This window comes from Sphingomonas sp. (assembly GCF_026460985.1).
GTDB lineage: Bacteria > Pseudomonadota > Alphaproteobacteria > Sphingomonadales > Sphingomonadaceae > Sphingomonas.
In genome coordinates this window covers 1-46,570 of sequence record NZ_JAPKNM010000003.1, presented here as the reverse complement: position 1 = coordinate 46,570, position 46,570 = coordinate 1, and the positions used below count along the sequence as shown (strand labels likewise).

The following is a 46,570-nucleotide window of genomic DNA, read 5'->3' as shown; positions in this document are numbered from 1 at the left end:
CTAGGACGGATCGACATTCAAAATCCTCCCCCGCCAGGGGGAGGTGGCGCCGAAGGCGTCGGAGGGGGAGGTAAGCAATGCCCTCTCTAATTGAGCGCAGTGGTTCCGCCCCCTCCGTCACGCTGCGCGTGCCACCTCCCCCTGGCGGGGGAGGATTGAAACGCCTCGCTCGCCTGAATGTCGATACAGCCTAGTAGAAGACCGCCTCGTAGCGCACCCCGCCCTCGCCGCGGGCGATCGGCACGATGAAGATCTCGTGCTCGGCCTCGCCGCTCGCGAAGCGATAGATCGCCTGCGGCAGTACCGGCTCGTTCGGACCGAGGAATTCGAGCCGGAACGACCCGCCTTCGCGCCCCGAATCGGAGAGCGCCTGCGTCTTGTCGAGCGCGAGCGGAAAGACCCCGTCGCCTGCGGAAACGTCGTACACCGTGCCGGCCGCGAAGTCGGAAAGGCGCAGCGCCGTCATCGACCGATTCTCCCGAACGATGAAGGGACGGGAATGAAGGTCAGGCGCATGTCGGATCCTGCGGAGAGAGGGAGCTGGCAGGACTTTGACAGCGCCCCACCCGGCTCGCAAGCACTCAGAAGCTCAGGTCGAAGCCCAGCCGGATGCTGCGCGGCCTGAGCGGCGTGGTCTGGTCGCGATCGCGGATGAGGAAGGGCGAGCCCAATGCGAAGCGATTGCCGCGGGCATCGAGCAGATTGGTGAGCGCCAGGCTGATCCCGCGCCGCGCGTCGCCGACGCGGGCCTCGACGCCCGTGTCGAGATAGTCGCCCTGCAGCCGCCCGAGGATCGGACCTATCCCGAGCGTCGACTTGCCCACATAGCGCGCATAGCCGTTGGCGCTGAGCTCGAGATCGCCGCCCAGCGATTCGGTATAGGCGAAGCCCAGCCTGCCGCTGGCATCGGCGACGTTGGGCAGGCGCTCGATCTCCGCCGTCCCCAGTTCGAGCGGCAGGGTCACGAGCGAGCGTTCGGTCACCTTGCTGTCGTTGAGGTACAGCGCCGCGTCGAGCTCCAGCCCCGCGATCGGACGCCAGCGCGCGATCATGCCGAGCGAAAGGACGCGACCGTCGCCAGCATTGGCGGTGGTCGGGAAGCCGAAGCCGTCGACCAGGTCCGCCTGGATGTCGATCCAGCGCGTGGCCGATGCGCTCACCGCGAGATCGAGCGCCGGACTGCGATAGCGCGCGCCCGCCTCCATGGTCGACACCCGGTCCCCGGCGAAGCGCTGGATGAACTCGCGGCGGACGGCGATGCCCCCCGGCCGGAAGCCCTGCTGGTATCGCGCGAACAGGGTCAGCCGGTCCGCGGCGCGATAGGCTGCGGCGACGGAGGGGAGGAAGCGCGTCTCGGAGCGCGATGCGCGCGCCCCCGGATCGACGCGGAACGCGATCAGCTCCGCCACGTCCTCCGAGCTGCCCGACAGGCGCGCATGCGTCAGCCGCCCTCCCAGGGTGACCGTGAACTGCTCGATCGGCTCCGCGGTGAACTCGCCGTAGAGGGTCGCTTCCTCGACATGATTGGTGACCCCGGTCAACGGCACCCTCGACGGAGCGGCCTCCATGCGGCGATTGGTCTGTGCCTCGTTGCGCAGCAGGCTGGCGGCGAGCAGCCAGCCGGTGCCGTTCTCCCCGCGCCGAGCCAGCCGGAGCTCGCCGGTCACCATCGAGATCCGGTTTTCCTGTGAATAGGCGGCCGTCGGCGCGCTCACCGCGGGCCGCATCGCGGGATCGCCCGCATCGCTCAAGGCGGGCCCCTCGAACCGCTCGAACACATATTGACCGGCATAACCGAGCGAGGATGTCAGCTCGAGCGACCCCCAGTTCTTGCGCGCGACGAGATCGGCCAACCAATAATCGTTGCGGAAAGGCTGGGCGATGCCGCTCGCGCGATCGAGCTCGCCGATGTTGCGCTCGGCATATTGGCTGTCGTCGCCATGGATGCGCTGGCCCACCGCGTTCAGGTCGACCGTCCAGCCGTCGCCCGGATCGACGCGGAGCGCCGCGCGTCCGCCGAAAGTGCGGACCCGGTTGATGTCCTCGAGCCCGCGGCCGACATCGTCGATATAGCCGCCCTCGATCGATCCGAAGGCGAGCGCGCGAAGGCCGATCACGTCCTCCTTCAGGGGAATGTTGAGGATCGCGCCGCCGTCGACGCCGGGCTGGCCGTGCTGGACCGCCAGCACCCCGCCCCAGGCCGCGCCTTCGAACGTCCGCAGATCGGGCGAGCGCGGCACCACGCGCACCACGCCGCCGAGCGATCCGGCGCCGTAAAGCGTGCCCTGCGGCCCTTCGAGCACTTCGATGCTCTTGACGTCGTAGAGCCGCAAATTGGGGTCGGGCGCGCTATAGGTGATGCGGCTGTTCCCCCAATATTGCCCGACGGTCGACTGGGTCGGGCCGACGAAGCTCGAATCGGCGATGCCGCGGATGAACAGCTTGTTGCGACCGGGCCCGAGATGCGTCGAGGCCACGCTGGCGATCCGGGCCTCGATGGCTTCGGTCCCGCGCAGGCCTTCGGCAGGGGAAAGCTCCGATCCGGCGACGATCTGCACCCCGCCCGGATAGGCGCTCATCGGCACGTCGCGCTTGGTCGCGGTCACCACGATGTCGCCCGGAGTGGACGAGGATTCGGCCTGAACGACCGGCCTCGCCGCCGGCCGCGTGCGTCTGGCGACGGGCGGGGCGGCAAAGCGCTCGACGAGATAGGTCGCCGGCGCGACGCGGCGCGCGCGGAGCTCCATCCCGACCAGCATCCGCTCGAGCGCCTGCGAGGCGGTGAACCGCCCCCGCACCGCGCGCACGCGCACATGCGCCAGCTTCGGCTCGCGAAAGCCGATGCTGGCGCCGGTCTGCCGGCTGAGCAACTTTATCGCGGCGTCGAGCCGCGATGCGCCGATGTCGACCTCGGCCGCTCGCTCCTGCGCAAGCGCAGGAGACGCGACCATCAAGGAAACCAGGGCGAGGGGGCTAGCGGGGCGGACCATGGGCGGGGGACATCGTCCATCCTTCCCCTTCTGCAACGAACCGCACGCCGAGCAGCGGCCCGGCCCGCGCCAGCACTTCGTCGGGACTTCCCCGCAGCACCAGCGTTCCGCTGCCGACCGTCAGCCGCTCGCTGCCCGCGGCGGGCCGTATCGGCCGGCCCAGGCTGCGGCTCAGGTCGCGCGCCACCTGATCGAACGATGCATTGTCATATTGCAGCTCGCCCGAGGCCCAGCTTCCGATCGCCTGGGGACTGGCCTTGCCGAGCACGGGCCTGGCGCCCTTGCCCGCGCGCTGCAGCGTGTCCCCGGGCGCGAGCCGCACCTCGTTCGCGCCGGGTTCGAAGATCACCGCGCCTTCGGACACCGCGACTTCGATCGCATCGCCATCCTGCACCACGTTGAAGACAGTGCCGGCGTCGACCAGCTTCGTCCCGCCCGACAGGACGACGAAGGGATCGCTCGCGTCGTGCCGCACTTCGAACCGCGCCTCGCCCTGCGCCAGCGCAACCTGGCGGGGCATGTCGGGATCGATCGTCACGCGGGTGGCGCCGTTGAGCGTCATGCGGGAGCCGTCGGCAAGATCGATCGTGCGATGCTCGCCCGGCGCGGTGGCGATCTGCTGCGCCGGCGCGTCGCGGTCGAGCACCGCCCAGCCCCCCATCGCGGCGATGGCCGCCGCTACTGCCGCGCCGGCCGCAGGCCACCAGCTGCGGCGCGGCCGGGTCGTGACTTGCTCTACCCCGACGGGCGCGGGTGCCGAAGCGAGCAAATCCACTGCCCAGCCTTCGTCCGCCAGCGCCGCCTCATAGGCTACGAGATGCGCCGGGTCGCCCTCGAGCCATTCGGTGAAGCCGTCCCAATCGGCGAACGCCGGATCGCGGACGCGAATCGCCCAGAGCCGGCCCGCCTCCTCGATTTCCATATCCTGTGCGCTCATCGCCATGTCCCTATGACGGAGGCGGGGCGATTATTCCGCATCGAATTTCGCCCTGAGCTGCGCGAGCGCGCGATAGGCCTTCTGCAGGTCCTTCTCGACCGAACTCAGGCTGACCCCCAGCTCGCGCGCGATCGCCGCCTGGCCGACACCGTCGAGCCGGCATCGGCGGAACACCCGTTCGACGCGCGGCCCGAGCGCGGCGAGCGTCGACTGGACCTCGCGCAGCTGCTCGCGGGCAATGAGCGCACGCTCGCCCGGCGGCTCCTCCTCGTTCGACAGGCTGGCGTCGTGCCAGTCCTGCTGGCGCCGGTCGCGGCTCACGCTCGACCGCCTCCGGTCGCGGGCCAGATTCTCGGCGGCGCGGAACAGATAGGAGAGCGGATCCGCGATCGGTTGGGCAGGCGCGGCCGCGACCCGCTGCCACAGGTCGTGAAGCGCGTCCTCCGCATCGTCGCCCACGCCGCGCGCGGCGAGGAAACGCAGCAACCGGCTGCGCTCGTTCAGGATGACGCGCTGGAGGCCACTGATATCGTCGGCCGGACTCATCGGGCGCGGCAAAGCACGCCCCGGGATGCTTGCCAACCCCGGTACGGAATGTTCGGAGCGGGAAGATCGCCCTTTGGTCGCAAATGAGGCTTCATGATGGTTCAGAGCGCGGGCCCCTGCGGTTCAGCGGCGGCACGAGCCCGGGCGAAGGCCGAGACATGGGGCGTCTCCGCCTCGATCCAAGCCTTGGCCGGCGCCGGCGCCTCCGCGCCCAGATAGCGCAACGGATCGACGGCGCGGCCGCGGATGCGCACTTCGAAATGGAGATGGCTGCCGGTCGATCGCCCCGTCGACCCCATCAGGGCGACCGGCTGCCCCTGCTCGACACGCGCGCCGGGGCGCACGAGGATGCGCGACAGATGCGCGTAACGCGTGCCGAACGCTCCGTCGTGATCGATCTCCACCATCCCGCCATAGCTCCCCGCGGTGCCGGCGAAGCGCACGACGCCGGGCGCCGACGCCAGCACCGGCGTGCCGAGCCGCCCGGGAATGTCGATGCCGTAGTGCATCGCCGCTCCCCCGCGGATCGGATCGCCACGGCGCCCGAAATGCGAGGAAAGCCTGGGAAGTACCATGCGGGCGTCGGACGATCGTCGCGGCTCGGCCTCGATCGGAGCCGTCGGCGCCGCGCGCGCCGGATCGACCGGCGGCACCCGGAAGGCCGCATCGCGACCACCGGGAAGTTCGGTGATGCCCGGCGCCACTGGTCCTAGGTCCGGGGGGGACCATAGCGACAGAACCAGGGACAAAATGCCGGGCATCATTGTCCTGACGGAGCCGATCGGCCCGACCCGTACACATTAAATGAAAAAAATCCCGTGGGCCGAACCTTTGCGGAATCCCGCGCCAAGCTCCGTCTCACTCCCTGCCAGTACATGCTTTTTTGCCAGGGAGGCGCGGATGAATGCCACGGAACGCCGCATGCTCGACATGCTCAAGAAAGGTCGCGACCGCTATGGCGTCGTCGCGGTCAAGGCGGAGTTCGAGGCGGAGGGCACGCGGCCCGACGAGTTCCTGCGCCTGCTCGAGCTCGCGCATCGCGCCGACCTGAAGGTCGCGCTCAAGATCGGCGGGTGCGAGGCGGTTTCGGACCTGCTCGCCTCGAAGCTCTACGGCGTCGACCATGTGATCGCGCCGATGGTCGAGACGCCCTATGCCCTGACCAAGTTCGTCGAGGCCAAGGCCAAGACCTATGGCGACAACCCGCAGGGCACGCAGTTCCTGTTCAACCTCGAGACCGAAGCGACTCTGCGCAACCTCGACGCGATGCTGCCGATCGCCAAGGCCAAGCTCGACGGGATCGTCTTCGGCCGCGTCGACTTCACGCTCTCGCGCGGGCTGCCGCGCAAGGCGATCAACGAGCGTCAGATCACCGATGCGGTGCTGCAGGTCGCGCAGGCATGCGCCGCCAACGATCTCACCCTCGTGGTCGGCGGCTCGGTCGCGGTCGAGGCGGGCCCTGCACTCCGCGAGATCCGCGGCGTCCGGCTCGACCGGTTCGAGACCCGGAAGGTGATCTTCGACGGTTCGGCGGCGGAATCGCCGCTGTTCGATGCGGGCATCGCCAATGCCGTGGCGTTCGAGCTCGCCTGGCTCGAGAACAAGCGCGAATATTATCACGCGATCGCCGACGAGGACCTGTCGCGCATCCGGATGATCCAGGAACGCAGTTCCGACGCCACGATCAACCGGCTCGCGAGCGCGGCCGCCTGACCCATGCCACTGCACGAAGAAGTCTCGGCGCTGATGCGCGCCGTAGCCGCCGAGGTGGTGATGCCGCGCTTCCGCGGGCTCGCCGAACATGAAGTTGCGATCAAGAGCGCGGGCGAGATCGTCACCGTCGCCGATCGCGAGGCCGAGCTTCGTCTGCACGACGGGCTCATGGCGCTCGGGCTCGGCGCTCGGGTCCTCGGCGAGGAAGCGGTCGAGGAGGATCCCGCCCTGCTCGACGGCGTCGGAGAAGGGCTGGTCTGGCTGGTCGATCCGCTCGACGGCACCGCCAATTTCGCCGCCGGGCGCGCACCCTTCGGGATGATGATCGCGCTGGTCGAGAATGGCAGCACGGTCGCGGGGTGGATGCTCGATCCGCTGAGCGGCCGGCTCTGCCATGCTGTGCGCGGCATGGGCGCGACCTGCGACGGCGCGGTCGTCCGCGCCCGTCCGACCGGCGCGATACGCCCGCGCGCGGCGCTGGGCACGCACTTCCTCCCATCCGATCGGCGCGCGCGCGTCCACGCCCAGGCCGATCTGCACCTCGACGTCGTACCCGTCCCGCGTTGCGCCGCCGCGAGCTATCCCCGTCTCGTGCGCGGCGAGGATGACGTCGCCCTGTTCCAGCGCATCCTCCCCTGGGATCACGCCGCCGGCGCACTGTTCGTGACCGAGGCCGGCGGCATGGTCACGCATTGGGACGGCTCCCCTTGGCGCGTCGGCGGTCCTGGACGCGGCGTGCTCGCTGCCGCAACTCCCCGGCTGTGGGAACGCGCTGCCGATGTCCTGCTGAGTCCGGCGGCCGGACTCGTCGAAAGAGATCGCCTCGCCGCATGATTGCTCGCTGGAAGCTTCTCACGGGCTGCGCGCTCGTCTCAGCTGTGCCCGTGCCCGTCGCTGCGCAGATCGCCTCTCCGGTCGCGACGACGCAGCAGGCGACCAATCCGCTCGCGCGCGGCGCCGCCGCGGCGCAGGTGGCCGTCCCACCCAGCGAAGTCGCCCCTTATCAACCGACGGTGATCGAGGCGCCCGTTCCCGATCCGTCCGAGCAACCACGGGAGGTGCCCGCGAAGCCGACACCACCGACGCCTCCCAGCGAGTTCGAGGCCTTCGTATCGGCCGCGGCGGGCACGCCGCTACGGCGTTTCGGCGCCGAGCTGCTCGTGCCCGGTGCGCGCGACTTCACCGCCGGGCCGAGCGCCACCGTGCCGCCCGACTATCGCCTCAACCCCGGCGACCAGCTGCTCCTCGGTCTCACCGGCTCGGTCCAGGCGGCCAATCTCCGGCTGACGATCGACAGCGAGGGGCGCATCTTCGTTCCCCGGATCGGCGCGATCGCGCTCGCGGGCGTGCGCTACGGCGATCTGCACGACGTGATCGCGCGGCGCGTCTCGCGGCAATATCGCGGCTTCCAGCTCGAAGTGACCGTGGCGCGGCTGCACGGCGTGACCGTCTACGTCACCGGCTTCGCCGCGATGCCGGGCTCCTACACCGTCGGCAGCCTGTCGACCCTGGTCAACGCCGTGCTGGCATCGGGCGGCCCGGCCGCCGGCGGCAGCTTCCGCTCGATCCAGCTGCGCCGCGGCGGCCAATTGGTCTCGGATTTCGATCTCTACGACCTGTTGCTCAAGGGCGACCGCAGCGGCGACGCGGTGCTCCAGAACGGCGACGTCATCTACATCGCCCCGGCAGGCGAGCAGGTCGCGGTGATCGGCAGCGTCAACCGCGAGGCGATCTTCGAGGTCGGCCCCGGCGAGACGCTCGACGATGCGATCCGCTACGCGGGCGGCGTCAACACCGTGGCCGATGCCAGCCGGCTGATGGTGTTCGACTCGCTCGGCCGCGAGCAGACCGGCTGGGAGCAATTGAGCGCGGCGGAAGCGGGAACCCGGAAGGCGCGCCGCGGCGACATCGTCCGCGTGCTCTCCAATGTCGGCATCGCCCGCCCGCTCGCGCAGCAATCGGTGCTGGTCACGATCAGCGGCGAAGTGTCGAAGCCCGGCCGCTATTATTTCAAGCCCGGCACCAGCCTCTCCGAAGTGGTGGCCGAGGCCGGCGGGCTGACGCCGCAGGCCTTCCCCTATGCCAGCGTCATCACGCGCGAGAGCGTCAAGGCGCAGCAGCAGCAGAGCTTCGAGCGCGCCGTGGAGGATGTCGAGCTTTTGCTCACCTCGCAGCCGGTCACTTCGGCCAATCGCGCCCAATTGGTCCAGCCGGCCAATCTCGCGCTCGTCCGCTCGATCGTCGAGCAATTGCGCGAGCGCAAGCCCAGCGGGCGGCTGGTGTTCGACCTGCCGGTGACCGCACGCGCGCTGCCCGCCGAGCTGATCCTCGAGAATAACGACACCATCTACGTCCCGCCGCGACCGGTGACGGTCGGCGTGTTCGGCGCGGTGCCGACGCCCGCTTCCTTCGCCTGGCGCGAGGGTGCGACGATCGGCGACTTCGTCCACTCGGCGGGCGGCGTGCAGAAGCTGGGCGACAAGAGCGAAATCTTCGTCGTCCGCGCCAACGGCACCGTGCTGGCGGACGGCAAGCGCGTGCTGCGCGCCCCCGCTCTGCCGGGCGACCTGGTCTATGTCCCCATCGACGCGAACCGCGGCGAGTTCTGGGCGCGGCTGCGCGACATCACCGGCACCCTGTTCGGCGGGCTGGTCGGCGCGGCCTCGATCAAGGGGCTGGCCAATTGAGCCTGATCGCGATCCTGGCGGAGCCGCGTCGGCGGCGGATCGGCTATGCGGTGCTGGCCGTCGTCCTCGCTTTGCTCTGCCTCTTCCCGCAGCCCTTCGTCGCCCGCGCCAAGCTGGTGCCGCAGGACAATAACAGCATCGGGCTCGGCTCGATGATGAACGCGCTGGGCGGCCAGCTCCAGGGTTTCGCCGCGCTGTTCGGCGGCGCCAAGCAGCCGATCGACATGTACCTCGCGATCGCGCGCGGCACCGAAGTCACCGACGCCGTGATCGGCAAGCTCAAGCTGGTGGGCCCCGACGGCTATGCCAGCCAGGACCGCGCCCGCGTCGCGCTGGCGAAGAAGGCCGACATCCACTCGCTGACCGGCGGGATCGTCGAGGTCGAAGTGCGCACCCACGACGCCGCGCAGGCCGAGGCGATGACGCGCGCTTATGTCCAGGCGATCAGCGACCGGATCATCGCGCTCGGGCGCGACCGCGTCCGCCGCAAGCGCGAGGTGGTGCAGGAGCGCTTCAAGGAGGCGGCCGGTCGCGTGGTGAGGAGCGAGGCAGCGCTGAACGACTTCCGGCGCCGCAACCGGCTCGCCGAGCCCGAGGCGCAACTGGGCTCGGCGCTGTCGCTGCGCGCGGGGCTCGAGGCGCAGCTCCAGGCGAAGCTCGTCGAGCTGCAGACGCTCCAGCGCTTCCAGGGCGAGGAGAATCCGCAGCTCCAGGCAGTCCAGTCCGAAGTCGCCTCGCTGCGCGGTCAGATCGCGCGCACCGCGAGCCCGAGCGCGGGCGTCGCCGGCCCCAACGTCGCCGGCCTGTCCGAGGTCTCGGGCGAATATCTAAACCTCTATCGCGACTATCGCTTCGCCCAGGCGCTGTACGAGGTCTATGCGCGCTCGTCCGAAGAGGTCGCGGTCGAGACGCTCGCGGCGGAGACCGCGTCGGACGTGCAGCTGATCGAAGCGCCGCGGCTCGACTCCGACCGCAAGTACAATGTCCCCGCAGTCGCGCTGCTCGCGCTGCTGATCGCGCTCGCTTTGTTCACCGAGCTCTACGCGCCCGCGACCGGTATCGACCTCCGTCTCGGACGCAAGGCCGCGCAATGACCCCCGAGCTGTCGATCGTCATCCCCTGCTACAACGAGGAGGAGAATGTCCGCGCGATCTGCGCCGCGGTGACCGCCGAGGCGGTGCGGCACGCGCGCTCGCACGAGATATTGCTGATCGACAATTGCTCCACCGACGCCACCCGCGAGCATATGCGCGCGCTCTGCGCCGAGGATCCGCGTATCCGCGCGATCTTCAACAACCGCAATTACGGCCAGATGCGCTCGCCGACCTATGGCATCTACCAGGCCGAGGGCGCGGCGGTGATCGGCATGTGCGCCGACTTCCAGGATCCGCCCGCGATGATCGGCGAATTCGTCCGCCAGTGGCGCGCGGGCGCGCAGATCGTGCTCGGACAGCGGCGATCGGAGCGCGCATCGCCGCTGCTGGGCGCCACGCGCCGGCTGGGCTACGCCTTCCTGCGCAGGTTCGGCGACTATCCGGTGATTCCCGGCGCGACCGGCTTCGGCCTGTTCGACCGCGCGGTGGTCGACACGCTGGCGGCGTGGAACGAGCCCGAGCCCTTCTTCCGCGGCATGCTCGTCGAGAGCGGCTTCCGGCTCGCCGTGGTGCCTTTCGACCGGCCCGAACGCGTCGCGGGCACGAGCAAGAACGGCTTCGGCGCGCTCGCGTCCTTCGCGCTGTCGGGGCTGGCCGGATCGGCCAAGTCGTTGCTGCGGGCACCGATAGCGCTCTCGTTCGTCGCGGGAGGAATCGCCTTGCCGCTTCTGGCCGCAGCGGCAACCGCCGCTCTGCTCGGCGGCCCTAGCCTCGCCCTGCTCGGCTTCGCGATCGCCTTCGCCATGTTCGCCATCGTCCTGCTGTTCCTCGGCCTGATCGGCGATCAGGTGCGCATGCTCGCCGAGCGCAGCCGCAACGTGCCGCTGGTGATCGAGGCCGAGCGTATCAACTTCCCCCCCGAGCGCGCGCGCCCCGCCATGCGCACCCTGATCCGGCGGCCGTGAACGGGCGCCTGCGCCTCCTGCCCGAGCTGCTGCTCGCGCTCGCCGTGGTTGCGAGCCTGGCGTCCACCGCTTTGTGGTTTCGTGCGACCGGCTATCTGCCGCAGCCCTTCGTGTTCGACACCAACGACACCTTCATGGACTGGTTCAACACCGCTTATTGGGCCAACCACCCGGGTGCGTACGACGTCTGGCGGAGCATCTATCCGCCGCTCTCCTTCGTGTTCCTCGACATCTTCAGCCTGCCAGGCTGCTATCTCCAGTCGCCCTTCCACGCCCGCGACTGCGACTGGCTCGGCCGGGCGGTGATCTTCGCCTTCTACCTGCTCGACGTGCTGCTCGTCTGGCTGAGCTTCCGCCGCATCGACCCGCGCACCGCGCCGATGCGCACGATCGCTTTCGGCCTGGGACTCCCCCTGTTGTTCACGCTCGAGCGCGGCAACCTCATCCTCGTCGCCTTCGCCGCCTTCGTCATCGCGCACGGTCCGCTGGTAACGCGCGGCCCGTGGCGCTGGCTGGCCGCAGCGGCGACGATCAACTTCAAGCCCTATCTGCTCCTCCCCGTGCTCGCGCACGCGGTGAAGCGCGACTGGCGGGCGCTCGAACTGGCGGGGATCGCGACGGTCTTCGTCTATCTCGTCACCCTGGCGATCGTCGGCGCCGGCACGCCGATGGAGCTGGTCGCCAACACCGCCAACTGGGTGGTGTTCCAGAGCGGGCAGGTGTGGAACGAGATCCATTATTCGACCAGCTATGCGCCGCTGCTGCTGGTGCGGAACTCGCAGATCCCGGTGCTCCAATTCGTGCCCTCGCGCACCGTCGAGACCATCGAGTTCCTCGTCCCCATCGTGATCCGCGCGAGCCAGCTCGTCGCGTTGCTGGCGCTGGCGGGCGCGTGGCTCCAGCCCAGGGCGCTGCCGCTCCACCGCATCTCGACGATCCTGCTCGCCGCCTATCTCGTGACGCAGTCGCCCGGCGGCTACACCCAGACCTTCCTGCTCTTCCTCGTGCTGCTCGAGCCGTGGAAGGGCGCCAGCCCGATCGTCGCGATCACCTGCGCCTATCTGCTCTGCCTCGTCACCGATTGGCCGCTCTCGACCGTGCTCGAACTCTCGACCAACAGTTGGCTGAGCGGCCGACCGGTGACGCCGAGCTTCGGGCTCGCGATCGGCCATTTCGTGCGGCCGGGGCTGGTGGCGCTGATCCTCTGGGCGCTGGCGATCGACAGTCTCGTTCGGGTGGCGCGCGCGCACCGGACGCATCGTCCGTCGCTCTGGCTGGTACCGGCATGATCTTCGAGCAGGACATGGCGGCGATCAGCGCCGCGCTCGCCCCGCTCTGGCCGCGGCTTTCCGGCGCGCGGATCTTCATGACCGGGGGCACCGGTTTCATCGGCCGCTGGATGCTCGAGGCGCTCGCGCGTTCGGGCATCGATGCCGAGGTCACGCTGCTCAGCCGCGATCCCGAAGGCTTCAGGGCACGCGCACCGCACCTCGCCGCGCGCTTCCGGCTCGTCGCCGGCGACGTGACGCGCTTCCCCGTGCCCACCGCCGACTATACGCACGTCATCCACGCCGCCACCGATGCGAGCGCGGCGCTCAATGCCAGCGATCCACGGCGGATGTTCGACACGATCGTCCAGGGCACCCGGAACGCGCTGGATCTCGCCAATAGCTGCGGCGATGCGCGCTTCTTCTTCCTCAGCTCGGGCGCGGTCTATGGCGCCCAGCCGCCGCACGTGACGCATGTCGCAGAGGACTGGCGCGGCGGGCCGGACCCGTGCGATCCGCTTTCGGCCTATGGCGAGGGCAAGCGCGCGGCGGAGATGCTCTGCGCGATCTATGCCAGGCAGTTCGGCCTCGACGTCGTCAATGCGCGCATCTTCGCGTTGCTCGGCCCCCTGCTCTCACTCGACATCCATTTCGCGGCGGGCAATTTCATCCGCGACGCGATGCAGGGGCGGACGATCCGCGTGGTCGGGTCGGGCGAGGCGGTGCGCTCCTATCTCTACGCCGCCGATCTCACCGTCTGGCTCTGGACGCTGCTGATCGCCGGTCAGCCCGGTACCGTCTGCAATGTCGGATCGGAGGAAGCGATCTCGATCGCCGACCTCGCCCGCCGCACCGCGGCCTTGCTCGGCGGCCCGGGCGTCGAGATCCTCGGCAAGCCCGATCCCGGCTGGAATCCCGGCCGCTACGTGCCTTCGACCGCACGCGCGCGCGCCGAGCTCGGCGTCGCCGCGACGGTCAAGCTCGACGACGCGATCCGCCGCACCGCGCTCTCCAACGGATGGAAACCATGACCCTAGTGAAGCTCGCCGACTGGGTGGCCGACAGGCTCGCCGCGCACGGCGTCGACCATGTCTTCATGCTCACCGGCGGCGGCGCGATGCACCTCAACCACGCGCTCGGTACGCATCCGAAGCTCGCCACCACCTTCACCCATCACGAGCAGGCGCTCGCGATGGCGGCCGAGGCCTATTACCGGCTGACCAATCGCCTTGCCGTGGTCAACGTGACCTCGGGCCCCGGCGGCACCAACGCGATCACCGGCGTCTATGGCGCCTATGTCGATTCGATCGGCATGCTGGTGATCTCGGGCCAGGTGAAGACCGAGACGACGGTGCGCGCCACCGGCCTGCCGCTGCGCCAGTTCGGCGACCAGGAGCTCGACATCGAGGAGCTCGTCCGCCCGATCACCAAATATGCGACGATGGTCACCGACCCGCTCAGCATCCGCTACCATCTCGAAAAGGCGCTCTACCTCGCCAAGTCCGGCCGCCCCGGTCCGGTCTGGCTCGACATCCCGCTCGACATACAGGCGGCGAAGATCGATCCATCGCAACTGGTGGGCTTCGATCCAGCCGAACTCGACGAGCCGTGGAAGGCGACTGATCTTAACGCCACCGCCCGCGCCATCCTCGACAAGCTCCGGACCGCCGAGCGTCCCGTCGTCTTCGCCGGCAGCGGCGTGCGGCTGAGCGGCGCCTATGCCGACTTCCTGCGCCTGATCGAGAAGCTAGGCGTCCCCGTCGTCACCGGCTGGAACGCGCACGACGTGCTGTGGAACGCCCACCCGCTCTATGCCGGCCGCCCCGGCACGGTCGGCGATCGCGGCGGCAACATGGTCACGCAGAGCGCGGATCTGCTGCTCATCCTCGGCAGCCGGCTCAACATCCGCCAGGTCAGCTACAATTGGAAGACCTTCGCGCGCGAAGCCTTCAAGATCTGGGTCGACATCGACCCCGTGGAACTGCGCAAGCCCACCGTCACGCCCGACATGCCCGTCGTCGCCGATCTCGCCGACCTGATCCCGGCGCTCCTCGAAGCGCCCTACGAGGGGCCCGCGTCCGCGCACGGCGAATGGCTGGAATGGTCGCGCGAGCGCGTCTGGAATTTCCCGGCCGTGCTCCCCGAATATCGCAACCACGGCCCCGCCGTGCACCCCTATGTCGCAATGGACGCGCTGTTCGCCCGGCTCGGCGAGGACGACGTCGTCGTCACCGGCAACGGCAGCGCCTGCGTGGTCAGCTTCCAGGCCGCCGAGATCAAGCGTGGCCAACGGCTCTGGACCAATTCGGGCTGCGCGACGATGGGCTACGACCTGCCCGCCGCGATCGGCGTCTGCGCCGCGACCGGCGGCAGGCAACGCGTGATCGCGATCGCCGGCGACGGCAGCATCATGATGAACCTGCAGGAGATGCAGACCATTGCGGGCTACGGCCTGCCGGTGAAGGTCTTCCTGATCAACAACAACGGCTATGTCTCGATCTTCCAGACCCACCGCAATTTCTTCAACGGCGTCGAGGTCGGCGGAGGCCCGAAGAGCAACGTCACCTTCCCCGATTTCTCCAAGGTCGCGGCGGCGTTCGGCTTCGCCTATTTCCGCGCGGATTCGCACAACCAGCTTCCCGGCGCGATCGAGGCGGCGCTGGCCGCCGACGGTCCGGTGGTCTGCGAGATCTTCGTCGACGAACATGTCGCCTTCGCACCAAAGCTCAGCGCCAAGGCGCATCCCGACGGCCGGATAACCTCGCCGCCGCTCGAGGATCTCTCGCCCTTCCTCCCGCGCGAGGTGCTGCGCGAGAACATGCGCGTCGCGCTGCTGGAGGAGGAATGATGCCACGCGCCGAACGTCCGCTCCGCTTCATGCTGGCCGGCGCGGCGAACACCGCGTTCGGGCTGGCGATCTATCCGCTGCTGCTGTGGAGCGTGCCGGCGTTCCATACGCATTATCTGGTCGCGCTCGCCGCCGCCCAGGCGATCAGCCTGTGCTTCGCCTTCGCGACCTACAAAATCGGCGTGTTCCGCACCCGCGGCAACGTCGCGCGCGAGTTCGGCGCCTTTTCGAGCTTCTATCTGTTCAACTATGCCGCCAACTGGGCCGCGCTGCCGCTGCTCGTCGAATTGGGCGGCGTGCCCCCGATCGTCGCACAACTCGGCTTCACCGCCGCGCTGATCCTCGGCAGCTGGTTCTGGCACAGCCGCGTCACCTTCCGATCCGCCGGAGACCTGGCATGAGCGAATTCCTCCACCGCGCCTGCCCGGCCTGTGGTGCCAGCCACACGCGCGAGGAAGCGCACAGCCCGGTCCGCGCCGAGACGATGAACGTCGAGGCATTGCGTCCCTATTGGTCGGGGCTGTTCAGCGAGAAGCGCTTCTTCACCTATCATCGCTGCCTCGGCTGCGGGCTGCTCTACAATCCGCGCTTCTTCGACGGCGCGCGGCTCGGTGAGCTCTATTCGAGCATGGCGCCCAACATGGAGATCGTCTCGAACGATGCCATCGCGGCCACCCAGAAGGGCTATTTCGACGCAGCCGCGGCGCATGCGCAGCTCGACGGCGGCTATCTCGAAATCGGTCCCGATACCGGCCATATCGTCCGCGAGGCGGCGACGCGCGGCACCTTCGCGCATTTCTGGCTGTTCGAGCCCAATCGCGCGATCCACGAGACGCTGGTCGCCTCGGTGGACGGACGGCCGGCAAGCGTGCTCACCGACATGGACGACCTGTCGCCGGTGCCGGACGGATCCGTCGGGCTCGCGGTGATGGTGCATGTGCTCGACCACCTGCTCGATCCGCTGGCGATGCTGACCCAGATCCGCGCCAAGCTGCGGCCCGGCGGCACGCTGCTGATCGTGACGCACAACGAGAAGTCGCTGCTGCGCCGGCTGATGGGCATGCGCTGGCCGCCCTTCTGCCTCCAGCATCCCGAGCTCTACAATCCGGCGACGATCACCGCGCTACTCGGCCGCGCAGGCTATGCCGGCGCGCGCGTGACGCGCAGCCGCAACTATTTCCCGGTCGCGTTCCTCGCGCGCCAGGCGGCCTGGACCGTCGGGCTCGAGCTCGATCGGGTGCCGCTGCCCGCCTTCTCGCTCGGGCTGCGGCTGGGCAACATGTTAACTTTGGCGACTGTCGCCTAAACTACCGTCATCCCCGCGAAAGCGGCACCGGTGCATTGTGCGGCACGTCCGGGAGATGGGCCCCCGCCTTCGCGGGGGTGACGGAGGGATGGTTGGCTGCCGCCGAATAGTCCATGATCTGGGCGAGGGTGACCACGCGGGCATCCTCGCCCCGCCCGATCGCCTTGTGCCAGGCGACGATCCAGTCGAGCGCCTGTTCGAGGTTCAACGTCGGACGCCAGCCCAAAGCCGCGCGCGCCTTCGAGCAGTCGAGCCGCAACAATCCCGCCTCGTGCACGCGTGAAGCGGTATCGGCGACGGGCCTGGCCGCCTCGCCGCCCCAGGCCGCGCGCATGCGCTCGACGATCCACGAAACTGGCTGCGTGTCGTCGTCCGAAGGGCCGAAGTTCCACGCATCGGCGAACTGGCGCTCCCCGGCCAGCAGCCGTTCGGCGATCCGCAGATAGCCGCCCAGCGCTTCGAGCACGTGCTGCCATGGCCGCACCGCATTCGGCGAGCGGATCAGCGGCGCGGCGCCCGCCTCGAACGCGCGGATCAGGTCCGGCACCAGCCGGTCGCCGGCCCAGTCGCCCCCGCCGATGACGTTGCCCGCGCGTACCGTGGCGAGCGCGGGCCCTTTGGCGAAGAATGAGCTGCGATACGCCGCCGCGACCAGCTCGGCGCACCCCTTGCTGCTGCTATAGGGGTCGTGCCCGCCCATCGGGTCGTTCTCGCGATAGGGCCAGACCCATTCGCGGTTCTCGTAGCATTTGTCGCTGGTGACGCAGACGATCGCCTTGACGTCGGGCGCGCGCCGCGCGGCTTCGAGCAGATGCACCGTCCCCATCACATTGGTCGCATAGGTCTCGACCGGCTCGCGATAGGAGAGCCGCACCAGCGGCTGCGCGGCGAGGTGAAAGATCACTTCGGGCCGCGACGCCTCCACCACCGCGCGCACCGCGGCCAGGTCGCGGATATCGCCTTCATGATGCTCGATCAGCTCGCCGATGCGCGCCGCGTCGAACAGGCTCGGCTCGCTGGGCGGCGGCAATGCGAAGCCGGTGACCTCGGCGCCGAGCGCGTGCAGCCACAGGCTCAGCCAGCTGCCCTTGAATCCGGTATCGCCGGTGACGAGGACCCGGCGCCCGCGCCAGCCGTTCACCAGCGCTTCCACGGCGCGTTGCCCGCCTTCCACAATTCGTCGAGGTAGAGTTTGTCGCGCAGCGTATCCATCGGCTGCCAGAAGCCGTCGTGGCGATATCCCATCAGTTCACCGCCGCGCGCGAGCCGTTCGAGCGGGCCGGCCTCCCACACGGTATCCGGCCCGTCGACCAGGTCGAGCACCGAAGGATCGGCGACGAAGAAGCCGCCGTTGATCTGCCCGCCGTCGCCCGCGGGCTTTTCCTTGAAGTCGACCACCTTGCCCGCATCGAATTCGAGCGCGCCGAAGCGGCCGGGGGGCGAAACCGAAGTGATCGTCGCGCGCCGGCCGTGCGCCTTGTGGAAGTTTACCAGCGCGCCAACGTCGATGTCCGCCACGCCGTCACCATAAGTGAAGCAGAAGGGCTCGCCGGGATCGAGATAGGGGCGGATCGCCGCGAGCCGGCCGCCGGTCATCGTCGTCGCGCCGGTCTCCACCAGCGTGATCCGCCACGGCTCGCTGCGCGCATAATGGACCTCCATGCCGTTGCCGCCGCGCAGATCGATCGTCACGTCGGAGGTATGGAGGAAATAGTTCGCGAAGAACTCCTTGATCAGATAGCCCTTATAGCCGAGGCACACGACGAAGTCGTTGAAACCGCTCGCCGAATAGATCTTCATGATGTGCCAGAGGATCGGCATCCCGCCGATCTCGACCATCGGTTTCGGCCGCACCGACGTCTCTTCGCCGAGCCGGGTGCCCAGACCGCCGGCCAGGATTACGGTTCGCATCGTCACTCCACGTCATCACTTCAGCACGATGACGTTCCCCTCCCCCCCAGCCCGTAAGTCGCCCCGCGATTCCTGGACGCAGCGAGGCCTGCTGCTCCTGATCCTGCTGCTCGCGGCGGGGCTGCGCGTGCGCGGGATCGGCTTCGGGCTTCCCGCGCTCAACGATCCCGACGAGCCGCTGTTCATGATGACCGCGATCGAGATGCTGCGGAACCACAGCCTGAACCCAGGCTGGTTCGGCCATCCGGGCACGATCACCCTCTATTGCCTAGCGCTGATCAGCCTCGCCGTCGGCGTGATCGGCATCGCGACCGGCCGCTACGCCGATGCCGACGCCTTCGTGAGCGCGGTCTATGCGGACCCGGGGATCCTCTTCCTCCCCGCCCGGCTGTTCATCGCCACCTGCGGCGTGCTCTGCGTCTATCTCACCTGGCGGCTGGGCCGACGGATCGGCGGCACGCGGACGGGGCTGCTCGCGGCGGCCTTCCTCGCGGTCAACGCGGTGCATATCGACACTTCGCAGCTCATCCGCACCGACATCCAGGCCAGCGTCTTCATGCTGCTCTGCCTGTCGTCCACGCTCGCGATCGTCGAGCATGGCAGGCTGCGCGACTATCTGCTGGCGGGCATCTTCGTCGGGCTCGGCTGCGCCACCAAATGGCCCGCCGCCACGGTCGCGCTGAGCCCGGTCGCCGCGGGAATCTGGCGCATCGCCCGGGGCAGCCCGGATGGACGCAAGCTCCTGCTGTTCGCCGGCGCCGCGGTGGCGACGCTGTTCGTGGCGTCGCCCTATCTCCTGCTCGACTATCCCGCCGTCGTCCGCAATCTCACCGGCGAGGCGCGTCCGATGCATCCGGGCGCCACCGGCGGCGGCTTCCTCGCCAATCTGGCCTGGTATGCCGGTCCCCTGCGTACTTCCTTCGGCGCGGCGGGCGTCGCGCTCGCCGCGCTCGGCGCCATCCTGCTGCCGCTCCGCAACCGCGTGGCGGCGATCGCGCTGCTGCCGGGCATCGCCGCCTTCGCCGTGCTGATCTGCATCCAGGCGCTGCGCTGGGAGCGATGGCTGATCCCATTGCTCCCCTTCACGGCGATCGCCTGCGGTTATGCCGTACACGCGCTGGCGGACATGGTGCGCGCACGCACGGGGAGGCCGCTGCGCGCGCTCGAGCCGCTGGCCGCTCTGTTGCTCGTGTTCCCGATGCTGCACACGACCCAGCTCCGGGCGGTCGCGCGGGCCAACGATACCCGCCAGCTGGCCTCGGCCTGGATCCATGCGCACGTGCCGGCGGACAGCACGATCCTGGTCGAGCATGCGGCGATCGACCTGGTCTCCGGCCCCTGGAAGCTGCTCTTCCCGCTCGGCAGCGCCGGATGCGTCGATGCGCGCGCCGCGCTGGCGGGACGGATCCGTTATGCCGAAGTCGAGAAGCTGCGCTCGGGCAGTCCGATCGTCGACCTGGCGAGCGTCGACATGCCACGCCTCGCCGGCTGCCGTGCCCGCTACCTGATCCTGAGCCACTATGACCGCTATCGCGACGCGCGGACGAGCTATGCCCAGGAATGGCGGCGTTACGCGGCGCTCACCCAAGGGAGCGCGCTCCGCGCCGTCATAGCACCCGTCGACGGCCGGCGCGCCGGGCCGACCATCCATATCTTCGAGACCGTTCGACCGCCGTCTCCGCGATAGACCGCGGCGATAGACCGCGGCGGAATCCGTCGCGCCAGGATCCGGTTTCGCCGCGCCACAGCGGAAAGGGAGTCGTTGGCGACTTCCGACTCCAACTGTGTCCGAACTTTTCCCGAGAACCGGCCCAGCGACGACGCGGTGGCACACCTGATACCGTAACCACCTGATCTTGAAACAAATTCACTGATCCGGGGGCGCGACTTTCAGGTGCCTGCGCCGCGCAACAACGTCGAGCGTCTCCGCCGACGCACGCCTCGAGAGGCGGCGCGGCAGACAAACAGAGGACTGGTAATGATCAATCGAAGCACCACGATGGCCCGGCTGTTGCTCGGGTCCACTGCGATCTGCGCGGCCTTGCTGACGGCGCCTGCTCATGCGCAGGATGCAGGCGGCCAGGCAGCACCGGATCCCGCCCCCGCGGCGGAGGCTCCGGCCGCCACTACCCAGGAGCAGCCGGCACAGCTCGACACCGCCGAGCCGGTGCAGGCCGCCGCCGCGGAAGACGCCGCTTCCGACGAGACCATCGTCGTCACCGGCTCGCTCTTCCGCCGGACCAACACCGAGACGCCCTCGCCCGTCACCGTGCTTTCCGCGCAATCGATGGAGGAGCGCGGCCTCAACACGGTCGCCGAAGCGCTGCAGCGCGTTTCGGCCGGCAATGCCGGCACGATCACGGCCGGATGGAACAACGGCCACAATTTCGCGGCCGGCGCGACCGCCATCTCGCTGCGCGGCCTGACGGTACAGGCCACTTTGAGCATCTTCGACGGCCTGCGCATGGCGCCCTATCCGCTCGCGGACGACGGCCAGCGCAACTTCGTCGACCTCAACACCATCCCCAGCGCGATCGTCGATCGCATCGAAGTGCTGCGCGACGGCGCCTCCTCGACCTATGGCGCCGATGCGGTGGCGGGCGTGGTCAACGTCATCACCAAGAAGGAGGTGCAGGGGCTGCATCTCAACGGCTCGGCGGGCATCTCGCAGCGCGGCGACGCCGGCGAGCGCCGGTTCGACGCGACCTGGGGCTATGGCGATCTCACCGAGCACGGCTTCAACTTCTATATCAGCGGCGAATATCAGAAGCAGGACACGCTCTGGGCGCGCGACCGCGGCTATCCGTTCAACACCGCCGACTGGAGCAGAATCTGCAACGGCGCCGGCTCGTGCCTGCCGAATCTGAACGGGAACGGCATCAGTGCCGACGGTTCCGCCCGACTCTTCTTCAACCCGCCCGGCATCGCGCTGACGCGTCCCGTCACCACCGCCGGGGCCGAAACGGGCAGCGGGCGGTTCAGCTACCTGAATCCGGCGCTGGGATGCGGCCGGTGGTCGCCGGTACAACTCACGGCGGCGCAGCAGGCCGGATCGACGACCGCTCCGGCGGCCGGCAACGTCTGCGAGATCAACAACGTCGCGGCCTATGGCATGATCCAGCCCGAGATCGAGCGTTTCGGCGTCTCGACGCGCTTCACGGCGAATCTTGGCGAGAACCATCAGCTCTACGTCCAGGGCAATTTCTACCAGACGGACAGCTTCGCCACGCTGTCGGCCCTCAGCTTTCGCGGAACGCCGACCAACCCGACCAGCGGCGCAGGCCTCTACAATCTGATCTCCCCGGTCTATGTTTGCGCCACCGGCGTCGGCACGCTGAACGGCACGAACACCGGCTGCACCGCCGCCAACGGCAGGCTCAATCCCTACAATCCCTATGCCGCGGCGGGGCAGACGGCGCAGATGCTGTTCACGCCGGATCGTCCGCGTACCGACGAGACCTCGGCGCGCGCGCTGCGCGGCGTGATCGGCCTTTCGGGGTCGCTCGGTGAAGGGTGGGACTATTCGGCCGACTTCACGGCCTCGAACGTCAAGCTCAATCGAGTCCAGAACGGCTACGCGATCCCGCAGCGGATCATGGACGCGCTTGCCCGGGGCACGTTCAATTTCGCCAATCCCGATGCGAACCCCCAATCGGCTTGGGATTTCGTCATGCCGGCAAGCGTCACCGATTCGAACTCCGATCTCTGGCAAGGCACGGCGAGCGTCTCGCACACGGTGCTCGATTTGCCGGGCGGGCCGCTTCAGGCGGCGGCGGGCGTCGCCTATCGCCATGAATCGATCAATGCACCCAGCGCCAACCCGCAGAACGATGCGCATCCCTATGATCGCTATTACGGCGTCAACGCCGTGGGCACCGCGGGCAGCCGCAACGTCTTCTCGGCCTTTGGCGAGATCGGCGCGCCGATCGTCAAGCAATTCGAGCTGAACCTATCGGGTCGCTACGATTCCTATTCGACCGGCCAGAAGAACTTCTCGCCGAAGGTGGGCGCAAAGTTCACGCCGATCCCGCAGGTGGCGTTCCGCGGCACCTGGTCGAAGGGCTTCCGCATCCCCAGCTTCAACGAAGCATTTGGTCTCCCGACCACCGGGTTCGTCAGCCGTGGCGGCGGCACTTTCTGCACGACCTTCGCGGCCTTCTGCCAGGCGCACCAGAACAACAGCTATGCCACCGACCCGTTCTCGATCGGCCTGGTCAGCACCGGCAACCCGAAGCTCAAGCCCGAAAGGTCGCAGAATCTCACCTTCGGCGCGATCTTCGAGCCGATCCGCAATGTCAGCTTCACGATCGATTTCTGGCGGATCAAGGTCCGTGATCAGATCGTCGGCATCACCGACACGGGGCCCGCGGTTCGGCAATATTATCTGAACAACGGCGTCGTGAACATTCCGGGCATCGTCGTTACGCCCGGCACGCCGGACACGGCCTTCCCCGGCGCCTTGCCGCATATCGGGTTCATCGAGGCATCCTATGTCAATGCGAACCAGCAGGTGGTGCAAGGCGTCGACTTCGGCGCAAACGCCAGCTTCAACATCAGCGACGGCGTCAAGCTGGCCAGTTCGTTCGAGGCCTCGTACCTCGACAAGAACCACCTTACGATCCTGGACCCGTTCACGGGCGAAGCAGCCGAGCCGCTGAAATTCGAGGGCACGCTGAGCCCGTGCAACACCACATCGTGCTCGGGTTCGCCGCGCTGGCGCGCCAGTTGGCAGAACACGCTGACCTTCGGCGACACCACCGTGTCGGCGACCGCCTATTACACCGCCGGTTACGACGTGGCCCAGGTCGATTTCGGCGCCACGCCGGGCGACTGCGAGAGCGCGGTGGTGGCCGGTGCGCTAGCCTATCCCGATGGGTCCCCGGTTCAATGCCGTTCGAAGGCGATCTGGAACGTGGATCTCACCGCATCGCACAAGATCGGCGAGCAGTTCACCATCTACGCCAACGTGCTCAACCTGCTGGATACCGATCCGCCGTTCGATCCGAACGCGGCGTACGGCCTCTATGGCTACAACCCGGCCTGGGCCGGTCCGAACATCCTCGGGCGCTACTTCCGCCTGGGCGTCAAGCTCGACTTCTAGAGCAGGATGACTTGAGCTGGACCCATTCTCCCTCCGTTCGTTTCGAGCGAAGTCGAGAAACGGGTCTCAAGCGCGTGTAAGGTTTCTCGACTTCGCTCGAAACGAACGGGGGAAGGTAAAGTCATCAGACTCTAGAAGGATCGGCGACCTCTTGGGGGCGGCGGCAATCGCCGCCCCTTCTTTTTGCCCGTCAGACGACGGGATGGGCGACCAGCACCCCGCGCAGCCGAGGCGCTACAGCCGCGCGGTTCGCGCCAGCCGTTCGCGCAGCAACCGGGAATATCGCGCGCTGACGCTGAGCCGGGTCCCACAGCGCAACTCCACTTCCACGATCCTGTTTCCGTCCCGCTTGAATGCGGCGATCTGCGTCAGCTGCACGAAGGACGACCGGTGCACGCGCACCAGGCCATGGGGATCGACCCGCATCTCCAGGTCGTACATCTTCAATCGCGCCATATGGGTCCGCTGCTCGGTGTGCAGCAGGACATACTCGCCCTGCGCCTCTATCCGCGTGATCGTGCCGATCGGCACGAAGACCGCCCCACCGACCGTCTTGACCCAAAGCCCTTCGCGCCGGTGGCCGCCATCGGCATTGGACCTGTCCGCGGCGAGTCCCTGGCTCGCCAGCCTGTTATAGCGCGCGCGCTCCACCGCCGCGCACAGGCGGTCGAACGCCACGGGCTCGAGCAGATAGTCGGCCGCGTTGCAGGAGAAGGCGTCCGCCGCCCAATCGCGGGAGCGCGCCACGAAGACGATCTCGACGTCCCGCGCCGCCGAAGCGACGTCGAAGCCGCTGCCGTCGGGCATGTCCACGTTCACGATGAGAAGGTCGGGCCGCATCGCGCCGACGGCCTTGCGCGCATCGGCCCCCGAATGCATGGCGCCGATGATTTCGACCCCCGGCATGGCGGTCAGCATCCTGCGAAGCCGGTCGAGGCCTCCCGGCCAATCCGCCAGCAGTATGCGGATCGCTCGCCCTCGCCGCAGGATCTCGTCGCCGGCATGGTCCGCCAAATAGGCCGTGCTGTTCATCTGGCGCACCTCGCGGTTGAGTCACAGCCGCTCTTCGCGAGCACCGTCCGGACGCTCCGCAACCCGACCGCCGCCTTTCAACCACAGTTTCTCCGCCGGGCACCAGACGCGCCCGCCGGCTTCGTCGCTCGCGGCTCCGTCCTGGTCGAAAATCCACGGCGCGGCACGCCTCAACAGCTTTCTTCTCTTCGTGGCTTCGTGCCTTTGTGTGAGATCATTTTTGACTCACACGAAGACACAAAGGCACGAAGACAGAAAGCCCGATCCTACAGCCAGAGATCGGGATGGTATTCCGGCATCTTGAAATGGTGCAGCGCCATGCCGGCCCATTCGTCCTGGTCGGTTGCGAGCAACGCGGCCTCCGCGTCGCCCCCCGGCGCGCGGCGCTCGCCCGCATCGAGATAGCCGTGCATCAGATCATCGCTGCCGGCGGCCGAATAGTGATCGTCGAGCCCCGCCACGTGCCCGAGCTCGTGCATCACGACGGTGAGCAGGTCGATGCCCGCGGGGCCATTCCCGTCGGTCGCCGCGAATTCCAGATCGTCGAGCGGCGTCGCGTCGAGGAACCAGCCGAAGCCGGCGCCGTCATCGTCGATCCGCACGCCCTTGCTGGTGTGGAGCCCCAGATCGAGCCCGGCGAGCCCGTCGACCGCGAAGTCCGTGCCGCGCATCGCCGCGATCTGCTCGGCGCTCGCGCCCGCATCAACCCAACGCAGGATCGCGGCCTCGACCATGTCGTCGAGCGCGGCCTGGCTGAGCAGGGGGCCGTCGCCGGCCGAGCCGTCCGCCACCGAACCCGCCATCAGCGGCACCGGATTGTCCGGGGTCAGCGCGACACCCGCGCTCGGCGCGGTCGCTCCGGCGGTCTGGGAGACGACGATGTTGGCCGTCGTCGCCACCGGCGTGTTGCCGTTGGCGTTCCAGGTCGCCACCGCATCGTCGTCGAGCCCCGCTCCGCCTTCGACGAAGCCCTGCAGGAAGATGCGGGGATCGGACGAGCCGTCCAGATCCGAGGTGCGCAGCCGCAGCAGGTTGGTGGGACCGCCGGCGAGGACATCGTTGTTGACGATGTTGGCATAGACCTGGGCGGTCTCGCCCGCCGACGAGGAACCGGCGGTGATGTTGATGTCGGCGAGCGCGCCGGTGTTCGAATCGAGGACATTGTTGTCGAGCGTGAGATCGAGCCGCGCATTGCCGAAACGCGCCTGCGCCTCGATCGCCGAGGCGTTGTTGCCGGCGCCCATGGTGACATTGTTGTCGCGCACCTCGACGATCGCGGTGCTGCCCGTATCCTGCGGAAGGATGCGGATGCCCGAGCCGCTCGCATTGGCGATGACGTCGTTGTCGTTGATCCGGCCCTCGATGTCGGCACCGCCAAAGGCCGTGACGTTGATCGCATTGCCGCCGCGGCTCTGCACGGTGTTGCCGATGACGTTGAACGCATATTGCGCGGTGCCGCCGGCATTGAGGTCGATGCCGCTGCCGATGTCGGCTTCGGTGTCGATCAGGTTGTTGACGATGTCGACGCTGACGACCGAATCGTGGTCGCCGATGACCTGGATCGCCTGCGTCCGCAGCCGTACGAAATCGCTGTCGACGATGTCGATGTTGGTGACCGGCGCGCCCGCGGCGCTGCTGAAGCTGCGGAACTGCAGGCCGCCATCGCCATTGGGATTGACCGGACCGCCGCCCAACACCGTCTGGCTGTCGCGGATGGTGACGTTGTCGAGCACCAGGTTGAGGTCGACATCGGTGTTGACGATGTCGAGGCCGTTGGTCTCCGAGAAGGAGATGTCGGTGTTCGAGATCGAAGAATCGCCCGAGAGGTTGCTGAACTCGAGCCCGCTCTCGTGCACGGCGTTGCCGGCCTGGGTGATGCTGCTGTCGCTCATCACGAAGTCGGCGACGTTGATGCCGACCACGCCGCTGTCCGCGGCGCCGTTGATGTCGACATTGTCGAACGACGCGCCGTTCACTCCGCTCAGATAGATCGCCGCGTTCGAATTGCTCACGTCGAGATCGGTCGAGGTGCCGTGGACCAGGTTGGCGTTGGTGAGCGTCATGTCGGCGATGCTCACCTCGGCCGTGTTGATCAGCTCGATGCCGCGCACGCCGATATTCTGGATCGTGCCGCCCGAGCCGTCCGCCCCGGTGCCGGTGACGTGCAGCCCGCCCGCCGAGCCGGTGCCGTTGAGCCGGATGGCATAGGCGCCGCCATCGGCCGAGACGCTCTCGAAGGTAAGGTCGGCGGCGCCGATCGCGGTCCCGCTGACGTTCACGGCGACACCGGTGGTCGAGGTCACGTTGTTGCCCGCCCCCGTGGCGGTCACCGAGCCGCCGCCGCTGGCGTTGAGGCCCGCACCGCTGGTGGTGGTGATGTCGAACCCGCCGCCCAACGCCAACGCACCGCTGTTGCCGGTGAAGTTCACCGCGGTGGCCGCGCCGGTCGAGACGGTGCCGCCGCCGGCGAAGCTGGCGGTGAGCGAGGCGCCGGTGATGTCGATGCCGCCGTCGGCGTGCACGCCGGTGATCGTCGTCGCGCCGGTGACGGTGAAGCTGCCGCCGACCCCCGCCAGGTCGATCGCGCCGCCCGTCGAGGCGGTCGAGGTCGCGCTGTTGAGCGTGACGTCGAGCGTGCCGCCCTGGTCGATATCGACGATCTGGCCGGTGCCCGACTTGCCGACGTCGCTGATCGTCAGGCTGCCGACGCTGCCGCCGCCATCCGCGATGCCCGCGCCGGTGGTGTCGCCGATGTCGAGCCCAGACACGGCATTGTTCTGGGCGAGGTCGACGCCGTTGTTGGTGCCGCCGGTGGTGACGATGGTCGGCCGGCCGGTGCCCTGCTCGATCGTCTCGGCGCCGATCACCAGGTCCTGCCCGCCGCCGACCAAGGTCTGGCCGTCGAGCAGGTTGATGCCGTCGGCCTCGGAATAGGTGCCGGTGCCCTCGCGCAGATAGACGGTGTCGCCGGTGCCGGGACCGTCGGGCGTACCCTGCGCCGCGTTGAACGCCGCGAGCGAAGTGAACGGATCGGCCTGGGTACCGAGATTGGCGCTGCCGACCGCGGCATTGTCGATGAACCAGACCTGGGTGGCAGAGACGTCGATCGTCACCGTCGCGGTGTCGGTCTCGCCCTCGGAATCGGTGAGGGTATAGGTGAAGCTGTCGGCGCCGCTGAAGCCGGCGGGCGGCTCGTAGCTGAACGAGCCGTCGGGATTGACGGTGACCGTGCCCCCGTTCGCCGAAGTCGCGTCGAAGGCAGTGACCGAAGCCTCGCCCGGCCCGGTGCCGACGCCGCCATCGTCGCTGTCGTTGGCGAGCACGCCCTCGCTCGCATCGACGGTGAGGGTGACGTTGCCGGTCACCGCATAGCTATCGTCGGCCGCGTCGGGCGGGAGGTTGTCGGCCTCGCCGGTGATGGTGACGGTGACGTCCTGCGTCGCGGTGCCGCCGTTGCCGTCGTCGATCGTGACGGTGTAGGTCTGGGTGAGCGTCTCGCCTTCGTCGAGGAAGTCGATCGCGCTGTCGTCGACTTCGAAATGCCAGCCGACATTGTCGCCGGCCTGGTTGACGGGATCGAGGCTGAAGGTGCCGAGATAGCCGACGTCCTGGGGCGCGAAGCTGGCGCTGTGCGTGTCGCTGAGATCGAGGTCGTCGAACGCGATCGCGCCGCTGTCCTCGTGCGTGAAGGCGTTCTCGTCCGGATCGTTGTTGGGCAATTCGGTGACCGCGCCCGAGGCGTCGGTGCCGCCCGCGTCGATCGTCGGCGCGTCGTTGGTGCCGGTGACGGTGATGTCGATCGTCGAGGCGGACGTCGCGCCATGCTCGTCGGCGATCGAATAGCTGACGGTCACGACAGCGCTCTCGCCCACTGCGAGATAGTCGAAATCGGTGCCGGGGACGAACTGCACCTGGTTGGCGACCACCGAGGCGCTGCCCTGGCCCGCAGGGGCCGAGGCGGTAGTGACGGTGAGCACCGCGCCATCATCGGCATCGCTGTCATTGGCGAGCACGTCGATCACGACGCCGGCATTCTCGCTCGTCGTCGCGGTGTCGGGGTTGGCGACCGGTCCGTCATTGGTGCCGGTCACGGTGACGTCGATCGTCGAGGCGGATGTGGCGCCATGCTCGTCGGCGATCGAGTAGCTGACCGTGACCACGGCACTGTCGCCCAGCGCGAGATGGTCGAAGTCGGTGCCGGGGTCGAACTGGACCTGGTTGGCGACGACCGAGGCGGTTCCCTGCCCGGCGGGTGCCGAGGCAGCGGTGACGGTGAGCACCGCGCCGTCATCGGCGTCGGTGTCGTTGGCGAGCACGTCGATCAGCACGCTGGCATTCTCGCCGGTCGCGGCGACGTCGGGATTGGCGACCGGGCCGTCATTGGTGCCGGTCACGGTGACCTGGATCGTCGAGGCGGACACGGCGCCATGCTCGTCGGTGATCGAGTAGCTGACCGTCACCACCGCGCTGTCGCCCACCGCGAGATGGTCGAAATCGCTGCCGGGATCGAACTGGACCTGGTTAGCGACCACCGAGGCGCTGCCCTGGCCCGCGGGCGCGGAGGCAGTGGTGACCGTCAGCACCGCGCCATCGTCCACATCGGTGTCGTTGGCGAGCACGTCGATCAGCACGCTCGCATTCTCGCCGGTCGCCGCGGCGTCCGGATTGGCGGCGGGCGCGTCGTTCAGCCCGGTGATGTTGAACGTCAGGCTCGCCGTGTCCGAGGCGCTGCCGTCGGAGACCGTATAGGTGAAGCTGTCCTGCGCGACCTGGCCCTGGGCGAGCGTCTGCGCATTGGCATTGAGCACGTAATTATAGGTGCCGTCGGCGGCGAGCGTCAGCGTGCCATAGGTGCCGTTGAACACGCCGGGGGTGACGCTGAGCGCGTCGCCTTCGAAATCGAAATCGTTGTCGAGCACGCTCGCGGCGCCGCTGCTGTAGGAGACGTCGTCCTCGTCGAGCGCGGCCAGGTCGTTGAACGCGATCGGCGCGTTGTTCGCGGTGAGATCGATGGTGACGTCGGCGAATTGCAGTCGCTCGACCGAGACCAGCAGGTCGCTGCCGTCCGCGCCGGTGCCCGGCCCGCCGGGGCCGTTATGGACCACGCTGGCGAGCGGGCCGAAACTGGAGATCGAATATTCGAACAGCGATCCCGAATAGACCGCGGTATCGGTGCCCGCGCCGCCGTCGATGATGTCGAAGCCCGCGCCTCCGGTCAGCGTATCGTTGCCGATGCCGCCGGAGAGAATGTCGGTGCCGTCGCCGCCCGAGAGAATGTCGTCGCCATTCTCGCCCGACAGCTCGTCGTCCCCGTTGCCGCCGCTCAGCGTGTCGTTGCCGGTGCCTCCCGCGATCTCGTCATTGCCGTCTTCGCCGTAGAGCGTGTCGTTGCCTTCATCGCCCCTGATATCGTCGTTGCCGGTTCCGCCATAGATTGTGTCGTGTCCGCCGCGCCCGAAGAGATGGTCATTGCCACCCAGGCCGTAGATCGTGTCGTCACCGCCGGAGCCGTGGATGGTGTTGTTGCTGTTATTGCCGGTGTAGATAGGCACATCCGTCTCCTTTGGTTGTCACGCAGAACGCAGCCAGTACGCGTCGACAGGCGCACGGAATCACAATTGCAACGTCCGCCCATGGCGGCCCGTGCTTTCCGGAAATATTGCTGTGACTCCAATCCCCTGCCCAATCGCGCCATTCGAAATCTCGAACGAAACTTTGCCCCGCGCGACTCGATCTTATTTCGTATCGGAACACGGGCAGGTTACTCGCCGATGACTTCGAGTCCATAGAAAATGATCTGGACCGAACCGGCTTCGGAACGATCTGATTCGAAGGGAAATATCCGCAGCCCCACCTGCGGCGGTCGCGTGGCTAGCCGCGAAACGCCCAGCGGATCGTGCGCGCGATGCCACCCGTGCCGAGCCGGACCGCGGGCGCGGCGAGGCCGGGCCCCGAAAGTCGGTGCATCCGCCGCGCCCAATCGGGGAGGAGGTCGACCGCGGCCGAGAAGGCGAGCGCCTGGAAGGGCTTCACCGCGAGATTGGGCGCGGGCTGCGACAGGACGAGCCGCGCGACTTCGCGGGTGCGCGCGTCGGCGACGAGCTCCCCGCGCATCGCGGCGATCAGCGCATCGGCCTCGGCCCGGCTGCGCGGGATCGGATCGGCGCCCAGCGCCTCGGCGATCCGGGCGAACTCGGCGAAATAGCGGTCCTGGTCGGCCCGCTTCATGCCGGGCTCGGCGTAGCGGATCCAGGCATCGAGGAAGCTCACCGCCTCGGTGACGTGCACCCAGGCGAGCAGGCGCGGATCGTCGGCGGCATAGGCCGTTCCGTCGGGCAGGACTCCGCGCACGCGGGCATGCACGTCGCGTACCTTCTCGATCGCCGCCTCGGCGTCCTCGCGCGCGGCATAGCTGGTGACCGCGATGAAGCGCGCGGTGCGGCGCAGGCGGCCCAGCATGTCGCCGCGAAAGCTCGAATGATCCCACACGCCCGCCAGCACCGCGGGGTGCAGCATCTGGAGCAGCAAGGCCGCGACGCCGCCGACCATCATCGTGGTGACGTCGCCATGCACGCGCCAGACCACCGATTGCGGCCCGAACAGGCTTTGCTCGGGCCTGCGCTGGACCGGCTTCTCGCCCCTGGCCTGGTCGTTGAACACGGCACGCACCTGCCCGATCAGGGCGGACTTCAGCGTGCGCGCGGCCTGGGCGGTGGGACTCATGATGCGAAGCTAGGGCGAATCGGCACACAACCGCAAACACCCCTCCCTGCCTGCAGGGAAGGGAGAATTAGGTCGTCTCGACACTCAGGGGAGCGAGGCCTTTCAATCCTCCCCCGCCAGGGGGAGGTGGCACGCGCAGCGTGACGGAGGGGGCGGAAGCACTGCGCTCAGTTGCAGAGTGCGCGGCTTACCTCCCCCTCCGACGCCTTCGGCGCCACCTCCCCCTGGCGGGGGAGGATTTGAAGGCGCATCGCAAGCTGGATCGCGCGCCGATGCGAGCGCCTACGCAGACAAATCGCGCCCAATCACGGTCGACAAGCGGACGTTGTGGCGGTGCAACAAGGCGTGGATTGACCAAGTCCTTCTTGCAGTGCAGCAACACCGGCCATGGCTAGCCTGGCGATCGCAAACAATCCCGACATCCGCTTCCTGGGGCGCCTGCTCGGCGACGTGATCAGGGCCTATGGCGGCGAGGAGCTGTTCAAGCGGATCGAATATATCCGCGCGACTTCGGTCGACCGGCATCGCGGCGTCGCCGGGGCGGGAGCGATCGATTCGGGGCTCGATCGGCTGACGCTCGACGAGACGCTCGATTTCGTCCGCGGCTTCATGCTCTTCTCGATGCTCGCCAACCTTGCCGAAGACCGCCAGGGAGTCGAGGCCGAGAGCGATGCCGACATGGCCTCGGCGCTCGCGCGGCTGAAGGAGCATGGCATCGGCCACGACGCGGTGATGGCTTTGCTCGACCATGCGCTCGTCGCCCCGGTGCTCACCGCGCACCCGACCGAGGTGCGGCGCAAGTCGATGATCGACCACAAGAACCGGATCGCCGAGCTGATGGCGCTCAAGGATCTCGGCGTCGACGAGACCGAGGACGGCGACAAGGTCGACGAGGCGATCCTGCGCCAGATCGCCCTGCTCTGGCAGACGCGTGTGCTGCGCCGCGAGAAACTGGGCGTCGCCGACGAGGTCGAGACCGCGCTCTCCTATCTGCGCGACGTGTTCCTGCCGGTGCTTCCCGCGCTCTATGCGCGCTGGGACCGCGCATTGGACGAGCGCGCGCCGAGCTTCCTGCGCGCGGGCAGCTGGATCGGCGGCGACCGCGACGGCAACCCCTTCGTCACCGCGGATTCGATGCAGCTCGCGCTCGCCCGCTCGGCCGAGACGGTGCTCGCTCATTATCTCGACGCCGTCCACGCGCTCGGCGCCGAGCTCTCGATCTCGACCGAGCACACCCAGGTCAGCGACGCCGTGCTCACGCTCGCAGAAGCGAGCCACGACACCGGCCGCAGCCGCGAGGACGAGCCCTATCGCCGCGCGCTCTCGGGCATCTATGCGCGGCTCTCGGCAACGCACGAGAAGTTGACCGGCAAGCGCGCCCCGCGTCCCGCCCCGCTTTCGGGCGAGCCCTATGCCGAGCCCTCCGAGCTGCGCGAGGAGCTCGCCGCGATCGCGCGCGGGCTCGCGGCCGAAGGCGCCGGGCCGCTGGCGAGCGGCGGCGCGCTCGGGCGGCTGATCCGCGCGGTCGAGACCTTCGGCTTCCATCTCGCCACGCTCGACATGCGCCAGAACAGCGCGGTGCATCAGCGCGTGGTCGCCGAACTGCTCGCGGCCGCCGGCGTCTGCGACGATTATGCCGCGCTGGACGAGGCGGCGCGCGTGGCGCTGCTCCGCACCGAGCTGGCGAGCCCGCGGCTGCTCACCAGCCCCTATGCCGATTATTCGGAGGAGACCGCGTCCGAACTCGCGATCGTCCGCGCCGCCGCCGAGGCCCATGCCACCTACGGCCGGCAGTGCATCACCCATTACATCGTCTCGATGGCCCAGTCGGTGTCGGACCTGCTCGAGGTCCATGTACTGCTCAAGGAGGCCGGCCTCTACATTCCCGGCGAGCAGCCCCAGGCGCACATCATGGCGATCCCGCTGTTCGAGACGATCGCCGATCTGGAGGGCGCGCCGGCGATCATGGAGGCCTGGCTGGGCCTCCCCGAAGTCGCGACGATCGCCGCGGCGCGCGGGCACCAGGAAGTGATGATCGGCTATTCGGATTCGAACAAGGACGGCGGCTATCTCACTTCGACCTGGCAGCTCTCGCGCGGGTCGACGGCGCTCAAGCCGGTGTTCGAGAAGGCCGACGTCGCGATGCAATTGTTCCACGGCCGCGGCGGCGCGGTGGGGCGCGGCGGCGGGTCGAGCTTCTCGGCGATCCTCGCCCAGCCGCCGGGGACGGTACAGGGCCGCATCCGCATCACCGAGCAGGGCGAAGTGATCGCCGCCAAATACGGCACCCGGGCGAGCGCGATGACCAATCTCGAGGCGATGGCCTCGGCTACCCTGCTCGCCAGCCTCGAGCCCGAGCAGCTCGCCCCGGCCGATGCGACACGCTTCGCCGCGGCGATGGACGCGCTCTCGGCGACGGCGTTCAAGGCCTATCGCGGGCTGGTCTACGAGACCCAAGGCTTCACCAGCTATTTCCGCCAGGCCACGCCGATCGCCGAGATCGCCGGGCTCAAGATCGGCTCGCGCCCCGCCAGCCGCAAGAAATCGGACGCGATCGAGGATCTGCGCGCCATCCCCTGGGTGTTCAGCTGGGCGCAGGCGCGGGTGATGCTGCCGGGCTGGTACGGCGTCGGCGCGGCGATCGAGGCGTTCGAGGACAAGGGCCTGCTGCGCGAGATGGCCGCGGGCTGGCCGCTCTTCGCCTCGACGCTCGCCAATATGGAGATGGTGCTCGCCAAGTCCGACATGGCGGTGGCGCAGCATTATGCCGCCCTGGTCGAGGACACGGGCCTGCGCGAGGGCATCTTCGGTCGCATCCGCGACGGCTGGAACCGGACGCATGACGGGCTGCTCACCGTCACCCGCCAGACCCGCCTGCTCGAGAAGCATCCGGGGCTCGAGACCTCGATCCGGCTGCGCCTGCCTTATATCGAGCCGCTCAACCTGCTCCAGGTCGAGCTGCTCAAGCGCCACCGCCGCGGCGAGGAGGATGCGCGGATCGGCGAGGGCATCCTGCTCTCGATCAACGCGATCGCGACGGCGCTGCGGAATAGCGGGTGATCTTTATCCTCCCCCGCCAGGGGGAGGTATCAGCCGCAGGCTGACGGAGGGGGAGGACGGCGACTCATTATCGGCGTGATTCCTCCCCCTCCGTCGCCTTCGGCGCCACCTCCCCCTGGCGGGGGAGGATGACAAAGCCGTTCCGCCGCCCGCTCTTCAATCCGCCAAAAACGGCGCCGCCACTTCCGCGGGCACGCGCAGCAGGCGGCCGGTGGCGCGGTCGAGTATCGCCCAGGTCGTCTTGGCCTCGACGCGGACCTTGCCGTCGGCACCGGTGAACTTCATGTGGCGGTCGAAGCGCGCGCCGCGCGGCGGGTCGCGCACCCAGGTCTCGGCGGTCACCGTCTCGCCTTCGGAGACGTTGCCGCGATAATCGATCTCGTGGCGCGTCACGACCCAGATATAGGCGTCGCGGTGCGCGGGCGGCGCGATCGCGTCCCAATGCGCGACCGCGACGTCCTGAATCCACTTCACCCAGACCGCGTTGTTGACGTGGCCGAGTATGTCGATGTCGTCGGGCCCGGCGGTGATCAGGGTGGTGTAGGACGCCATGTGCACGGTCTAGGGTCCGCGCTCGACGCCTACAATGGCCGCGATCGCCCGACGCCCCTCAGTCGGGCAGCGGCCGGTTGCCGACGAAGCCCAGCCGCTCGACGCCCGCGCGCTTGACCACCGCGAGCACGCCGTCGAACCGGTCGTAGCGCGCATCGGGATCGGTATTCATGTGGAGCACGCCCGCGGCGTCGCGCTGCATCGTGGCGAGCAGGCCGGGCAGCTCGGCATCGGCGATCGGACGGCCGTCCCAGAACAATGTGCCCGCGCGGTCGATGGCGAGCTGATAAGGCCGCTCGATCTCGGCGACCGGCCTCGGGGCGCCAGGCAGGTCGACCGGCACCTTGTGCGTGGCCATGGGGATGCTGAGGATCATCACGATCAGCAGCACCAGCATCACGTCGATGAACGGCGTGACGTTGATCGCGCTGAACGGAACCGGCTCGGGGACACGCGCGGCCTTGACCATGACAGCTCTCCTCCTTGTTTATGATGTAACGTATCATGACGGAGCGGGATGTCTACAGTCCTAAACCGTCATCCCGGCGAAAGCCGGGACCTCAGGCGGAGGCGCGATACGGCACGAGATCCCGGCTTTCACCGGGATGACGAAGGGGTCAGCAGCTCTCGTACTTCCAGTTGCGCCTTTTCCCCTCGCGCAGCCATTCGACCGCCTCGGCGACGCGCTTGGCCCTGGTCTCGGGCCTTTTGCCCTCGTCGACCCATTCGCAATATTCGCGGCGGCAGCTCGGCGGGAAGCCTTCGAAGGTGGCGGCGGCCCTGGCATCACCGGCCAGCGCCTCGGCGAGTTCGGCGGGGACCTCGGCCTCGGGCTTGGGCGGCTTCGCCGCACGCGCCGGTTTCTGCCCCGCATCGATCCGCGCCACGGCTTCGCGCACCTGGGCCTCGAAGACCTCGGCCGCAGGCAGGTCGTCGAGCGATTCGATCCGGCCATATTGGCCCATCGCCTCGCCTTCCTTCCCCGTCGCCATCGCGTCGCGATACCAGAAGCCGAAGGTCGCGTGCGCCTTGAACGCCGCCATATGGGCGAGCGGTCGCCCCATGTAGGTGAAGGCCGGCATCGACCATTTGATCGATTCCTCGACCTCGGGGCAGGCGGCGTGCACGCGCTCGCGGATCCAACCGAGGATCAGCTGGGCGAACGCCGCCCTGGCGGCAATATAGCTGTCGACGCGCGAGTCCTGCGGCATCGTCCCCTCCTTGGTCGCGGGGTCATGCTGGTTCGGCCCCGGCGCCGGGTCAAGTTCCAGGCTCAGGGAGCGGGGATTCTGAATCCTCCCCCGCCAGGGGGAGGTGGCGCCGAAGGCGTCGGAGGGGGAGGTAAGCAGCGCCCTCCCCAACTGCGCGCAGTGCTTCCGCCCCCTCCGTCACGCTGTGCGTGCCACCTCCCCCTGGCGGGGGAGGATTGGGATGTCGGACGGCTTGGGGGTCAGGGCGCGAGCGCGGTGTCGTCGCCGTCGTCGAGCTCCTCGTCGAGATCCTCTTCGTCGATATCCTCGTCGTCGAGATCGGCCTGGATCTCGTCCTCGCGTATGTCGTCGTCGTCCTGATCGGTATCGTCGTCTTCCTCGCCGAGCTCGTCGTCGATCATGCGGAGGTCGTCATTGTCGTCGTCGCCATCGTCGCCCAGGTCGATCGGGATGTCGGTCAGGACGTTGCCGTCGCTGGGGGCGTCGTTGGTCGCCTCGATGATCTCGGCACGCTGGCTCTCGTCATAGCCGTCCTCGTCGAAGCCGTCGCCGTTGGGGCCCTGTGCCGGAACCTGATGACCACCCATCGCCTGTCCTCTTTCGCTCTGGAGGGCGAAACATCCCCCCGTCCGATGTGCGAACGGAAATCGAGGCATTTCCGTTCCGTGGACGGTGCCCGTCGCGTTCAGCTCGGGCGGAAAAGCCGGCCCTTTTCCGCGATCGCGACCGCGACGAAGGCGAGCACGCCCACCGCGACGAAGCCGGTGTAGAGCGGCACGGTGGTGCCGTCGAACGACTGGCCGATCTGCGCGCCGATCACCGCCCCACCCATCGTCGAGACGAAGCCCTGCAGGCTCGACGCGGTGCCGGCGATCTCGCCCATCCGCTCCATCGCCATCGCCGAGAAGTTGGAGGTGGCGAGGCCGAAGCTCGCCATCATCAGCGCCTGGAGGATCGCGAAGCTCCACAGCGTCTCATGCCCCGAAAAGGCGATAGCGAGGTGGAGGCCCGCGAACAGGATCAGCGCCGAGAGCGCGGTGTGCGAGATGCGTCGCGTGCCGATCCGCATCACGATCCGCGAGTTGAGGAACGATCCGACCGCCATCGTGCCGGCCACCGCGGCGAACACGAGGGTGAGCAGTTCGGGCCGGCCGAACACGTCCGCCATGATCTGCTGCACCGAGCCGATGAACCCGAACAGCCCGCCCGAGAGCAGGGCGGCGGCGATCGTATAGCCCACCGCATAGCGATCGCGCAGCACCAGCCCATAATCGGCGACGATCCGCGCCGGGCGCAAGGACTGGCGCGAATCCGCGCTCAGCGTCTCGGGCATGCGCAGCCAGAACCAGGCCACCACCAGCGCCGAGACGCCGCCGACGCCCCAGAAGATCATCCGCCACGATCCCCCCGCGGCGAGCACGCCCTGGCCGAAGGCGGGGGCGAAGACCGGCGCCGCCATGAAGACGATGAAGGCGAGGCTCATCACCCGCGCCATCGCCCGCCCGGCGAAGCAGTCGCGCACCAGCGCCACCGTCACCACGCGCGCGCCCGCCGCCGACGCGCCCATCGCCGCGCGCGCGATCAGCAGCAGCTCGAAGCTCCCCGAGATCGCCGCGAGTGCGCTGGTGAGCACGTAGGAGACCAAAGCGATCACCAGCACCGGCCGCCGCCCGAACCGATCCGACAGCGGCCCGTAGACGAGCTGCGCGAAGGCGAAGCCCAACAGGAAGGCGGTGATCACGAACTGGCGATGGTTGGGCTCGGCCACGTCGAGGCTGTCGCCGATCGCGGGCAGTGCCGGCAGCATCGAATCGATGCCGAGCGCGGTGAGCGCCATCATCGAGGCGATCAGCGTCACGAACTCGCCGAACCGAAGCGGCGCGCGATTGGCGGATTCGGTGGAGAGATGTGGCTGGGACATGGCCATGCCCATGGCGGATCGGCGCGCGGGCGTCACCCCCTTGGTTGACGGTACGGCGGGTGCGGCCTAGTGTATTGCATACGTAATACGCTACGGAGACCTGCGATGCACCGTGCGGCCTTGCTGCTGACTCTTCTCCCCCTCGCCGCCTGCGACGGATCGGGGACGGGCACGAACATCTCGATCAACGCCCAGTCCGAGGGCGGCAATTCGAGCATCTCGACCGATGCCAACGGCCAGATGGCGATCAGGGCGCCAGGCTTCGAAGGCGCGATCAAGCTCCCCCAAATCCAGGTCGACGCCGAGGATTTCGACGTCAACGGCGTCAAGCTCTACCCCAATTCCCGGATCGAGGGACTCAATGTCGATGCCAAGGACGGGGCCGGCGACAAGGACAAGGGCAAGGTCCGCATCGCCTTCCAGAGCCCCGCCGCGGTGCCCGCGGTGCAGGGCTGGTTCCGCGACAAGATGACCGCGCGCGGCTTCAAGGTCGAGGCCGACGGCACCGGACTCAAGGGCACCACCGACGAGGGCGAACCCTTCCGCCTCCAGCTGAGCGCCGATGGCGACCGGAAGACCAAGGGCCGTCTCGAGGTCGGCAACAAATAGCGGCGGCGACACGCTTGTTCGGCGGCGGCTTGCGGGTCTAACTGGAGTCTACACTCGGAGACTCGCATGCTCGATACCCTCGCTGAGATCCCGGCGCTCTCGCTCGCCGATCAGCAAACCGATCCGGACGGCTTCGCCCAGCAGTTCGGCCAGTCCTTCCAGCGCTTCGGCTTCGCCGTGGTGCGCGATCACGGCATCCCGCAGGCACTGATCGACCGCGCCTGGGCGACGACCAAGGCGTTCTTCGACCTGCCCGAGGCGGAGAAGCGCAGCTATTTCGTCGAGGGCGGCGGCGGCGCGCGCGGCTACACGCCGTTCAAGACCGAGATCGCCAAGGGCGCGACGCATGTCGACCTCAAGGAGTTCTGGCATGTCGGCCGCGAGCTGGCGCGCGGCCACCGCTTCGCCGAACAGATGCCGGCGAACATCTGGCCCGATCGCCCCGAGGGCTTCCGCGAGACCTTCCTCGAACTGTTCCAGGCGTTCGACGATGCCGGCGACAAACTGCTCTCGGCGATCGCGCGCTATCTGGGGCTGGCGCCGAACTGGTTCGACCCGGCGGTCAGGGACGGCAATTCGGTGCTGCGCCTGCTCCATTACCCGCCGGTCCCCGCCGACGCGCCCGAGGTCCGCGCCGGGGCGCATGAGGACATCAACCTGATCACCCTGCTGCTCGGCGCCGAGGAAGCCGGGCTCGAGCTGCTCGACCGCGACGGCAAGTGGCTGCCGGTCAAGCCTCCGCAAGGCGCGATGGTGGTCAATGTCGGCGACATGCTCCAGCGGCTGACCAACCATGTCCTGCCTTCGACCACGCACCGCGTGGTCAATCCGCCACCCGAGCGCCGTGGCCATGCGCGCTATTCGATGCCCTTCTTCCTGCATCCCGCGCCCGATTTCCTGATCGAGACGCTGCCCGGCTGCATCAGCGCCGAACGGCCCAACCGCTATCCCGAGCCGATCAGCTCGCACGATTATCTCCACGAGCGGCTCGTCGAGATCGGGCTGATCAAGAAATAGAAAATCTAGTTCCCCTCCCTGCAAGGGAGGGGCTAGGGGTGGGTCAGCGGCGGACGGGGCTCGATGCCCCGGCCGCCGCTTCCACAATCGAGGACTACATGACCGAACCGCTCCGCATCGCACTCGCAGGCCTGGGAACCGTGGGCGCGGGCGTGATTCGCCTCCTCGATGCCAATGGCGAGCTGATCGCGCGGCGCGCGGGGCGGCCGATCGAGGTCGTGGCGGTCTCGGCGCGCGAGCGCAGCAAGGATCGCGGCGTCGACATCTCGCGCTTCGACTGGATCGACGATCCCGCCGAGCTGGCGCGGCATCCGCAGGCGGATGTGGTTGTCGAACTGGTCGGCGGATCGGACGGACCGGCGCTCGCGCTCGCCCGCGCGACGCTCGCCGCCGGCAAGAGCCTGGTCACCGCCAACAAGGCGATGATCGCGCATCATGGGCTCGAGCTCGCGCGCGCCGCCGAGGCCGCGAACCTCGCGCTCAAGTTCGAAGCCGCGGTCGCGGGCGGCGTGCCGGTGATCAAGGGGCTGCGCGAAGGCGCCGCGGCGAACGTGATCGGGCGCGTCTACGGCATCCTCAACGGCACCTGCAATTTCATCCTCTCCAAGATGGAGGCCGAGGGCCGCGACTTCGCCGAGATCCTGAGCGAGGCGCAGGCATTGGGCTATGCCGAGGCCGATCCCAGCTTCGACATCGACGGCGTCGATGCCGCGCACAAGCTCTCGATCCTCGCCAGCGTCGCCTTCGGCGCGCAGCCCGCGTTCGATGACGTCGCGATCACCGGCGTGCGCCACGTTATGGCCGCCGACATCGCCGAGGCCGCGGCGCTCGGCTATCGCGTACGCCTGCTCGGCGTCGCCGATGCCGGGCCGCATGGGCTGTTCCAGCGTGTCCATCCGCACCTCGTGCCCTTGAGCCACCCGCTCTCGCACGTCGTCGGCTCGACCAACGCGGTGGTCGCCGAGGGCAATTTCGTCGGACGCCTGCTGTTCCAGGGCGCCGGCGCGGGCGACGGCCCGACCGCGAGCGCCGTGGTCGCCGACCTGATCGACATCGCCCGCGGCGAGTTCGGCCCGCCCTACGCCATGCCCGCCGACGCGCTGGCCGCGCAGCATGCCGCCGACAGCGGCGAGCGCCGCGCGCGCGCCTATGTGCGGCTGACCGTGGCCGACAAGGTCGGCGTGCTCGCCGAGATCGCCGCGGCGATGCGCGACGCGGGCGTCTCGATCGAGAGCCTGATCCAGCGCGGCGCCAATCCCGACGGCAGCGTGCTCGTCGCGATCGTCACGCACGAGGGGCCCGAGCGCAGCGTCGCCCAGGCGCTCGACAAGCTGCGCGGCTCGCAGAGCCTCGTCGGCGAACCGATGTGGATGCACATCCTCGGCGAATAGGCCGAAACCAAAAACCTGCCGTCACCCCCGCGAAAGCGGGGGCCCATCTCCCGCATTGGCCACGAACGCACCGGCGCTTTGCGCTGCCCGCACACGAGATGGGTCCCCGCTTTCGCGGGGATGACGAAGAAAAGGTTGCGACGAAGCGAGGCTGCCGCACGGCTGTGGCGGAGATGCGATGCGCCTGACAGCGCTAGCAGCCTCGACAGTGCAATATGCACCGCCTATCGCCGCGGGAGTTCTGCAAGGGGATTACCAGCCGATGCCGACCGCCAGCCATATTCTCGACCGTGTCCTCGTGCTCGAAATGGTGCGCGTCACCGAAGCCGCGGCGATCGCCGCGTCGAGCCTGGTCGGGCGCGGCGACGAGAAGGCGGCGGACCATGCCGCGGTCGAGGCGATGCGCGAGGCGCTCAACAGGCTCTATCTCGACGGCACCGTCGTGATCGGCGAAGGCGAGCGCGACGAGGCGCCGATGCTCTATATCGGCGAGAAGGTCGGCGCCGCGCAGGGCAAGGGGCCGAAGATCGACATCGCGCTCGATCCGCTCGAAGGCACGACGATCTGCGCCAAGGCCGGCCCCAACGCGTTGGCGGTGCTCGCGGTGGCCGAGGAGGGCTGCCTGCTCAACGCGCCCGACGTCTATATGGACAAGATCGCGGTCGGTCCCGGCTATCCCGAAGGCGTGATCGACCTCGCCAGGTCGCCGACCGAGAACGTCAAGGCGATCGCCGCGGCCAAGGGCGTCGCGCCGCACGAGATCATCGCCTGCGTGCTCGATCGCCCGCGCCACGAGAAACTGATCGCCGAGCTCCGATCGATCGGCTGCGGCGTGGTGCTGATCGGCGACGGCGACGTGGCCGGCGTGATCGCCACCACCGATCCGGACACGACGATCGACGTCTATATGGGATCGGGCGGCGCGCCCGAGGGCGTGCTCGCCTGCGCGGCGCTGCGCTGCGTCGGCGGCCAGTTCAAGGGCCGGCTGCTCTTCCGCAACGACGACGAACGCGCCCGCGCGCGCAAATGGGGGATCGAGGATCTCGACATGATCTACGACCTCACCGACCTCGCCAAGGGCGACTGCATCTTCGCCGCGACGGGCGTGACCGACGGCTCGCTGCTCGAGGGCGTCAAGCGCGTCCGCGGCAAGATGACCACCGAGAGCGTGGTGATGCGCGCCAGCTCGGGCACGGTGCGCTGGGTCAAGGGCGAGCATCGGCTCGACTGACCCGGACGTCTCTGCGACCAACGTCGGCCCGCGCCGATTGACAGCTGCGCGGGGCGCTTCTCTAGTCCGGTCAGAACCGGACGGGGATCAAGATGAACAAGCTGATGATCGTGCTCGCGGCGGGCGTCGCCGCGCTTCCGATGGCGGCGGCCGCGCGCCGGCAAGCGGCGCCCGTGAGCGCGCCGGCGGAATCGCCCTTCACCTTCGAGGAGGTGATGGTGCCGATGCGCGACGGTGCGAAGCTGCAGACCGTGATCTGGCGGCCCAAGGGCAAGACCGGCAAGCTGCCGATCCTGCTCCAGCGCACCCCTTACGGTGTTCCCGACGGCGCACCGCCCAGGATGCCGAACTCGATCCGCTTCCTGGAGGAGGACGGCTACATCATCGTCTTCCAGAACATGCGCGGCCAGTTCAAGTCGGACGGCGACTTCACCATGTCGATGGCGCTCGACGCCAAGGGCAAGAAGGGCGTCGACGAAGCGACCGACGCATACGACACCGTCGACTGGCTGGTGAGGAACGTCGCCGGCAACAACGGCAAGGTCGGCATGTGGGGCGTCTCCTATCCCGGCTATGCCTCGGCGGTGGCGCTCGCCCGGCCGCACCCCGCGCTCAAGGCGGTGAGCCCGCAGGCGGCGTGGAACGACTGGTGGATCAACGACGATCTCCACCGCTACGGCGCGGCGCGGCTCTCCTATGCCACCGACTGGCTGTTCAGCCTCCAGAACAACGACCAGGGCACGGATTTCGACTATGGCGGCAAGGCGCCGGTCGACACGTACGCGTGGTTCCTCAAGCTCGGCCCGGTCGCCAATCTCGACAGGCTCTACTTCAAGGGCAGCGTCCCGCAATTCACGGCGATGATCGAGCATCCCGACTACGACGATTTCTGGAAGCGCCAGCGCTGGACCGAGAAATTGGGCCGCACCACGGTGCCGACGCTCCACGTCGCCGGCTTCTGGGACCAGGAGGATCCGCTCGGCACGTGGAAGATCTACGAGAAGATGGAGGCGCAGGACCCAGACGGCCTCAACCTGATCGTCGCGGGCCCCTGGGCGCACGGCACCTGGCACTCGATGGGCGTGGACGTCGGCTATATCAAGCACGGCAAGGAGAGCGGCACCGAGTTCATGCGCGACATCGAGGCGCCGTTCTTCGCTTATTGGCTGCACGGCAAGGGCGCGAAGCCGACGGGCGAGGCACGGATGTTCCAGAGCGGCTCCTGGGAGTGGAAGACCTATTCCAAATGGCCGGCCCCCGGCGCGACGCTGACCAACCTCTACCTCCAGAGCGACGGCACGCTCTCCTTCACCCCGCCCGCCGACGCCGCCCAGTGCCGCGAATATGTCTCAGACCCCGCCAATCCGGTGCCGTTCCGCGAGCGCCCGATCTCGCGCACCTATCCCTCGCAGGAATGGCGCTGGTGGGAGGCGGCGGACCAGCGCTTCGTCGATCACCGGCCCGACGTGCTCAGCTATGTCAGCGCGCCGCTCGAGGCCGACCTGACCGTCACCGGCGAAGTCGCGGCGAAGCTGATGGCCTCGACCTCGGGCACCGACAGCGACTTCGTGGTCAAGCTGATCGACGTGCTGCCCGACGATTACGAGCCCGCGCGGCAGGGACAGCTCGGCGAATATCCGCGCACGCTCAACGGCTATCAGTTCCCGATCGCGATGGAGGTCCGCCGCGGCCGCTATCTCGAGAGCTTCGAGAAGGCGACGCCGCTCGTGCCGAACAAGGTGGTGGCCTGGGACGTGCCGCTGCGTGCCCATGACCATGTCTTCAAGAAGGGCCACCGGATCATGGTCCAGGTCCAGTCGAGCTGGTTCCCGGTGATCGACCGCAACCCGCAGAAGTTCGTCCCCAACATCTACAAGGCGGCGCCCGAGGATTTCGTGAAAGCCACCCAGCGCGTGTGCGGCGGCTCGCTGGTGACGCTGCCGGTGGTCAGATAGCCATTCGCATGCGATGCGCCCCCGCGCCGTAGGACGGGTCCATGGCGTGGGGGACATAGACGAAGCCCTGCGCGGCCCAGAAGCGGTCGGCGCCGCCTATGGCCATCAGCGTGATGTCGGCGAAGCCGAGCGCGCGGGCGCGATCCATCACGAAATCCAGCACCGCCTTGCCCGCACCCGTCCCGCGCGCCGAGGGCAGCAAGGCGATGTCGTGGAGATAGTAGGTGTCCGCTTGGGGAGGGATGGCGCCGAGCAATGCCCCCAGCTTCGGCGATTCGTCGCGGTGCCAGGGATGGGTGATCAGATAGCCGGCAACCTCGCCGTCCTGCTCCAGCACGCGGCATCCGGACGGATATAGTGCCAGCCGCTCGGCATAGACCGCTACCGGTTCGGTGAAACGCCCGTGCACTGCGTCCGAGATCGTCGCAACCGCCGCGAGATCGGTCTCGCGCATCGGCCGCCAGACCGCGGGACGGGCTTCAGGTGCGGACACGCAGACGAAGCCGCGACATCATTGCGAGGATGTTCTCCGATGGCCGCTGGAGCGCCTCGGCGATGTCCACGACGGATCCGCCCGTCTCCAGGCGGCTCCGCAACTCGGTGATGTCGGTCTGGGTCCAGCGCTGAAATGTGGTCATGCCGTGTTCCGTAGCACGATGCCGCGCAATCCCGGCCTAGTTCTTCAGCCGATACCCTGTCCTGAAGATCGCGACGATCAGCCCAAGGCACAGCACCAGGAAGAACCCCGTCACGCCGAGGCTCCAGCCCACGCTGACGTCGCCGCTGCCGAAGAAGCTCCAGCGGAAGCCGCTGACCAGGTACACCACCGGGTTGAACAGGCTCACCGTCCGCCACGGCTCGGGGAGCATGTCGATCGAGTAGAAGGCGCCGCCGAGGAAGGTCAAAGGCGTCACCAGCAGCGCCGGCACGACGTTCAGTTGCTCGAAGCCCTTGGCCCAGATGCCGATGATGAAGCCGAACATGCTGAAGGTGACCGAGGTCAGCACCAGGAACGCCAGCATCGCCGCGGGGTGATCGATCCGCAGCGGCACGAAGAAGGCCGAGGTGATCAGGATGATCAGCCCGATCACGATCGACTTGGTCGCCGCTGCGCCGACGAAGCCGATCACCATCTCCACCGCCGAGATCGGCGCCGAGAGCAGTTCGAACACCGTGCCGGTGAACTTGGGGAAATAGATGCCGATCGAGGCATTGGCGATGCTCTGCGTCAGCAGCGACAGCATGATCAGCCCCGGCACGAGGAAGCTGCCGTAGTTCACGTCGCCGATCGACTGGATCTTGCTGCCGATCGCACCGCCGAAGACGATGAAATAGAGCGAGGTGGTGATCACCGGCGTCGCGACGCTCTGCCAGAGCGTGCGCATCGTGCGCGCCATCTCGAACCGGTAGATCGCCCAGATGCCGTGGAAATTGACGCCGGTCATGCCACGGCTCCTTCGTGCGACTCTTGCTTGTGCTCGACCAGGTCGACGAAGATGTCCTCGAGGCTCGACTTGGAGGTGTCGAGGTCCTTGAAGCCGATCCCCAGCTCGCCGAGTTTCCGCAGCAGCGACGGGATGCCGGTGCGCTCCGCCTGCGCGTCGAACACGTAGCGCAGGCAATGGCCCTCGTCCTCGAGGCTGAGATGCCATTCGTCGAGCTCGGCGGGGATCGCGGTCATCGGCTCGACCAAAGCGATGTCCATCTCGCGCTTGCCGAGCTTCTTCATCAGCGCGGCCTTTTCCTCGACCAGCAGCAATTGCCCCTTGTTGATCACCCCCACCCGGTCGGCCATCTCCTCGGCCTCTTCGATATAATGGGTGGTCAGGATGATCGTCGTGCCGCGCTCGCGCAGCTTGCCGATCATCTTCCACATGTCGCGGCGGAGCGAGACGTCGACGCCGGCGGTGGGCTCGTCGAGGAAGAGGATGTCGGGCTGGTGGCTGAGTGCCTTGGCGATCATCACGCGGCGCTTCATGCCGCCGGACAATTCCATGATCTTGGCGTCGCGCTTGTCCCAGAGCGACAGGTCCTTGAGCACTTGGTCGAGATGCGCCTGATCGGGCTTCTTGCCGAACAGCCCGCGCGAGAAGCGCAAGGTCGAGCCGACGGTGGAGAACATGTCGACCGCGATCTCCTGCGGCACCAGCCCGATCCGCGAGCGCGCCTCGCGCGGCTGGCGGATCGCGTCGTGCCCGTCGACCAGGATCGTCCCCGTGCTCGGCGTGACGATCCCGCAGATGATGCTGATCAGCGTGGTCTTGCCCGCGCCGTTGGGGCCGAGCAAAGCGAAGATCTCGCCGCGGCGGATATCCAGATCGACATGGTCGAGCGCCTTTTGGCCCGACCCATAGGTCTTGCTGACCTGCGAAACCGACAAGATGGATTGCATTCGGGATGGCCCCCAGAACGAAACGGAGCCGTTACGTAGGGTCGGGGGTGGGATAGGACAAGCGCGGCGCGAAAAGATCCTCCCCCACAAGGGGGAGGTGTCGCCGAAGG

The 46,570-nt window shown here is 68.2% G+C and carries 37 protein-coding genes; 18 read left to right on the top strand and 19 right to left on the bottom strand.

All coding sequences use genetic code 11. From position 1 onward, the window contains the following. Positions 1 to 190: 190 nt before the first annotated feature. The 5 genes from MT490_RS01840 to MT490_RS01820 all read right to left on the bottom strand — a co-directional run bounded on the left by MT490_RS01840 (position 191) and on the right by MT490_RS01820 (position 5,177). Positions 191 to 466 (bottom strand): hypothetical protein, encoded by a 276-nt coding sequence (locus tag MT490_RS01840; protein WP_297383756.1) that lies wholly within the window; start codon positions 464 to 466, stop codon positions 191 to 193. Between the two features lie 115 nt (positions 467 to 581). Next, positions 582 to 2,951 carry a TonB-dependent receptor gene (locus tag MT490_RS01835; RefSeq protein WP_297383755.1) on the bottom strand — a complete coding sequence of 790 codons (2,370 nt, stop codon included), beginning with the start codon at positions 2,949 to 2,951 and terminating at the stop codon, positions 582 to 584. A 22-nt stretch (positions 2,952 to 2,973) separates the two neighbouring features. Next, positions 2,974 to 3,927, bottom strand: a complete 954-nt coding sequence (locus MT490_RS01830; RefSeq protein ID WP_297383753.1) for a FecR domain-containing protein — start codon at positions 3,925 to 3,927, stop codon at positions 2,974 to 2,976. Positions 3,928 to 3,957: 30 nt separating this feature from the next. Further along, positions 3,958 to 4,473 (bottom strand): RNA polymerase sigma factor, encoded by a 516-nt coding sequence (locus MT490_RS01825; RefSeq protein WP_297383751.1) that lies wholly within the window; start codon positions 4,471 to 4,473, stop codon positions 3,958 to 3,960. Positions 4,474 to 4,574: 101 nt separating this feature from the next. Then, the gene (locus MT490_RS01820) at positions 4,575 to 5,177 is read right to left on the bottom strand and encodes a M23 family metallopeptidase (protein ID WP_297383750.1); all 603 of its coding nucleotides are present in this window, start codon (positions 5,175 to 5,177) and stop codon (positions 4,575 to 4,577) included. Between the two features lie 196 nt (positions 5,178 to 5,373). Here MT490_RS01820 and MT490_RS01815 point away from each other — a divergent pair, with 196 nt between their 5' ends. Genes MT490_RS01815 through MT490_RS01770 form a run of 10 tightly spaced genes read left to right on the top strand, consistent with a single transcriptional unit; the run spans position 5,374 to position 16,354 of the window. After that, complete coding sequence (locus MT490_RS01815) at positions 5,374 to 6,186, top strand: aldolase/citrate lyase family protein (RefSeq protein ID WP_297383749.1); 813 nt, start codon at positions 5,374 to 5,376, stop codon at positions 6,184 to 6,186. Between the two features lie 3 nt (positions 6,187 to 6,189). Further along, the gene (locus MT490_RS01810) at positions 6,190 to 7,020 is read left to right on the top strand and encodes an inositol monophosphatase (RefSeq protein WP_297383747.1); all 831 of its coding nucleotides are present in this window, start codon (positions 6,190 to 6,192) and stop codon (positions 7,018 to 7,020) included. Between the two features lie 50 nt (positions 7,021 to 7,070). Further along, a complete protein-coding gene (locus tag MT490_RS01805; RefSeq protein ID WP_297383746.1) occupies positions 7,071 to 8,873 on the top strand; it encodes an SLBB domain-containing protein in 1,803 nt (600 codons plus the stop codon). Next, on the top strand, positions 8,870 to 9,967 hold the full coding sequence (locus MT490_RS01800; protein WP_297383744.1) for a capsule biosynthesis protein: 1,098 nt from the start codon (positions 8,870 to 8,872) through the stop codon (positions 9,965 to 9,967). Before MT490_RS01805 ends, MT490_RS01800 begins: the two co-directional genes overlap by 4 nt. Beyond that, positions 9,964 to 10,932 carry a glycosyltransferase family 2 protein gene (locus MT490_RS01795; protein ID WP_297383742.1) on the top strand — a complete coding sequence of 323 codons (969 nt, stop codon included), beginning with the start codon at positions 9,964 to 9,966 and terminating at the stop codon, positions 10,930 to 10,932. Before MT490_RS01800 ends, MT490_RS01795 begins: the two co-directional genes overlap by 4 nt. After that, entirely contained in the window at positions 10,929 to 12,221 is a 1,293-nt protein-coding gene (locus tag MT490_RS01790; protein WP_297383740.1) for a hypothetical protein, read from the top strand. Before MT490_RS01795 ends, MT490_RS01790 begins: the two co-directional genes overlap by 4 nt. Beyond that, positions 12,218 to 13,231, top strand: a complete 1,014-nt coding sequence (locus tag MT490_RS01785; RefSeq protein WP_297383738.1) for an NAD-dependent epimerase/dehydratase family protein — start codon at positions 12,218 to 12,220, stop codon at positions 13,229 to 13,231. Before MT490_RS01790 ends, MT490_RS01785 begins: the two co-directional genes overlap by 4 nt. After that, entirely contained in the window at positions 13,228 to 15,048 is a 1,821-nt protein-coding gene (locus MT490_RS01780; RefSeq protein ID WP_297383737.1) for a thiamine pyrophosphate-binding protein, read from the top strand. Before MT490_RS01785 ends, MT490_RS01780 begins: the two co-directional genes overlap by 4 nt. Beyond that, complete coding sequence (locus tag MT490_RS01775; protein WP_297383736.1) at positions 15,048 to 15,449, top strand: GtrA family protein; 402 nt, start codon at positions 15,048 to 15,050, stop codon at positions 15,447 to 15,449. The genes MT490_RS01780 and MT490_RS01775 overlap by 1 nt, the downstream gene beginning before the upstream one ends. Then, positions 15,446 to 16,354: a class I SAM-dependent methyltransferase gene (locus MT490_RS01770; protein WP_297383735.1), complete on the top strand. Its 909-nt coding sequence runs from the start codon at positions 15,446 to 15,448 to the stop codon at positions 16,352 to 16,354. The genes MT490_RS01775 and MT490_RS01770 overlap by 4 nt, the downstream gene beginning before the upstream one ends. Positions 16,355 to 16,361: 7 nt before the next feature. Here MT490_RS01770 and rfbG read toward each other — a convergent pair whose 3' ends face one another. Both rfbG and rfbF read right to left on the bottom strand, forming a co-directional pair. Beyond that, a complete protein-coding gene (rfbG, locus tag MT490_RS01765; protein WP_297383733.1) occupies positions 16,362 to 17,507 on the bottom strand; it encodes a CDP-glucose 4,6-dehydratase in 1,146 nt (381 codons plus the stop codon). Then, positions 17,492 to 18,265 (bottom strand): glucose-1-phosphate cytidylyltransferase, encoded by a 774-nt coding sequence (rfbF, locus tag MT490_RS01760; protein ID WP_297383731.1) that lies wholly within the window; start codon positions 18,263 to 18,265, stop codon positions 17,492 to 17,494. Before rfbF ends, rfbG begins: the two co-directional genes overlap by 16 nt. Positions 18,266 to 18,293: 28 nt before the next feature. On the opposite strand from rfbF, the gene MT490_RS01755 reads away from it, so the two are divergent. Then, positions 18,294 to 19,952, top strand: a complete 1,659-nt coding sequence (locus tag MT490_RS01755; RefSeq protein WP_297383729.1) for a glycosyltransferase family 39 protein — start codon at positions 18,294 to 18,296, stop codon at positions 19,950 to 19,952. A 291-nt stretch (positions 19,953 to 20,243) separates the two neighbouring features. Beyond that, complete coding sequence (locus MT490_RS01750; RefSeq protein WP_297383728.1) at positions 20,244 to 23,366, top strand: TonB-dependent receptor; 3,123 nt, start codon at positions 20,244 to 20,246, stop codon at positions 23,364 to 23,366. Between the two features lie 234 nt (positions 23,367 to 23,600). Here the strand turns inward: MT490_RS01750 and MT490_RS01745 are convergent, their stop codons facing one another. The 3 genes from MT490_RS01745 to MT490_RS01735 form a co-directional block, all read right to left on the bottom strand. Then, a complete protein-coding gene (locus MT490_RS01745; protein WP_297383727.1) occupies positions 23,601 to 24,398 on the bottom strand; it encodes a LytTR family DNA-binding domain-containing protein in 798 nt (265 codons plus the stop codon). 266 nt (positions 24,399 to 24,664) lie between these two features. Further along, positions 24,665 to 29,950 carry an Ig-like domain-containing protein gene (locus MT490_RS01740; protein WP_297383725.1) on the bottom strand — a complete coding sequence of 1,762 codons (5,286 nt, stop codon included), beginning with the start codon at positions 29,948 to 29,950 and terminating at the stop codon, positions 24,665 to 24,667. 319 nt (positions 29,951 to 30,269) lie between these two features. Then, positions 30,270 to 31,121, bottom strand: a complete 852-nt coding sequence (locus tag MT490_RS01735) for an oxygenase MpaB family protein (RefSeq protein WP_297383724.1) — start codon at positions 31,119 to 31,121, stop codon at positions 30,270 to 30,272. A gap of 387 nt (positions 31,122 to 31,508) precedes the next feature. On the opposite strand from MT490_RS01735, the gene ppc reads away from it, so the two are divergent. Then, the gene (gene ppc / locus MT490_RS01730) at positions 31,509 to 34,181 is read left to right on the top strand and encodes a phosphoenolpyruvate carboxylase (protein WP_297383722.1); all 2,673 of its coding nucleotides are present in this window, start codon (positions 31,509 to 31,511) and stop codon (positions 34,179 to 34,181) included. A gap of 156 nt (positions 34,182 to 34,337) precedes the next feature. On the opposite strand, the gene MT490_RS01725 is transcribed toward ppc, so the two are convergent. The 5 genes from MT490_RS01725 to MT490_RS01705 all read right to left on the bottom strand — a co-directional run bounded on the left by MT490_RS01725 (position 34,338) and on the right by MT490_RS01705 (position 37,865). Next, a complete protein-coding gene (locus MT490_RS01725) occupies positions 34,338 to 34,733 on the bottom strand; it encodes an acyl-CoA thioesterase (RefSeq protein ID WP_297383721.1) in 396 nt (131 codons plus the stop codon). A gap of 58 nt (positions 34,734 to 34,791) precedes the next feature. Further along, complete coding sequence (locus MT490_RS01720; RefSeq protein WP_297383720.1) at positions 34,792 to 35,202, bottom strand: biopolymer transporter ExbD; 411 nt, start codon at positions 35,200 to 35,202, stop codon at positions 34,792 to 34,794. 148 nt (positions 35,203 to 35,350) lie between these two features. After that, positions 35,351 to 35,944: a YdeI/OmpD-associated family protein gene (locus MT490_RS01715; protein ID WP_297383718.1), complete on the bottom strand. Its 594-nt coding sequence runs from the start codon at positions 35,942 to 35,944 to the stop codon at positions 35,351 to 35,353. 239 nt (positions 35,945 to 36,183) lie between these two features. Further along, a complete protein-coding gene (locus MT490_RS01710; protein ID WP_297383716.1) occupies positions 36,184 to 36,531 on the bottom strand; it encodes a DNA primase in 348 nt (115 codons plus the stop codon). Positions 36,532 to 36,629: 98 nt separating this feature from the next. Continuing rightward, positions 36,630 to 37,865 carry a multidrug effflux MFS transporter gene (locus MT490_RS01705; protein ID WP_297383714.1) on the bottom strand — a complete coding sequence of 412 codons (1,236 nt, stop codon included), beginning with the start codon at positions 37,863 to 37,865 and terminating at the stop codon, positions 36,630 to 36,632. 105 nt (positions 37,866 to 37,970) lie between these two features. On the opposite strand from MT490_RS01705, the gene MT490_RS01700 reads away from it, so the two are divergent. The 5 genes from MT490_RS01700 to MT490_RS01680 all read left to right on the top strand — a co-directional run bounded on the left by MT490_RS01700 (position 37,971) and on the right by MT490_RS01680 (position 44,068). Beyond that, complete coding sequence (locus tag MT490_RS01700) at positions 37,971 to 38,474, top strand: hypothetical protein (protein WP_297383712.1); 504 nt, start codon at positions 37,971 to 37,973, stop codon at positions 38,472 to 38,474. Positions 38,475 to 38,540: 66 nt separating this feature from the next. Continuing rightward, the gene (locus MT490_RS01695) at positions 38,541 to 39,491 is read left to right on the top strand and encodes a 2-oxoglutarate and iron-dependent oxygenase domain-containing protein (protein WP_297383710.1); all 951 of its coding nucleotides are present in this window, start codon (positions 38,541 to 38,543) and stop codon (positions 39,489 to 39,491) included. Between the two features lie 98 nt (positions 39,492 to 39,589). Next, on the top strand, positions 39,590 to 40,882 hold the full coding sequence (locus MT490_RS01690) for a homoserine dehydrogenase (RefSeq protein ID WP_297383708.1): 1,293 nt from the start codon (positions 39,590 to 39,592) through the stop codon (positions 40,880 to 40,882). 262 nt (positions 40,883 to 41,144) lie between these two features. Further along, entirely contained in the window at positions 41,145 to 42,113 is a 969-nt protein-coding gene (glpX, locus tag MT490_RS01685; protein ID WP_297383707.1) for a class II fructose-bisphosphatase, read from the top strand. Between the two features lie 92 nt (positions 42,114 to 42,205). Further along, positions 42,206 to 44,068, top strand: a complete 1,863-nt coding sequence (locus MT490_RS01680) for a CocE/NonD family hydrolase (protein ID WP_297383705.1) — start codon at positions 42,206 to 42,208, stop codon at positions 44,066 to 44,068. Here the strand turns inward: MT490_RS01680 and MT490_RS01675 are convergent. The 4 genes from MT490_RS01675 to MT490_RS01660 are packed head-to-tail and all read right to left on the bottom strand — an operon-like array spanning position 44,061 to position 46,460. Next, positions 44,061 to 44,561 (bottom strand): GNAT family N-acetyltransferase, encoded by a 501-nt coding sequence (locus tag MT490_RS01675; protein ID WP_297383703.1) that lies wholly within the window; start codon positions 44,559 to 44,561, stop codon positions 44,061 to 44,063. The genes MT490_RS01680 and MT490_RS01675 overlap by 8 nt on opposite strands. Further along, positions 44,548 to 44,706, bottom strand: coding sequence for a hypothetical protein (locus MT490_RS01670; RefSeq protein WP_297383702.1), 159 nt, complete (start codon positions 44,704 to 44,706; stop codon positions 44,548 to 44,550). Before MT490_RS01670 ends, MT490_RS01675 begins: the two co-directional genes overlap by 14 nt. A 36-nt stretch (positions 44,707 to 44,742) precedes the next feature. Beyond that, a complete protein-coding gene (locus tag MT490_RS01665) occupies positions 44,743 to 45,513 on the bottom strand; it encodes an ABC transporter permease (protein ID WP_297383701.1) in 771 nt (256 codons plus the stop codon). Then, positions 45,510 to 46,460 (bottom strand): ABC transporter ATP-binding protein, encoded by a 951-nt coding sequence (locus tag MT490_RS01660; RefSeq protein WP_297383700.1) that lies wholly within the window; start codon positions 46,458 to 46,460, stop codon positions 45,510 to 45,512. Before MT490_RS01660 ends, MT490_RS01665 begins: the two co-directional genes overlap by 4 nt. Positions 46,461 to 46,570: the final 110 nt, after the last annotated feature.

Excerpts from the sequence above, each read along its gene's own strand:
- MT490_RS01715 (WP_297383718.1), bottom strand. The coding sequence starts at position 35,944 with ATGCCGCAGGACTCGCGCGTCGACAGCTATATTGCCGCCAGGGCGGCG.
- MT490_RS01785 (WP_297383738.1), top strand. The coding sequence starts at position 12,218 with ATGATCTTCGAGCAGGACATGGCGGCGATCAGCGCCGCGCTCGCCCCG.
- MT490_RS01665 (WP_297383701.1), bottom strand. The coding sequence starts at position 45,513 with ATGACCGGCGTCAATTTCCACGGCATCTGGGCGATCTACCGGTTCGAG.
- MT490_RS01660 (WP_297383700.1), bottom strand. The coding sequence starts at position 46,460 with ATGCAATCCATCTTGTCGGTTTCGCAGGTCAGCAAGACCTATGGGTCG.
- MT490_RS01720 (WP_297383720.1), bottom strand. The coding sequence starts at position 35,202 with ATGGTCAAGGCCGCGCGTGTCCCCGAGCCGGTTCCGTTCAGCGCGATC.
- MT490_RS01745 (WP_297383727.1), bottom strand. The coding sequence starts at position 24,398 with ATGAACAGCACGGCCTATTTGGCGGACCATGCCGGCGACGAGATCCTG.
- MT490_RS01705 (WP_297383714.1), bottom strand. The coding sequence starts at position 37,865 with ATGTCCCAGCCACATCTCTCCACCGAATCCGCCAATCGCGCGCCGCTT.
- MT490_RS01815 (WP_297383749.1), top strand. The coding sequence starts at position 5,374 with ATGAATGCCACGGAACGCCGCATGCTCGACATGCTCAAGAAAGGTCGC.
- MT490_RS01830 (WP_297383753.1), bottom strand. The coding sequence starts at position 3,927 with ATGAGCGCACAGGATATGGAAATCGAGGAGGCGGGCCGGCTCTGGGCG.
- MT490_RS01725 (WP_297383721.1), bottom strand. The coding sequence starts at position 34,733 with ATGGCGTCCTACACCACCCTGATCACCGCCGGGCCCGACGACATCGAC.
- glpX (WP_297383707.1), top strand. The coding sequence starts at position 41,145 with ATGCCGACCGCCAGCCATATTCTCGACCGTGTCCTCGTGCTCGAAATG.
- MT490_RS01700 (WP_297383712.1), top strand. The coding sequence starts at position 37,971 with ATGCACCGTGCGGCCTTGCTGCTGACTCTTCTCCCCCTCGCCGCCTGC.
- MT490_RS01735 (WP_297383724.1), bottom strand. The coding sequence starts at position 31,121 with ATGAGTCCCACCGCCCAGGCCGCGCGCACGCTGAAGTCCGCCCTGATC.
- MT490_RS01680 (WP_297383705.1), top strand. The coding sequence starts at position 42,206 with ATGAACAAGCTGATGATCGTGCTCGCGGCGGGCGTCGCCGCGCTTCCG.
- MT490_RS01690 (WP_297383708.1), top strand. The coding sequence starts at position 39,590 with ATGACCGAACCGCTCCGCATCGCACTCGCAGGCCTGGGAACCGTGGGC.
- rfbF (WP_297383731.1), bottom strand. The coding sequence starts at position 18,265 with ATGCGAACCGTAATCCTGGCCGGCGGTCTGGGCACCCGGCTCGGCGAA.
- MT490_RS01780 (WP_297383737.1), top strand. The coding sequence starts at position 13,228 with ATGACCCTAGTGAAGCTCGCCGACTGGGTGGCCGACAGGCTCGCCGCG.
- MT490_RS01775 (WP_297383736.1), top strand. The coding sequence starts at position 15,048 with ATGCCACGCGCCGAACGTCCGCTCCGCTTCATGCTGGCCGGCGCGGCG.
- MT490_RS01670 (WP_297383702.1), bottom strand. The coding sequence starts at position 44,706 with ATGACCACATTTCAGCGCTGGACCCAGACCGACATCACCGAGTTGCGG.
- MT490_RS01825 (WP_297383751.1), bottom strand. The coding sequence starts at position 4,473 with ATGAGTCCGGCCGACGATATCAGTGGCCTCCAGCGCGTCATCCTGAAC.
- MT490_RS01795 (WP_297383742.1), top strand. The coding sequence starts at position 9,964 with ATGACCCCCGAGCTGTCGATCGTCATCCCCTGCTACAACGAGGAGGAG.
- MT490_RS01755 (WP_297383729.1), top strand. The coding sequence starts at position 18,294 with ATGACGTTCCCCTCCCCCCCAGCCCGTAAGTCGCCCCGCGATTCCTGG.
- MT490_RS01770 (WP_297383735.1), top strand. The coding sequence starts at position 15,446 with ATGAGCGAATTCCTCCACCGCGCCTGCCCGGCCTGTGGTGCCAGCCAC.
- MT490_RS01710 (WP_297383716.1), bottom strand. The coding sequence starts at position 36,531 with ATGGGTGGTCATCAGGTTCCGGCACAGGGCCCCAACGGCGACGGCTTC.
- MT490_RS01810 (WP_297383747.1), top strand. The coding sequence starts at position 6,190 with ATGCCACTGCACGAAGAAGTCTCGGCGCTGATGCGCGCCGTAGCCGCC.
- MT490_RS01750 (WP_297383728.1), top strand. The coding sequence starts at position 20,244 with ATGATCAATCGAAGCACCACGATGGCCCGGCTGTTGCTCGGGTCCACT.
- ppc (WP_297383722.1), top strand. The coding sequence starts at position 31,509 with ATGGCTAGCCTGGCGATCGCAAACAATCCCGACATCCGCTTCCTGGGG.
- MT490_RS01835 (WP_297383755.1), bottom strand. The coding sequence starts at position 2,951 with ATGGTCGCGTCTCCTGCGCTTGCGCAGGAGCGAGCGGCCGAGGTCGAC.
- MT490_RS01840 (WP_297383756.1), bottom strand. The coding sequence starts at position 466 with ATGACGGCGCTGCGCCTTTCCGACTTCGCGGCCGGCACGGTGTACGAC.
- MT490_RS01695 (WP_297383710.1), top strand. The coding sequence starts at position 38,541 with ATGCTCGATACCCTCGCTGAGATCCCGGCGCTCTCGCTCGCCGATCAG.